Origin of the sequence: Lysinibacillus mangiferihumi (assembly GCF_003049665.1) — a bacterium.
In the GTDB taxonomy this organism is placed as follows: Bacteria; Bacillota; Bacilli; order Bacillales_A; family Planococcaceae; genus Lysinibacillus; species Lysinibacillus mangiferihumi.
Map to the genome: position 1 here is coordinate 1 of NZ_PYWM01000008.1, position 57,671 is coordinate 57,671.

Annotated in this window: 55 protein-coding genes, 3 pseudogenes and 1 riboswitch (1 of these 59 running past the window's edge); of the genes and pseudogenes, 49 read left to right on the top strand and 9 right to left on the bottom strand. The window is 35.9% G+C overall.

Features of this window, described 5'->3' with window-relative positions; translation table 11 throughout:
* Nucleotides 1–653: 653 nt before the first annotated feature.
* The 13 genes and pseudogenes from C9J37_RS09435 (at nucleotide 654) to C9J37_RS09510 (ending at nucleotide 12,263) form a co-directional block, all read left to right on the top strand.
* The gene (locus C9J37_RS09435; RefSeq protein WP_167397283.1) at nucleotides 654–995 is read left to right on the top strand and encodes a hypothetical protein; all 342 of its coding nucleotides are present in this window, start codon (nucleotides 654–656) and stop codon (nucleotides 993–995) included.
* Nucleotides 996–1,105: 110 nt separating this feature from the next.
* Nucleotides 1,106–1,617 (top strand): annotated as a pseudogene (locus tag C9J37_RS09440) (AHH domain-containing protein).
* Nucleotides 1,614–2,108 (top strand): cytoplasmic protein, encoded by a 495-nt coding sequence (locus C9J37_RS09445; protein ID WP_070128247.1) that lies wholly within the window; start codon nucleotides 1,614–1,616, stop codon nucleotides 2,106–2,108. Before C9J37_RS09440 ends, C9J37_RS09445 begins: the two are co-directional and overlap by 4 nt.
* A gap of 584 nt (nucleotides 2,109–2,692) precedes the next feature.
* The gene (locus C9J37_RS09460; protein WP_107895127.1) at nucleotides 2,693–3,478 is read left to right on the top strand and encodes a recombinase family protein; all 786 of its coding nucleotides are present in this window, start codon (nucleotides 2,693–2,695) and stop codon (nucleotides 3,476–3,478) included.
* Nucleotides 3,479–3,632: 154 nt separating this feature from the next.
* Nucleotides 3,633–4,868, top strand: a pseudogene (locus tag C9J37_RS09465) (IS110 family RNA-guided transposase).
* 123 nt (nucleotides 4,869–4,991) lie between these two features.
* Nucleotides 4,992–5,252 carry a hypothetical protein gene (locus tag C9J37_RS09470; RefSeq protein ID WP_107895128.1) on the top strand — a complete coding sequence of 87 codons (261 nt, stop codon included), beginning with the start codon at nucleotides 4,992–4,994 and terminating at the stop codon, nucleotides 5,250–5,252.
* Nucleotides 5,253–5,256: 4 nt separating this feature from the next.
* Entirely contained in the window at nucleotides 5,257–5,745 is a 489-nt protein-coding gene (locus C9J37_RS09475) for a hypothetical protein (protein ID WP_107895129.1), read from the top strand.
* Between the two features lie 447 nt (nucleotides 5,746–6,192).
* Entirely contained in the window at nucleotides 6,193–6,762 is a 570-nt protein-coding gene (locus C9J37_RS09480) for a suppressor of fused domain protein (RefSeq protein WP_107895130.1), read from the top strand.
* 1,250 nt (nucleotides 6,763–8,012) lie between these two features.
* Nucleotides 8,013–8,441, top strand: a complete 429-nt coding sequence (locus C9J37_RS09490) for an SMI1/KNR4 family protein (protein WP_107895132.1) — start codon at nucleotides 8,013–8,015, stop codon at nucleotides 8,439–8,441.
* A 148-nt stretch (nucleotides 8,442–8,589) separates the two neighbouring features.
* On the top strand, nucleotides 8,590–8,982 hold the full coding sequence (locus C9J37_RS09495; RefSeq protein WP_107895133.1) for an immunity 50 family protein: 393 nt from the start codon (nucleotides 8,590–8,592) through the stop codon (nucleotides 8,980–8,982).
* A gap of 591 nt (nucleotides 8,983–9,573) precedes the next feature.
* The gene (locus C9J37_RS09500; RefSeq protein WP_235617072.1) at nucleotides 9,574–10,263 is read left to right on the top strand and encodes an HNH endonuclease signature motif containing protein; all 690 of its coding nucleotides are present in this window, start codon (nucleotides 9,574–9,576) and stop codon (nucleotides 10,261–10,263) included.
* A gap of 14 nt (nucleotides 10,264–10,277) precedes the next feature.
* On the top strand, nucleotides 10,278–10,715 hold the full coding sequence (locus C9J37_RS09505; protein ID WP_107895134.1) for an SMI1/KNR4 family protein: 438 nt from the start codon (nucleotides 10,278–10,280) through the stop codon (nucleotides 10,713–10,715).
* A gap of 1,209 nt (nucleotides 10,716–11,924) precedes the next feature.
* Nucleotides 11,925–12,263 carry a hypothetical protein gene (locus C9J37_RS09510; protein WP_107895135.1) on the top strand — a complete coding sequence of 113 codons (339 nt, stop codon included), beginning with the start codon at nucleotides 11,925–11,927 and terminating at the stop codon, nucleotides 12,261–12,263.
* A 609-nt stretch (nucleotides 12,264–12,872) separates the two neighbouring features.
* Here the strand turns inward: C9J37_RS09510 and C9J37_RS09515 are convergent.
* The gene (locus C9J37_RS09515) at nucleotides 12,873–13,847 is read right to left on the bottom strand and encodes an alpha/beta hydrolase (RefSeq protein ID WP_024361514.1); all 975 of its coding nucleotides are present in this window, start codon (nucleotides 13,845–13,847) and stop codon (nucleotides 12,873–12,875) included.
* A 257-nt stretch (nucleotides 13,848–14,104) separates the two neighbouring features.
* Here C9J37_RS09515 and C9J37_RS09520 point away from each other — a divergent pair, with 257 nt between their 5' ends.
* Nucleotides 14,105–15,289, top strand: a complete 1,185-nt coding sequence (locus tag C9J37_RS09520; protein ID WP_107895136.1) for an acetyl-CoA C-acetyltransferase — start codon at nucleotides 14,105–14,107, stop codon at nucleotides 15,287–15,289.
* 21 nt (nucleotides 15,290–15,310) lie between these two features.
* Nucleotides 15,311–15,577: a YqkE family protein gene (locus C9J37_RS09525; protein ID WP_107895137.1), complete on the top strand. Its 267-nt coding sequence runs from the start codon at nucleotides 15,311–15,313 to the stop codon at nucleotides 15,575–15,577.
* A 196-nt stretch (nucleotides 15,578–15,773) separates the two neighbouring features.
* Here C9J37_RS09525 and C9J37_RS09530 read toward each other — a convergent pair whose 3' ends face one another.
* The 3 genes and pseudogenes from C9J37_RS09530 to C9J37_RS09540 form a co-directional block, all read right to left on the bottom strand.
* On the bottom strand, nucleotides 15,774–16,238 hold the full coding sequence (locus C9J37_RS09530; RefSeq protein ID WP_107895138.1) for a VanZ family protein: 465 nt from the start codon (nucleotides 16,236–16,238) through the stop codon (nucleotides 15,774–15,776).
* Complete coding sequence (locus C9J37_RS09535; RefSeq protein ID WP_107895265.1) at nucleotides 16,235–17,134, bottom strand: aldo/keto reductase; 900 nt, start codon at nucleotides 17,132–17,134, stop codon at nucleotides 16,235–16,237. Before C9J37_RS09535 ends, C9J37_RS09530 begins: the two co-directional genes overlap by 4 nt.
* A gap of 162 nt (nucleotides 17,135–17,296) precedes the next feature.
* Nucleotides 17,297–18,372: pseudogene (locus C9J37_RS09540) on the bottom strand (RNA-guided endonuclease InsQ/TnpB family protein).
* A gap of 216 nt (nucleotides 18,373–18,588) precedes the next feature.
* On the opposite strand from C9J37_RS09540, the gene C9J37_RS09545 reads away from it, so the two are divergent.
* From C9J37_RS09545 to C9J37_RS09600, 12 genes are all read left to right on the top strand, one after another.
* Entirely contained in the window at nucleotides 18,589–19,134 is a 546-nt protein-coding gene (locus C9J37_RS09545) for an NUDIX domain-containing protein (protein WP_107895139.1), read from the top strand.
* A 65-nt stretch (nucleotides 19,135–19,199) separates the two neighbouring features.
* A complete protein-coding gene (locus C9J37_RS09550; protein WP_024361508.1) occupies nucleotides 19,200–19,712 on the top strand; it encodes a hypothetical protein in 513 nt (170 codons plus the stop codon).
* Between the two features lie 124 nt (nucleotides 19,713–19,836).
* Entirely contained in the window at nucleotides 19,837–20,301 is a 465-nt protein-coding gene (fur, locus tag C9J37_RS09555) for a ferric iron uptake transcriptional regulator (RefSeq protein ID WP_069510924.1), read from the top strand.
* Nucleotides 20,302–20,504: 203 nt separating this feature from the next.
* Nucleotides 20,505–21,407, top strand: coding sequence for a site-specific tyrosine recombinase XerD (xerD, locus tag C9J37_RS09560; protein ID WP_107895140.1), 903 nt, complete (start codon nucleotides 20,505–20,507; stop codon nucleotides 21,405–21,407).
* Nucleotides 21,408–21,544: 137 nt separating this feature from the next.
* A complete protein-coding gene (deoB, locus tag C9J37_RS09565) occupies nucleotides 21,545–22,726 on the top strand; it encodes a phosphopentomutase (RefSeq protein ID WP_107895141.1) in 1,182 nt (393 codons plus the stop codon).
* Nucleotides 22,727–22,739: 13 nt separating this feature from the next.
* A complete protein-coding gene (locus C9J37_RS09570; RefSeq protein ID WP_107895142.1) occupies nucleotides 22,740–23,990 on the top strand; it encodes a thymidine phosphorylase in 1,251 nt (416 codons plus the stop codon).
* Between the two features lie 411 nt (nucleotides 23,991–24,401).
* Nucleotides 24,402–24,755, top strand: coding sequence for an anti-sigma F factor antagonist (gene spoIIAA / locus C9J37_RS09575; RefSeq protein WP_107895143.1), 354 nt, complete (start codon nucleotides 24,402–24,404; stop codon nucleotides 24,753–24,755).
* Nucleotides 24,748–25,188, top strand: a complete 441-nt coding sequence (gene spoIIAB, locus C9J37_RS09580; protein WP_107895144.1) for an anti-sigma F factor — start codon at nucleotides 24,748–24,750, stop codon at nucleotides 25,186–25,188. Before spoIIAA ends, spoIIAB begins: the two co-directional genes overlap by 8 nt.
* Before the next feature lie 10 nt (nucleotides 25,189–25,198).
* Nucleotides 25,199–25,987, top strand: coding sequence for an RNA polymerase sporulation sigma factor SigF (gene sigF / locus C9J37_RS09585; protein ID WP_107895145.1), 789 nt, complete (start codon nucleotides 25,199–25,201; stop codon nucleotides 25,985–25,987).
* 15 nt (nucleotides 25,988–26,002) lie between these two features.
* Nucleotides 26,003–27,445: a spore germination protein gene (locus tag C9J37_RS09590; protein WP_107895146.1), complete on the top strand. Its 1,443-nt coding sequence runs from the start codon at nucleotides 26,003–26,005 to the stop codon at nucleotides 27,443–27,445.
* 225 nt (nucleotides 27,446–27,670) lie between these two features.
* Entirely contained in the window at nucleotides 27,671–28,990 is a 1,320-nt protein-coding gene (gene lysA, locus C9J37_RS09595; RefSeq protein ID WP_107895147.1) for a diaminopimelate decarboxylase, read from the top strand.
* Between the two features lie 200 nt (nucleotides 28,991–29,190).
* Nucleotides 29,191–29,562 carry a GNAT family N-acetyltransferase gene (locus tag C9J37_RS09600; protein ID WP_107895148.1) on the top strand — a complete coding sequence of 124 codons (372 nt, stop codon included), beginning with the start codon at nucleotides 29,191–29,193 and terminating at the stop codon, nucleotides 29,560–29,562.
* On the opposite strand, the gene C9J37_RS09605 is transcribed toward C9J37_RS09600, so the two are convergent.
* Nucleotides 29,559–30,062 carry a DUF309 domain-containing protein gene (locus C9J37_RS09605; protein WP_107895149.1) on the bottom strand — a complete coding sequence of 168 codons (504 nt, stop codon included), beginning with the start codon at nucleotides 30,060–30,062 and terminating at the stop codon, nucleotides 29,559–29,561. The genes C9J37_RS09600 and C9J37_RS09605 overlap by 4 nt on opposite strands.
* Before the next feature lie 55 nt (nucleotides 30,063–30,117).
* On the opposite strand from C9J37_RS09605, the gene C9J37_RS09610 reads away from it, so the two are divergent.
* From C9J37_RS09610 to C9J37_RS09675, 14 genes are all read left to right on the top strand, one after another.
* The gene (locus C9J37_RS09610; protein WP_024361496.1) at nucleotides 30,118–30,897 is read left to right on the top strand and encodes a segregation/condensation protein A; all 780 of its coding nucleotides are present in this window, start codon (nucleotides 30,118–30,120) and stop codon (nucleotides 30,895–30,897) included.
* Nucleotides 30,869–31,462, top strand: a complete 594-nt coding sequence (scpB, locus tag C9J37_RS09615; RefSeq protein ID WP_107895150.1) for an SMC-Scp complex subunit ScpB — start codon at nucleotides 30,869–30,871, stop codon at nucleotides 31,460–31,462. Before C9J37_RS09610 ends, scpB begins: the two co-directional genes overlap by 29 nt.
* A gap of 80 nt (nucleotides 31,463–31,542) precedes the next feature.
* On the top strand, nucleotides 31,543–32,613 hold the full coding sequence (locus C9J37_RS09620; RefSeq protein WP_024361494.1) for a D-alanyl-D-alanine carboxypeptidase family protein: 1,071 nt from the start codon (nucleotides 31,543–31,545) through the stop codon (nucleotides 32,611–32,613).
* 128 nt (nucleotides 32,614–32,741) lie between these two features.
* A complete protein-coding gene (locus C9J37_RS09625; RefSeq protein ID WP_107895151.1) occupies nucleotides 32,742–33,323 on the top strand; it encodes a hypothetical protein in 582 nt (193 codons plus the stop codon).
* Nucleotides 33,324–33,652: 329 nt separating this feature from the next.
* Nucleotides 33,653–34,384 carry a pseudouridine synthase gene (locus tag C9J37_RS09630; protein WP_069510902.1) on the top strand — a complete coding sequence of 244 codons (732 nt, stop codon included), beginning with the start codon at nucleotides 33,653–33,655 and terminating at the stop codon, nucleotides 34,382–34,384.
* Between the two features lie 275 nt (nucleotides 34,385–34,659).
* Nucleotides 34,660–35,193, top strand: a complete 534-nt coding sequence (gene resA, locus C9J37_RS09635; protein ID WP_107895152.1) for a thiol-disulfide oxidoreductase ResA — start codon at nucleotides 34,660–34,662, stop codon at nucleotides 35,191–35,193.
* Nucleotides 35,194–35,206: 13 nt separating this feature from the next.
* A complete protein-coding gene (gene resB / locus C9J37_RS09640) occupies nucleotides 35,207–36,880 on the top strand; it encodes a cytochrome c biogenesis protein ResB (protein WP_107895153.1) in 1,674 nt (557 codons plus the stop codon).
* A complete protein-coding gene (gene ccsB, locus C9J37_RS09645) occupies nucleotides 36,877–38,058 on the top strand; it encodes a c-type cytochrome biogenesis protein CcsB (RefSeq protein WP_107895154.1) in 1,182 nt (393 codons plus the stop codon). Before resB ends, ccsB begins: the two co-directional genes overlap by 4 nt.
* A 115-nt stretch (nucleotides 38,059–38,173) precedes the next feature.
* Nucleotides 38,174–38,890, top strand: coding sequence for a response regulator transcription factor (locus C9J37_RS09650; RefSeq protein WP_024361488.1), 717 nt, complete (start codon nucleotides 38,174–38,176; stop codon nucleotides 38,888–38,890).
* Nucleotides 38,883–40,658: an ATP-binding protein gene (locus C9J37_RS09655; protein ID WP_107895155.1), complete on the top strand. Its 1,776-nt coding sequence runs from the start codon at nucleotides 38,883–38,885 to the stop codon at nucleotides 40,656–40,658. The genes C9J37_RS09650 and C9J37_RS09655 overlap by 8 nt, the downstream gene beginning before the upstream one ends.
* A 240-nt stretch (nucleotides 40,659–40,898) precedes the next feature.
* The gene (gene sigX / locus C9J37_RS09660) at nucleotides 40,899–41,432 is read left to right on the top strand and encodes an RNA polymerase sigma factor SigX (protein ID WP_107895156.1); all 534 of its coding nucleotides are present in this window, start codon (nucleotides 40,899–40,901) and stop codon (nucleotides 41,430–41,432) included.
* Nucleotides 41,429–42,715, top strand: coding sequence for an RNA polymerase subunit sigma (locus tag C9J37_RS09665; protein ID WP_107895157.1), 1,287 nt, complete (start codon nucleotides 41,429–41,431; stop codon nucleotides 42,713–42,715). The genes sigX and C9J37_RS09665 overlap by 4 nt, the downstream gene beginning before the upstream one ends.
* 250 nt (nucleotides 42,716–42,965) lie before the next feature.
* Nucleotides 42,966–43,162: riboswitch (FMN riboswitch) on the top strand.
* Nucleotides 43,163–43,386: 224 nt separating this feature from the next.
* Nucleotides 43,387–43,974, top strand: coding sequence for an ECF transporter S component (locus C9J37_RS09670; RefSeq protein WP_024361484.1), 588 nt, complete (start codon nucleotides 43,387–43,389; stop codon nucleotides 43,972–43,974).
* Nucleotides 43,975–44,051: 77 nt separating this feature from the next.
* A complete protein-coding gene (locus C9J37_RS09675) occupies nucleotides 44,052–44,303 on the top strand; it encodes a phage integrase N-terminal SAM-like domain-containing protein (protein WP_167397284.1) in 252 nt (83 codons plus the stop codon).
* A 792-nt stretch (nucleotides 44,304–45,095) separates the two neighbouring features.
* On the opposite strand, the gene C9J37_RS09685 is transcribed toward C9J37_RS09675, so the two are convergent.
* The gene (locus tag C9J37_RS09685) at nucleotides 45,096–45,254 is read right to left on the bottom strand and encodes a YesK family protein (protein WP_107895160.1); all 159 of its coding nucleotides are present in this window, start codon (nucleotides 45,252–45,254) and stop codon (nucleotides 45,096–45,098) included.
* Between the two features lie 688 nt (nucleotides 45,255–45,942).
* Complete coding sequence (locus tag C9J37_RS09690) at nucleotides 45,943–46,530, bottom strand: C39 family peptidase (RefSeq protein ID WP_107895161.1); 588 nt, start codon at nucleotides 46,528–46,530, stop codon at nucleotides 45,943–45,945.
* Nucleotides 46,531–47,230: 700 nt separating this feature from the next.
* Here C9J37_RS09690 and C9J37_RS09695 point away from each other — a divergent pair.
* A complete protein-coding gene (locus C9J37_RS09695; RefSeq protein WP_107895162.1) occupies nucleotides 47,231–48,151 on the top strand; it encodes a DMT family transporter in 921 nt (306 codons plus the stop codon).
* Nucleotides 48,152–48,225: 74 nt separating this feature from the next.
* Entirely contained in the window at nucleotides 48,226–50,427 is a 2,202-nt protein-coding gene (locus C9J37_RS09700; protein WP_107895163.1) for a non-ribosomal peptide synthetase, read from the top strand.
* Between the two features lie 101 nt (nucleotides 50,428–50,528).
* Here C9J37_RS09700 and C9J37_RS29640 read toward each other — a convergent pair whose 3' ends face one another.
* Nucleotides 50,529–50,720, bottom strand: coding sequence for an IS66 family transposase (locus tag C9J37_RS29640; RefSeq protein ID WP_107895164.1), 192 nt, complete (start codon nucleotides 50,718–50,720; stop codon nucleotides 50,529–50,531).
* A gap of 664 nt (nucleotides 50,721–51,384) precedes the next feature.
* On the opposite strand from C9J37_RS29640, the gene C9J37_RS09715 reads away from it, so the two are divergent.
* The 6 genes from C9J37_RS09715 to C9J37_RS09745 all read left to right on the top strand — a co-directional run bounded on the left by C9J37_RS09715 (nucleotide 51,385) and on the right by C9J37_RS09745 (nucleotide 57,242).
* Nucleotides 51,385–51,963 (top strand): accessory gene regulator ArgB-like protein, encoded by a 579-nt coding sequence (locus C9J37_RS09715; protein WP_107895166.1) that lies wholly within the window; start codon nucleotides 51,385–51,387, stop codon nucleotides 51,961–51,963.
* Nucleotides 51,953–52,093: a cyclic lactone autoinducer peptide gene (locus C9J37_RS09720; RefSeq protein ID WP_080653286.1), complete on the top strand. Its 141-nt coding sequence runs from the start codon at nucleotides 51,953–51,955 to the stop codon at nucleotides 52,091–52,093. The genes C9J37_RS09715 and C9J37_RS09720 overlap by 11 nt, the downstream gene beginning before the upstream one ends.
* 43 nt (nucleotides 52,094–52,136) lie before the next feature.
* Nucleotides 52,137–53,396, top strand: a complete 1,260-nt coding sequence (locus tag C9J37_RS09725; RefSeq protein WP_107895167.1) for a GHKL domain-containing protein — start codon at nucleotides 52,137–52,139, stop codon at nucleotides 53,394–53,396.
* Between the two features lie 4 nt (nucleotides 53,397–53,400).
* The gene (locus C9J37_RS09730) at nucleotides 53,401–54,132 is read left to right on the top strand and encodes a LytR/AlgR family response regulator transcription factor (protein WP_107895168.1); all 732 of its coding nucleotides are present in this window, start codon (nucleotides 53,401–53,403) and stop codon (nucleotides 54,130–54,132) included.
* Between the two features lie 572 nt (nucleotides 54,133–54,704).
* On the top strand, nucleotides 54,705–55,064 hold the full coding sequence (locus C9J37_RS09735) for a hypothetical protein (RefSeq protein WP_107895169.1): 360 nt from the start codon (nucleotides 54,705–54,707) through the stop codon (nucleotides 55,062–55,064).
* Nucleotides 55,065–55,895: 831 nt separating this feature from the next.
* Nucleotides 55,896–57,242: a sodium-dependent transporter gene (locus tag C9J37_RS09745; RefSeq protein WP_107895170.1), complete on the top strand. Its 1,347-nt coding sequence runs from the start codon at nucleotides 55,896–55,898 to the stop codon at nucleotides 57,240–57,242.
* 152 nt (nucleotides 57,243–57,394) lie between these two features.
* On the opposite strand, the gene C9J37_RS09750 is transcribed toward C9J37_RS09745, so the two are convergent.
* Nucleotides 57,395–57,671 carry the 3' portion of a hypothetical protein gene (locus C9J37_RS09750; RefSeq protein WP_107895171.1) on the bottom strand. The gene runs 278 nt beyond the window's last position, so only the last 277 of its 555 coding nucleotides appear in the window; its start codon lies off the right edge, out of view; the stop codon is at nucleotides 57,395–57,397.

The window sequence follows — 57,671 nt, forward strand, 5'->3', positions numbered from 1 at the left end:
CAATTGTAACTTGAATTCAGGGGTATAAGTTCGACGTTCTCTTCTCATAAGGTACACGCTCCTAAGGGTTCTAATATTTTTAGTATACCCCTTATGAAAGTTGTTTAGTTAAGTGTAGACCATCCAATGTCATACTGTCGATATAAAAATAACTTATAAAACTTTCAAATATATTAATAAACTTAGAAAATTTATAAACTTAAAGCACTTGATTGTCTATAACAGGCGACAAGTGCTTTTTCATGTTTAAATACGTAAATTGTAAAGATTGCGCTTATTTAATTAGTGTACTAAGTGTTAAATTTTTTATAAGTGGGAAGAACATAGAGGTTTCGATAGATAAATTTGTTATAGAATTTAGGGATGTACCACATTCAGCATTTTTACGTGTTTTTATGGTGGGAGTGCAGAAATATAAAGTGAAAATGAAGATTTATAGTGGAACATATAGCTATAAACTGCACATGCGGAAAAGTGACGATGTATACATTCATCTATATTTTAAAAACTTTAGGGAAACAGAATGACATTTACATACCTCTAAGGATTGAGACAAGGCCAGAGCATTAGGCAAAGTCGTAGTAAGTACTGTAACACCTAAAAATATGTTAAACACGTTCCAAGTAGGATTAGATCTCGTAAGGCTAATACCGGTGTATGGAGAAATAGCAGATGGCTTGAATGCAGTGATTTATTATGCAAGAGGAGACAAGGTAAATGCAGCCCTCTCCTTAGGAGCGATGATACCATTTGCAGGGATGGCATCCGCAGGTGCGAAATTTATAAATAAGGGTGCGAAAGCATTTAATGGTGTAGTTGATGGTATTAAAACTGTCACGAATAAAGGTCCAATAGGCCAACTAACAGAAAAAGCCACTAAACAGCTAGACACCGTAAAAGATAAGTTCCAAACCAAAGTAGCCGAAGTAAAGGACCAATTCCGTCAGTTGGGAACACCGCAGTTAGAGTTTGCAGGTGTGAACGTGGGCGAATAGAAGATACGGGAACATTTGGGAAAAACAAGCCATCGAATAGTTCCAAACCGCCAGCAAAAGATAGTAAACCTGCTGAGGGAACTAAGGGTGCGGGTGAAGCTACTAGACTTATTCCAGGTACCCCTGGAAAGGTTACAGGAGGTAGTTCTACAAAATTAGGGCAAAATTTATTGGAATCCATGGGGCTTCCACGTTCTGCATCACGGAAAGGATATCAGGCGCAACATATAATACCTAAAAACTTAAGAAATCATCCGGTATTAAAGAAAATTGGAATGGATATGGATCATGCTGATAACGGGATATTTTTACCGATACCAGCAAAAGATCCAAGTGCTTTGTCTAGGCATAGAGGATTTCATAGTGTATATAATAAGTGGTTAAAGATCAGTTAGATAAATTAAATATCAATCAAAGTATTAAGGAGTTGGAACAACAAGTATTTGAATTGCAACAAAAATTAAAAAAAGGTACAGAAAGTGGCTTGCCATTATACAAATCAAAGGTATTAGAAATTGGTATTGAGAAGTTTTACAAAACAAAATTAAATGAAGAAATAAAGATTTGGCAAAGAGGTGGCGGTGCTACTGAAGAACTTTGGGAAAGGTGGATAAATAAATGAAGTACGGAAAAAACACTCAATTAGTCGAAGAGGTTATTAATTTTATTACAAATTTACAACTTTTTCATAATGAAAACCTTCTAAATCGTGATGTTGTTATGGTTAATGAGTATGAAAGAGCACAAGAATTGGCATGGTCTCAAGATTTGGATGAGGTTGAAAACGTTTGGGAAGATATTAAATCCTCAGAAGGTGGGGAAATAATAGGACAATTATATGAGCATGATTTAAACTCTATGGAGCGTCCTATAAGGGAGATTATTCAATCATCTGAGAACTATCCAGGTGATTTTGTATTACAATATATTGATATTTTTGAAGAAATAATTGGAGATTTACATATGTGTGCACTAAATCGTTTAGTAAATGGAAAAGTTGATAATTTTTATGAAAGAATCTTTGAGGTTTATAAGCTTGGGGGATGGCCTTGTGGATGGGAAGGTGAATATCCAGAAGGGAGAATAATTGTATATTCACCAGATAAAAAATAAAGTATATTTGTAGTGGAAAGAAAAACAATAAGTGGTTTAAAAGTAGAGACCCATGATGGTTGTACCATCATGGAGTATTACGTACAATGATAGAACAGAAAACGAGGTGCGAGCTTAGGCGAGATGACATTTTACCGAAAGATGAATATAAACGCATGGAAGAGACATAAAATTAACCAACTCGTACAAGCTCGTTAGTTTTAAATTAATATTTGTCACGATATATATAAGGTGTCATACTATTATAAAACTTATAAATTAAAGCTACTTAAAAACAGATGAACTTAAAGCGCTTGATTGTCAATTATGGCAACAAGTGCTTTTTTGCATTTTAGCGTAGAAATAAGTTGGTAAACGTATAATTTTATAAATGTATTAAGTGTTAAATTTTATAAACTGTAGTGGCTTTGTACAGTGTACGACACTACTAGAGAAAAAACTATTGTAAAAATAAAGCGTTGTATTATGTTTTGAAGTCATCGTAAAGTACGTTTTAACGGATTTACGTTACGAACACGTTATCCGCAAAAAAAACGGATAAACGTTACAGGGACTCAAATCACTGTAACGGGAGGGGATTTATGATGGGAGAGAAAGTAGTTGGTTACGTACGAGTTTCAACGGAAGGACAAGTACGTGATGGGTATAGTTTAGCGTATCAAGTAGAAGAGATTGAGCGTTACTGTAACGAAAATAAGTTAGAACAACTTCGTGTGTATGAAGATAGAGGATTAAACGGAGCGACTGTTGATGAAGATGGATTAACAGTTGAACGTGATGGACTACAAGAGCTATTGTCTGATATGGCGTATAAACAAGTAAGCTATGTTGTTGTGTTGAATACATCACGATTGTGGCGCTCTGATATGGCGAAAGTATTGATACAACGAGAATTAAAGAAACATGAAGTAGATGTGAAGGCAATTGAACAATCAAGCTATAGTATTTACATACATGAGCCAAATGACTTTTGGGTGAATGGCATGTTAGAGCTATTAGACCAATACCAACGACTTGAAATTGCATTGAAGCTAAGTAGAGGTAGAAAGAAGAAGGCTGAACAAGGTGGATATGCAGGTGGTGGTGTATTGTTTGGCTACAAGGCAACAAAAGGACAAAAGGTGTTAGAAGTAGATGGTGAGAAAGCAGTAGTTGTACGTAGACTATTTGAATTACGACACTTTTTTAAACATTGGTCACTTACGCAATTGGCAGAACAATTGAATGTGGAAGGCTACTGCACAGCGAAAGGTAAACAATTTACGAAAGTACAAGTGAAACGCATGTTAGATAGAGAGAATTTTTATCGTGGCATGTATAAATACGGGAAAATACAAATAAAAGGACAACATGCAGCAATTATTTTATAAATAAACTTAAAAAATTAGCTCATTTTACTATACATACTACTAGAGTGATGAAAAATGGATAGGCTTGCGTACCTATGTGCATCGGAAGATGAACGCTCGAACTAAGGTTGCCGACATTTTTATATGACTAAATAATTGAATAGAGGGATGAGTTATGCATCATAGGCAGAACTATTTGTATGTAGGAGTAGATTTACATAAAGAGCAGCATACGGCTGTTATTATTAATTGCTGGCAAGAGAAACTAGGAGAAATACAATTTGATAATAAACCATCGGCATTTTCGAAGTTTTTATTAGAAGTAGAGACATATGTGAGTGATGGTTTATCAGTTGTGTTTGGTTTAGAAGATGTTGGTGGTTATGGAAGAGCATTAGCGAAATATTTAGTAGATCATGAACAAGTAGTGAAAGAAGTAAATCCAGCTTTTTCATTTTTAGAACGAAAAAGCCAAGTGATGATACACAAAAATGATAGTTGGGATGCGGAATGTGTAGCACGCATATTGATAAACAAATTTAATCAATTACCAGATGCAAAGCCAAACGATTTATTATGGTCAATACAACATCTGGTTTCAAGAAGGAATGCATTAGTAAAAGCACAAAGTGCATTAAAGAACCAAGTACATATTCAATTAAACCACCATTATCCAAGTTATAAAAAGTTTTTCTCAGAGTTAGATGGAAAAACAGCATTAGCATTTTGGGAGCAATATCCGTCACCCTCTTGTTTAGAGGGGGCGAATATAAAGCGATTAACAGCTTTTTTATTAGATGTTAGTAACAATACATGTTCAGTAAAGAAAGCAAGTGAAATATTAAGGCTTGTGAAAGAAGATGGGCAAACAATGAAAGAGTATCAAGAAATCCGAAACTTTTTAGTAAGAAGTATTGTACGGGAGATTGAGTTTAAAAAGAAAGAAATGAAATACATCGAAAGAGAATTAAAACAGCTAGTAAATCTACTAGATTAACAATTAGAGACCATGCCGGGAATAGAACTTGTGACGGCATCAGCATTAATTGCAGAAATTGGGGATGTAAGGCGATTTCCAAATGCCAATAAATTAGCACGATTTGCGGGGATTGCGCCTGTTTACTTTGGTTCTGGAGGGAAAGGTAAGACACATAAAAGCAAACAAGGAAACAGGGCGCTACACGCTTTATTTTATAATTTAGCTGTACAGCAAGTACAAGTAGCAAAAGGAAGTAAGATGCCACGAAATCCAGTGTTTCACGCTTATTATTAAAAGAAACTAAAAGAAGGAAAAACAAAAGGACAAGCGTTGGTATGTATTATGAGAAGGCTTGTAAATATTATATATGGGATGATGAAACATAAAACGGCATATGAATTGCCGGTAGTACAAGAGAAAGAAGTAGTTTAATAAGGTTTTACATGGTTTGTTTTTTTATTGTGAGTTTTTAAGATTACAACATAGGGTACGGGTAATACTTTCACAAGAAATTTAAATCATACTAGTGAATTAGATTCAAAATCGTTTGAGAATTTGAAGGATAATGGAGTTATAAAAGTTAATAAATCAGGTAGCGATAGACCCCTAAATAGTACACCAAATAGTGTCTATAAAACTGCTAACGGAGAACACGTTTTCGTTTATGATGGGGATGGAAAGTTAATATATGATTTAAGTAGGCAAAGAGTTAAAGCATTTAAAATTAATGTTAGCCCTGCAGGAAAAGAGTTTTTTAAGGATTATAAGTTAGATGGAGCTGTACCCGATTTTATTAAAAATGAGTTTGGATGGTGATAAAATGTTAAATTATAAATTAAATAAAAGTATTGTTGATAATCAAATATTTGAGGAATTCGAAGAGCAAAAGGGAGAAAGCCTATTTAATCATTCAGCAAATTGCTGTAGTATTGATGATTTTTTAGCAATAGCGTACACACTCTGCCCAGATATAATTGAAATAAATGGGTATATTTTTATTTCAGATTTATTTGATGCAGAAGGAGAAAATGCACTTGAGAGAATTAGAAGACTTGAAGAACAGTTTAATGGTGATAAAATTAAAATAGAGCAATGGATAAATAGTAGAAGTTTGGGTGATTTTTTTATTGGTAGTTATACTCAATCATTGGAGAATGATAAAATAATCGATGAATTTGCTAAGGCATTAGTATATTTTTGGGATAAAAGGGTAAAAGAATTGTTTCCGAATAAAAATATTATTATTGAAATAGGGGATGAAATTATGGGGGAATTAGGGCTTTCTATTACTATGTATGAGCAATTGTAATAGTATTTAGATAGATAACTCAATGGATTTATGAAATTAAACGGTAAAATATTTAACGTAACTATTTTAAGAAATTATAAATGATGAATTTGGAGAAGTGTTTGTAGGTGTAAAAGAGTTTGTACACAGTCCCCTAGTTTCTAGTATATGGAAATCTATAATAATGGGACAATGGAAGGAATACCTTTGAAACCTTGACTGGCTATATGCCTTCAAGTTTTTTTTATTATAAACGGATGGGATGTATTTTTAGTTTGAATTGATAATTAATGATGATCAGCTATGACACATGAAAATGCATACTGTTAGAAAAGATACTAAGATGATATTTAAGAGAGTAAAAGATAGGATGAATATAATAAACGATTAAGGGGTTCAATGTCATCCATCGTAATATTAGCCATGCATATGAAGGAGTAGAAGGAACTTATAAAGGAGTAAAAAAAGATGATTAACTATGGAGAACTTTACTATGACCATTACAATAGGTTTTTAGGGGAACCAGTTGACCAAGAAGTGTTTAAAAATAATGAAGAAATGCCAAGTATACAAATTTTAAAGTATGAAAATGTATTTGAAGAATGTTTAGTTTATAATACACTTGGATTTAGTAAGTATGAGGAAATAGTAGGTGATAATGTTGAGGTTTCGATGGTAGTTGATGGAGCATTTAATAGTACAGGAAAAATTCTTGCAAATGCGTTATTTTATTGTATCGGTAACCAAATGGAAATAGGAAGAGGAATAGCGATATGTGGTATTGAAAGTATTGATAAGACATTTGTTCAAAATTACGATAAAAGTGCAATTTACTTTACAGAACCATTCGCTTTCCCAGAGAAATATAGCAAGGTTCGTACTGAGACTAAAGAGAAAGATGGAAGAATATTATTAGCGTTTTTTATTTCACAGTCGGAGTACGAATATTTTGTGAAAAATGGAACGGAGAAGTTTGAAGACTTATTAGAAGAAAAGAACGTAGATCCCTTTATGGTTAGCAGATTATCTGCTGTTTGAGTGCAGTACCAAATATAACTCTTTACCTTACAATGGATAATGGACCTATCGCTAATATATTATAGATTTTATTGACTATATAGAAGGACTTTCAAGTGAAAACTGGGAAAAAGGACAAAATATTTTTACGGATATAAGCTTTACTATAACATATGAAAAATAAAGTATATGTGAAGTGAATAGGAAAATGATAGTGTGATTGAAAATACGTACTTCACGATGATTGTATCATCCCGGGCAATAATAGACTTGAAAAAGAAGTAAGGGCTTAGGCGGGATGACATTTTATATGGCGGCGGGACTTATGACAGGGCATTGACAGTAAAGTAACGAGATTGTACCAGCTCGTGGCGATAAACATATGGTTATGATATGAAACCTATGATTAACTTTTATACAGAAAAGGATATCCTTAAATTTGAATTAAAAACTCATGAAGGTTATACCATCAAGGAGTATTAGCATTTTTTAATATTACGGCAATTAGAGCGAGAATAGGCGAGATGACAATTTATTTACAAGGACCACTTTTATGGATGGCATAAGCAACAAACACACGAGATTAAACAAGCTAAAGGGTTTAAACGTTACACTTGCCATGTGGTAAAAAAGATGTCATACTGTCAATACTAAAATAACTTATAAAACTAACAAACATTAACAAACCTAGAAAATATATTAACTTAAAGCACTTGATTGTCTATAACAGGCGACAAGTGCTTTTTGCATGTTTATATACATAAATTGAAAAGATAACGATTATTTAATTAGTGTACTAAATGAGTTAATTACATAATTCTAATCCCTTTAGTATCAAAGGTTCTAAACAATAAAAAACGGGCACCTCCCCAAATTCGGTATAATGGTAGCGACGAATGAGGTGAATGCCCTTTAACTATTGTAAAACAAATGATTCTATTTGACATCCAAGAATTATTGGAAATGGAGAGTTCCCGTCGTTTTGATGCGATTTTTGCCGCTTTCGACGTACAACTTATTTTTCAGTTGTTTTTGAATAGGACATTGCGTGGTGCCCCAGGTGAATGTCAGAAGGCTTTTAAAATAAAATGTGACACGGGTCTACGAAAATTCACCTATCCAGCACGTGGCTCTTGCGCCATTACATCCGTATAAAAGGAAATCAAACCCATTTTATCCTATGGATGAACCAACAAGAAAAGCATTTCAAAAAGTAGATTCTATAAATTATTGGAAAACTAGAGGGAATGAAGCTTTAGGAGGGAATTGAAATGAATGTTTTACCTGATAATTTAGAACAAATTCTTGAAGAAGACATTTATAAACGTGAGGATAAAAATGAAGTGAAAGAGACATTGATTAACTTAGGTGTTGAAGTATCTGATACATTCAGAGAATTTTATTATCTATATGTTGGGCCATTTTGGGAAGAACACGTTCCTTATGAGTTGCTAGACGTTGTAGATGAAGAAAATAATATTGAATCATATACGATTATTGCTCGAAATGAGCATGGGTTTCCTAAAAAGTATTTAGTTTTAAGTGAAATGTCAGCAAATGCTATACTAGTACTTGATAGTGTAACTGATAAAGTTTATTCGGTAAATTTTGAAGGTGGAGATGAGCTGCTTTTAAGAGGAGAGTTAGAGGAAACTTGGCCAACATTTTATGAGTTTTTAAAAGAATATTTTAACTGTTAGATAGAGACTAAATTAATGTTAGGTAAAATGACTCATGATGCTAAGTAAACACCAAGGGTTATAGTAACTTTATAAGCTTTTATATTTTTGTGTAAATATGTATTGTGTGTAGGAGATAACGTATTAATAGAAATAGAGGAGTGTATACATGATTAACTCAAGTAGGATAATGAATCCTCAAGCAATTACAGGCATTTTTGGAAGTATGCCAATGTTTAACGATTCTGAATTATTGAATGTTCAAATAAAAAGAGATGGTCCAACATTATTTATTCAATTATCTACTAAAGAGATTGTCAAAAATAAGCCTAAACGATGGAGTGAATGGGACATAGTATATGTTGAAATGTCATTTTTGGGTGTGAGAGAATTAGAAATCAATTCATTTGGAACTATAAATGAGATTGAGCAATTCGAAATTGAAGATATTGGGGAAGAGGGATCTATAAAAATTCAGTGTAGTAATAGTATGTCTATTAATTGTTTATTTGATTGGGCAAGATTTGAGCAAATAAATCCTAGTTTAATAGGTACACAATAAGAATTTATTAAAAAAGGCACAAGTATAAGAACGAAAAACTCTTGTATTTGCATTCAAAGCTCATGATAGTAAGTAGACATACGAGATTGGTTGTAATGAACGGTATAGAAGACGACTATATTAATTTACTCGATTTATATTTACACACGAGAATGACAAAGCTTGTGGCGATAAACAAGCATATAGTATGAAACACTTATTTTTAACTTGTTTAAAAATATGGCGAGATGACATTTTTCTAGACAGGACAGGACCATTCATAAGTATCGTAAGTAAAAGATTAACGAGATTAAATAAGCTCGCGAGTTTAAACGTGACACTTGTCAAGAGATAAAGATATGTCATCAATATAAAAATATGAAACTTATGAAAACTTAGGGATATTATTAAACTTAGAATATGTATAAACTTAAAGCACTTGATTGTCTATATATGAACTGAACCCCGAATAGTGGACACTTTAAAAAAGTGGACCTATTCGGGGTTTTTCTATTTTCAACGTTTGAAACCCCCGTTATACTAACCATACCATTTATGAACGGGAGCACATCATGAGTAAAATAATTTTTAACGAGCACCAACGCAGACAAATTGAAGCGAATCCAAATATCGCCTCAAGATAAGTTCCAAACCAAAGTAGCCGAAGTAAAGGACCAATTGCGTCAGTTGGGAACACCGCAGTTAGAGTTTGCAGGTGTGAATATGGGCCGAATAACGGATACGGGAACAGTCGGGAAAAATAAGCCAACGCCGAATCCAAAACCATCGAATAGTTCCAAACCACCAGCAAAAGATAGTAAACCTGTTGAGGGAACTAAGGGTGCGGGTAAGAGTGGAAGATTAGAAGTAGAGGACTTTACTAAAGAAATACTAAAGACTAAACCAATGAACTCACGAGTACCTGAAAAGTGGTATAAAAAGGGCGGGTATATTTCAATTGATGATATTGGTACTTGGACTTATACTAACAAGTCTGGAATATCAGTAAGTTCCCTAATGGTTATCCTGACTTTAGTCCATACATGCATCCAAAGGTTGAACCAGTTACAATTGAAGTGCATTCACCTAAGAATAATCCAAAAGATTTTGAAAGGGCAAATAAAGAAGCTGGGCTTACTAAAGACTGATTCACCGATTTTTGATAACAGACCATCTTTAGGATATACATGGCATCATCACCAGGACGGTAAAACAATGGTTCTCGTCCAAAAAGATATTCATGATGAATTTAAGCATATAGGTGGGCAATCGAAGGTTAACGGTAAAAAAAATAAAGAATGAAAGGATAGAGTATAATGAACATTGAGATGATTCATAAAAAGTTAAGTATGGAAGATTTAGAGGCATTTGAACAAAGTCATCATATTGTTTTTCCTGAAAAATACAGAAGTTTTTTATTGAAATACAACGGTGGTTATCCAAATCCAAGTATCTATAAAATATCTGATGATGTAGGAGAAAGTGTATTAAATATTTTTTATGGGATTGGCGGCATGTATGACAATTTGGAGAAAAAGTTTGATATTTTTGATGAGATTTTAGATGTAGGCTTTATACCGATTGCAGATGACCCAAGTGGGAACCAGATATGTTTAGGAGTAAGTGAAGAGTATCATGGGCAAATTTTTCACTGGTCTCATGATGAAGAGAATGATGATTTAGAAAATATGTATTTTTTAGCAAATGATATTGATGAATTTTTGAATAATTTATATGAAGATAGTGAAGAGTAAAGCTATATTCATAGATTGATTTAATATAATGATAGGTATTGATGAGTGGATTTTATCTTAACGTGAGAGCAGCAAAAGTTATAGCAATTAACTTAAAACATGTACAGATACCTGAAAAGGAAAGCATATGTGAAGTGTAGAAAAAAGAAGAAGGTCATTTTGAAAAATTAACCATCATGAGCTACTGTTTGTACACCCTCTCGATACGATAAACTAAGACACACGAGCTTAGGCGGGATGACATTTTAATGTATGTCGGGTAAAAGACATGGAATGTATAGTAAACTAACGAATGCATACAAGCTCGTACGTTTCAAAGGTATTATTTGGTTACGAGACACAAAAGGCGTCATACAGTTTTAACGACGTAATAAAATACACTAATTTAGAACCAACCATTAAAACATAGAAAATAGATAAACGTAACGCACTTGATTGTCGTTTAGGGCAACGAGTGCTTTTTTGCGTTTTAGCGTAGAAGTAAGTTGGTATGCGTATACTTTTATAAGAAATTGGCTTTGTACAGTTTATGACATTACTAGAGAAAAAACGATATAAAAAGTAAGGGGTGTAATATTTATAAATGTCCGCATCGAGATGTACATTTTTGCACACCTAAGCATTTACATTCCTGCTCAAAATGCTTTCCTCTATTCATATGAGTGAATAATTACAACTTAAAACGGAGACCTCTACTCGCATGATTCGGCAGCCAAAACCCAGCTATAATAAGAGCTGGCTGACCAAACAAGGCTACCACGCTCGCTCCCCCAAGTAAAGTTGTAATATACATTGGGAATTAAAAATGTACATGTTTAAACGAGCGTTTTTGTACGTACATAAAAGCGTATTTGCAGGTGATATTTAATGTGTTTTTTAGGAATAAAAGGATTACTATTGGAACGATTCCAAAAGTAGGCTCCTTAGGTGGCAAGAAAAAAGGAAAGAGCGGAGGGTCGAAGAAGGGTAAGAACTCTAAAAAAATCCTCCAACAAGGAAGAGTCCTCAAAGAAGAACCAACCGAAAAAAGAGATTGAATCAAATTCAGATGCGGTCTAAGGTTATTCTCCTAAAAAGGATTGGGCCTACACCAGAACAACTTTTTGAAAAGTATGGTTCGTAGGAAGAAGTTATTTATGGTAGCGTCAGAACAAGTCCAGCAATGGATGTGCTTACAGGTTTATACAAAGAATAGGAGGATACGAATTAATGTTTGAAGAGAAGCAACAACAACATACTAAGTGGTTCTTAGATGGAGATTTAAAATTACGACAACAAGATCTTGGAGATGGAAGAATAGGTATTTGGGTTTCGGTTCATAAATTTAACGTTTGTTTTACAATGATCATGCATGATTTTATTGAATGGTGTCGGGAGTTGGATATAAATTTAGAGGTTGATATGAGTTGGAATAACCATAGGGGCTTTGTGATTGAGAGTAAGGATTTGGTGTTGTTGAGGTCAGAAATAAAAAGATTCATAGACATATACAATATAAAGCCTGGTGAAGATGACGAGAAATTTTCCGACGATGAGTGGTATTCATAATATAGTGTGAACATTTTTAATAGATGATCCATTATTCTATCCATGTTAAACTTGTTTACTAAAGAGTTGGTAGATAGTTAAAAATACCTTTGTATTTGAATTAATAACTCATAAAGGAAAGCCATCAAGAAATGCTTTTTAATACTAATGTAATAAGAGCGAGAATAGGCGAGATGACATTTTACTTACAAGGACCACTATATGGGTGGCATAAGCAACAAACACACGAGATTAAACAAGCTAAAGGTTTAAACGTTACACTTGCCATGTAGTAAAAAAGAAGTCATACTGTCAATACTAAAATAACTTATAAAACTTGCAAATATTATTAAGCACTTGATTGTCTATAACTGGTGTCAAGTGCTTTTTCGTGTTTTCACATTCATAGATTGATAAGGTCAAATAGTTGCAATTTCATTTGATATGGCGAGTTCCCAAAGATTTAGCTATATCATAAGAACTTCCATTTCCGCTTAAGTAGCGCTCAACTGCTTGTCATTTATCTTCTACAGTATATTTGGTCATAGAAAAACTGTACCTCCAATTGTTAGATGGTGTCTAACAATTGGGTCGCAGTTCGAGTTGTCAAAGCTTGCAAGGTGTTTTCACTTATCGAAAGTGAAAAGGAATCACATTGGATGATGAAGCATCATGATTGATTTTTTCATAAATAAAACTTTCTAAAAAGTCATGTATGAGATCTTCGTATTCAGCCATATTTTCATTAAAGGATTGAGCATGCGCACCTTTTTCAAAAAGCTTCAATTTCTTAGGTCCATTTTTTTTATTGTATAAATCGAGTGACATCGAAGCAGGTATAAATGTATCAGGAATACTGTGAATAAAGAGAATCGGTTTTTCAATATGGGTCACAGCTTCTGAGGGCGTTACACTTTTAAATGAATAGCCATCGCGTAACCGGATAAAGAAATCTGCGAAACGAATCGGAATAATGGAGCCATATTTAAATTCGGTCTTGGCGATTTGCTTAAGCAGCATTGAGAAATCCGAAAAGGCACAATCTGCAATATAAAAATCAGCGCCATCTTCAACCGTTCCTGCGTACAACAGCATGGTTGCAGCACCCATTGACTCCCCATGGATGCCGAGCAAGGCATTTTCACCAATCATCGCTTTCACTGTTTTTACAACAGCATCTAAATCATTTTTTTCATAATAGCCATAGCTAGTCGTTTTGCCACCGGAATCGCCATGTCTTCGATGGTCAAAAATAACAGAATTGTATCCTAACCGTTCAAAAAGACGAGCATATTTGACCGAGTTAATTTTATTTTCTGTAACACCGTGACAAATAATCATTGTATTGTTTGTTTGTAATGGTTGAAACATAATGCCGTGAATGGAATAACCATTGGGAGAGTCAATATTTAATTCACATTTAAAATTTTTATTGTACCAAGCTTCGTCAAAGCGTTTGGCAGTTGTCTCACGTTCACGAATAAATTCGGGATCTTTTTTTTGAATGTACATTAATTTATTGGAAAGCGCAAAGCCAAACAGCCCCGTTGCTGCTGCAGCAAGCGTCGTTGTAATACCTGAAAATAAAAGCACTTTCTTTTTCATCTTCTACACCTCCACGCCCTATTTCTTTTGATGTCTAGGCATTGTACTTAACTGATCGTAAGCCAATGCACATTTCTTATTTGTAATGTTCCCAACTACGTTTGTTTAAAACACGACAACATTTTACAACAACTTTTGAAAAACTGCGATTATTTCTGTTATCGAAAATCGTCTAAACATTTGTTAAAATATACATATCTGCTAGTAGCATATGCATGCAGTGTTGATTTTTGAACGGGGAAAAGGGGAGAATGGTTATGACAAACGAGGTAGTGATTGTTAGTGCCGTGCGTACGGCAATCGGTTCATTCCAAGGAACATTAAAAGATGTACCAGCAACAACTCTTGGAAGTATCGTTATTAAAGAAGCATTAGCACGTGCTGGTGTAGCAGGTGAGCAAGTAGATGAAGTCATTATGGGGAATGTTTTATCGGCAGGTCTTGGACAAAATCCTGCTCGACAAGCATCGATTGCTGCGGGACTTCCAAACACAGTGCCAGCTTTAACAATTAATAAAGTATGTGGCTCAGGTTTAAAAGCAGTGCATTTAGCAACACAAGCAATTATTGCTGGCGATGCAGATATCATCGTGGCAGGCGGTTTCGAAAATATGAGCCAAGCGCCGTATGTATTAAAAAATGCACGTGAAGGCTTCCGCATGGGCGATCAAAAAGTTGTGGATACGATGATTCATGATGGCTTATGGTGTGCATTTAATGACTATCATATGGGGATTACTGCCGAAAATTTATGTGATGCGTATGAAATTTCTCGTGAGGAGCAAGATACTTTTGCTGCGCGTTCACAGCAACGTGCAGAAGCGGCGATTGCAGCGGGGAAATTTAATAGTGAAATTGTAGCTGTGGAAATACCACAACGTAAAGGCGAGTCGATTATTTTTGACCAAGATGAATTTCCACGTGCAGGGGTTACGGCGGAATCATTAGCAAAGCTGCGTCCAGCATTTAAAAAAGACGGCTCTGTGACTGCAGCGAACGCTTCAGGCATTAACGATGGTGCAGCAGCGGTTGTCGTAATGTCAAAAGCGAAGGCTGTCGAGTTAGGTATTAAGCCAATGGCGCTTATTTCAGCTAATGCGAGCGCAGGTGTAGATCCATCGATTATGGGAACTGGGCCGGTCACAGCGGTGAAGAAAGCATTAGCGAAGGCGGATGTTTCGCTAGTAGATATAGATTTAATTGAAGCAAATGAAGCATTTGCAGCACAATCGATTGCTGTCGATCGCGAACTAGGCTTTAATCATGATAAACTAAATGTAAATGGGGGAGCAATTGCCCTTGGTCATCCAATTGGGGCAAGTGGGGCACGAATTTTAGTGACACTGTTACATGAGATGGAAAAACGTGACGCAAAAACAGGCCTTGCTACATTATGCATCGGTGGGGGACAAGGCGTAGCAACAGTTGTTCAACGCCCTTAAAGTTAGTAAGAAGGTGAAAGTATGGGAAAAAAACGAAAACAACAGCAACGTGTTGACGATGGTATTACTGCTAGTTTACCAAAGCAAGAGGCTGTTACATTAGCAGATCAGCTTGCTGGCGATGTGTTAGCGAAGTTAAAAGCAGCGAAACAAGATTTGTCAGCGAAAGAGCAAGCGGCAGAGGAAGAGCGTCAAGCACAGTTAGCTTTTGAGCGTAAGCAACGTGAGAAAAACAAAACGTTCGAAGAATTATTGAACGAATACGGTGACAATGGCTCGAAGTTTTAATGTAAGTTTGATAGAAACAGTGAATCTCTTGGAATGAGATTCACTGTTTTTTCGTTGATTTTGATTTGGAATGCTTTGAATCGCCACAAACCTCGAGAGAATCGCCACAAAAATGCTTTGAATCGCCACAAACCTCGGGAGAATCGCCACAAAAATACGCTAAATCGCCACAAACCCTTAGGAAATCGTCAAAATTTTATTTTCTAAGCGACCGTAGTTTCTTTACGACTACGGCAATGCTAATAAATACAATAGCGCCTGCTGTATCTACTAGGACATCTTGCCCGCTCATGGTACGTCCAGGTGTAAAGCTTTGACGAAATTCATCTAGCATGGCAATGACAGCCGTAATGGCAATGGCTACACGCGCAGCGAATCGTCGTTTACTCAACGCAAAATAAATCCCCAGTGCAATGCAACCAAATCCTACAAAATGTGTGAATTTTCGAATTAGAAATTCTACAAATTTAAAGTAGCCTCGCTCTTCTATAGATACGACTGTATCCCAATAGGGAATTTTTAAGACGGACAGTTGTTTTTCAAAAGGCTTGTGCGCTAATAGTTCCTCTAGTTCAGGAATAATAGATTGTTGTTCATAAGTCATGCTAGAGGAAATTGCGAGAATGATTAAAAATAAAAGTAAAACGAACCATTTTTTCATCGGTGGTCAACGTATTGGTCTGCTTTAGTCAGAGCGTTCGCTTTATCAAAATTAGTGATTGCATTTATTTTTTCATAGGCAGTTAGTGTTTGGGCGAGTTGCTCCTGCGAACTAGCACCAATCACCGTTGAAGCTATAGTGGGTTCCTTCAAATTAAAGGCTAGCCCTAATGCATGTAAATCTTCATAGTGTTTGGCTAAGCCTGTTAATGTTGTTGTTAATTCATCTACAGTGTAAGTTTGATAGCCATTGACCCGTTGTAAACGTTCTTTCCAATTATTTGTTAATAATCCTTTTGCGATGGTGCCGCGTGTTACGACCGAAGCCCCCTCACTAGCTATAAAATCTAGCCATTCTTCTGGGCGACGATCTAACGCACTATATTGCATCATGACACTTTTTGCCGAGCTAGCAGGTAAAAAACGTTTCAGTACATTTGGTCGAATTGAGGATATACCGTATTCTCGAATGACACCGTCTTTTTTTAAGTTGTCAAACGTGTCGATAATACCGTCCCAGTCATCCTCTATTGTGCCACCATGTAGTTGATAGACATCAATGTAATCTGTACCGAGTCTTTTTAGGCTTTTATGAACAGCCTCTTTAATATATGTAGGGGAGGCATCCCACTGCCAGCCGTCCACCCCTTCTGTCCAACGATTCCCTACTTTCGTTGCGATAATCAGGTCTTGTCGACGTTTACCCAAAACTGTCCCGATAATTTCTTCATTGGCACCTAAATCATATAAATCAGCCGTATCAATGTAGTTAATGCCCGCATCTAGCGCCATATCGATAATGGACGCTGCAGTATGTTTATCTGTCGAAAGAGACATACCTCCTAAACTAATCTCTGAGATAAATAAATTACTTGAGCCAAGTTGTCTTTTTTTCATACGAATGCCCGTTGCCAAAAATTTATAAAAATCTATAAATCTTGTTTTATTCTTGCTTCTACGTGTCCGATTTTGCAAAAAGCTACTTTCGTTTGATGTAACACTCCACAAGCGTTAATTCGGATGCAACGATTCCTACATATTAGCCATAACGTTTACGTGTTATTTTGCTAATTGAAAATGTGCTAGATTGATAGCTGCGTTTAAATCCCTATCCATTTTATGACCGCATACACATTCGTATGTTCGGTCAGACAACTTCAGGTCCTTTTTTATGTTTCCACAACTTGAACACATTTTTGAAGATGGATACCATTTATCAGCTTGCTTTTGAACTCATACAAACATTGCTTCGCCATAGCTTTCGATAAATGTCTGTTCTTCATCATCCCTTTGATGTTCAACGTCTCCATTACAATTCGATATGGCTTGGTTTTCACCATATCATTTGTACTTTGATGAAGATGGTTCTTTCTGATATTTGATAATCTTCTATGCAGGAGTTGTATCCTCTTTTCGATTTTTATAACGTTGCTTGTTTTGACAAAACGGTTTCCCTCCTTATTCATTTCATATTTACGAGAAACTTGTCGTTGCAACCTACGAAGGCATTTCTCAGTCTTTTTAACGACATTAGTTTTATTGATATTTTTATATACTGCACCATTTGAACAGACCGCTAATGCTTTTATACCAATATCTATCCCTAAAGAAACATCTGTTAATTCTTCTTGACTGGTTTCTTGTTCGATTCCTATTGATAGATACCAATACTTATTGTCATAACTGACTCTTGGATTATTGTATTTAACACCAATAGGTAATGGCTCATTTGTTTTTATCCAACCAACTTTTTCAATAAGCACCATCTTTCCATCTTTGACTTTTAACTTTACATTGTCGTTGTAGAATGACTTCTTGCTTTTTCTTTTGCTTTTGAATGTTGGTTTGTTGGCTAGGCCTTTGAAAAATCTCCTGTACGCATTACAGTCATCTTTTACTGCCTGCTTTGCTACATTGTTAGATACTTCTTTTAACCAAGACAATTCTTTTTTCTTTAATTGAGTTAATTCTTTTCTAAGAACACCATCAGATATAAACTGCCCACCATTTTTATAATTTTCTTCTTGTTTTGCAAGTGTCCAATTGTAAACAAATCTTGCTGTTCCTACTGATTGCCATAATTTTTGTTCTTGTGATTTGCTTGGGTATAATCTAACTTTCTTTGCTAGTATCATCCTCAAGTAACTCCCTTTTGAACTGTTTTGCCGAATTTTTTTGCAAATTTCCCTATTGCGTCATACTTCAAAAGTTATCTCTTATAATCCCTATAAAAAATAACTATATTTTTATACATTTGTATAGATTTATTTCAACAGCATCATACCTCCTTCGATTTCTCTACTTGTAATGGTACAATGAACATATCTGAAGAACAAGCGAGGTTATGGGCAATGAAAAAGTTTGAAGAAATAACGACACAGACGACACCTATCTATAAGGGCAAAATCGTGAACTTACAGGTTGATGATGTCACATTACCAAACGGGAAGTCTGCTAAGCGTGAAATTATTAAACACCCTGGAGCGGTAGCAATCATTGCCATTACCAACGAAGGCAAGCTCGTAATGGTGGAGCAATATCGTAAAGCGCTCGAACGATCTCTTGTAGAAATTCCTGCAGGTAAACTTGAAATCGGTGAGGAGCCGATTCATACTGCACGTCGTGAATTGGAAGAAGAGACAGGCTATGGTGCACATCAATTCAAGTATTTACAAGCCTTTGCCACTTCACCAGGTTTTGCGGATGAAATCATTCATCTATTTGTGGCGACAGATTTGTATCACATTGAACATAGTGCAGAACTAGACGAAGATGAATTTGTCGAATTACTAGAAGTTTCGTTGGAAGAGGCACAAGCAATGGTTGCTGATGGGCGTATCTATGATGCGAAAACAGCGTTTGCTGTGCTGTGGTTGGCATTGCAACAAGAAAAATAAAGTTTAGCATAATAGAAGCGGACGAGCATAAGCTGTACAAACCTTGATAGAAAAGGAGCATGCTTATGTCTCGTACGGTTTCTATATTTTATCACGCATCAATTGTTGCAGTGAGCTTCGTTTGTGGCGTCATCTGCTTTCATATTATTGGAGGGGCGAATGCAGAGCCTTTTATTTTGTTTATAGAACCTCGTTTAGCAGATGTGGACAGGCAATCTATTGTTCGTTTAGTGTTACCTGTAGCCGCTTCAATCGGTATTGTACTGTTACTTGCAACACATAGTGTCTTAAAAGTGTTAGTACGTGTTACAGTAGCAATACGCGCAACGTTTTTTGGCTTTAGCTCTGTATTTTTACTACAAAAACTTGAAGCATTTTGGCTATATACGATTTGGTGGTTTCCATTTCAGCTTATCTATTGTATATTGTTGCTAGTCCTATGTAATTTACTAGTACCTGCTTGGTCGAAGCGAAAAATCGGGAAAAAGACGAATGGACGGACAATTTTGTTGAATTTTATCGCTTTTTTCATCATAATAGTTGCTGAGTTTATCGTTATAACGTATGTACTCAAATGATGCATAAAATACGTTCATATGAAGCAACAGCTAAAAACATTAAAAGCTTATTTGAAATCTATTCACTATCTTGTAATAGGATTTACTCCTTTGGTATAATGAAATAAGTTTAGGGGGGCGTCACATGGAAAGCCGAATTGATCGTATAAAAAAACAGTTGCATAGTGCTAGTTATAAGCTGACGCCGCAGCGAGAAGCAACAGTTGCTGTTTTGCTAGAGCATGAAGAGGACCACTTAAGTGCGGAGGATGTCTATCTTTTAGTAAAAGATAAGGCACCAGAAATAGGTCTGGCTACTGTTTATAGAACGTTAGAATTACTAACAGAGCTTAAAATCGTCGACAAAATCAACTTTGGTGATGGCGTATCACGCTACGATTTACGCCAAGAGGGAGCTGCGCATTTCCATCATCATCTCGTTTGTATCGAGTGCGGTGCTGTAGATGAAATTCAAGAAGACTTACTTGAAGATGTGGAAGCCGTTGTTGAGAAACGTTGGAACTTTATTATAAAAGATCACCGACTAACTTTCCACGGTATTTGCTGGCGTTGTCATGATAAAAACGACGAAACGAATGAAGAACAATAACGAGAAACTGTCTGATGAAATCTTACGTATAGATTGCATCAGGCAGTTTTTTGTTTTTTTATGCATAATGTGATGCTCTATTATTCTAGTAAAGGAATGATAAGCCTCTAAGCAAATTACGTTTAAGCTATAGTGTAGGCTTTTCGCACTTTTTTTATAGGCGTGCTAAAATAGAGAATAATTGACAGTGAGGGGGCGTTGTGATGAATGAATTTCAATATGCAATAGAGGATTATATCCATTTTATCCAGGTAGAGCGGCAATTATCCGTTAATACATTAGCATCCTATCGCCGAGACTTAGAAAACTATGTCCATTTTTTGCAAGAAGCTGAGGGAATGGCTGATTTTCGCACTATTGAACGCACAACAATTTTGCGCCATTTAGAGCAACTGCGCATGCAAGGAAAGACGAGCCGTACTGTTGCACGCCATATCTCATCCATTCGTAGCTTCCACCAATTTTTACTTCGAGAAAAGCGCACAGAAACAGATCCTACGGTGCATTTAGAAATGCCAACGATTGAACAAAAACTTCCAAATATTCTATCGATTGAAGAAATCGAAGCATTGCTGGCAGTACCGAATCGCAGCAAACCACAAGGTGTTCGAGATGTAGCAATGCTTGAGCTTTTATATGGTTCTGGCATGCGTATAAGTGAGCTGATTGCACTCGATTTGGCTGATATCCATCTAACGATGGGCTTTGTACGTGTATTTGGAAAAGGAGGCAAGGAGCGCATTATTCCGCTTGGTAAAAGTGCTCTTTCTGCATTGGGTGTTTATTTAGATGGTGCACGAGGTACATTACAGGGGAAATACCCAAAAACAGATGCCTTTTTTATTAATCAACGAGGGAAACGTTTAACAAGGCAAGGTTGTTGGAAATTAATGAAGGAGCACGCATTAAAGGCGGGCATCCAACATGAGCTTACACCACATACGTTACGTCATTCCTTCGCTACCCATTTAGTGGAAAATGGAGCTGACTTACGTGCAGTGCAGGAGATGCTAGGGCATGCAGATATTTCCACGACTCAAATTTATACGCATATTAGTAAAACGAGACTTTCAGAAGTCTACAAGCAGTACCATCCGCGTGCCTAACGTGCCTAATAAAAAATAAGTGACAGATAGAGCTTTTTTCTTGTTTAAGGAAAATATATTACTTAGTCGGATGTCTGACCTTTATCCTTTCGCTTGTTTTTGGTAAAATGGAATCGTGAGATTAGGAGGCAATAATTATGAATAAAGCATTTAAAAAAATCCATGTCGTTGTCATGGATTCAGTTGGGATTGGTGAAGCACCAGACGCAGCTAAATTCGGCGATGCAGGCGCACATACTTTAGGTCACATCGCTGAAAAAATGAATGGGCTTACAATGCCCGTGATGGAGTCGTTTGGCTTAGCGAATATCGAACCACTGCAAGGACTGCAAGCAACAAATACACCGCAAGCATACTACGGTAAGATGCAAGAGGCATCTGTTGGGAAAGACACAATGACAGGACATTGGGAAATAATGGGTCTTAATATTGATAAACCATTTAAAGTGTATCCTGAAGGTTTCCCTGCCGAACTGATTGCCGAGCTTGAACAACGTACAGGACGCAAAGTACTGTGTAATAAGCCTGCAAGTGGTACACAGGTGATTGAAGACTTTGGACAGGAACATATGGAGACAGGGGCTATTATTGTCTATACATCGGCTGACCCTGTGTTACAAATTGCTGCGCATGAAGAAATCATTCCACTGGACGAACTTTATAAAATTTGTGAGATTGCACGTGAATTGACATTACAGCCCGAATATTTAGTAGGACGCGTGATTGCACGTCCATTTATCGGTACGCCAGGTAACTTTACACGTACGCCAAATCGTCATGACTATGCGTTAAAGCCTTTTGGACGTACAACGATGAATGCTTTGAAAGATGCTGGTCTCGATGTAATTGCTATTGGTAAGATTTCTGATATTTTCAATGGTGAAGGGGTTACTGAAGCAGTTCGTACAAAAAATAATATGGACGGTATGGATCAATTCGCTAACGTCGCAAGACAAAATTTCCACGGTATTAGCTTCTTAAATTTAGTAGATTTTGATGCCAATTTTGGGCATCGTCGTGATCCGCTTGGCTACGGTAACGCATTACAAGAGTTTGATGCGCGTCTTCCTGAAATTTTACAGGCAATGACAGAGGATGATTTACTTATGATTACGGCTGACCACGGTAATGATCCGACATTCCCTGGTACAGACCATACACGTGAATACGTACCACTAATTGTCTATTCACCACGTTTTAAAGGTGGAAGCGAGCTTGCTCTTCGCGAGACTTTTGCAGATATTGCAGCAACTGTCGCTGAAAACTTCAAAGTAGAAGCACCACCATTCGGTAAGAGTTTCTTAAATGATTTAAAATAAGGAGGAATTGTCTATGAATATGGTGCAGCTTTTTGAAAAGAAAAAACAAGGCAAAGAACTGACACAAGCTGAAATCCAATACTTTGTTGAAGGCTATACAACAGGTGCTATTCCGGATTATCAGGCGAGCTCATTGCTAATGGCTATTCGCTTACTTGGTATGACTGATGAAGAAACGTTTTATTTAACGAAGGCAATGATTGAATCAGGTGATGTAATTGACTTAACTTCAATCGAAGGTTTTAAAATTGATAAACATTCTACAGGTGGTGTCGGTGATAAAGTCACGTTAATCGTCACACCAATTATTGCTTCTCTAGGAATTCCAGTGGCGAAGTTTAGTGGTAAAGGCTTAGGTATTACAGGTGGCACAATCGATAAATTAGAATCAATCCGTGGCTTTAAAACAGAATTATCGTCACAAGAATTCATTGATAATGTCAATAAACATAAAATTGCGGTTGCTGGTCAGACAGGCAATCTTGTACCTGCCGACAAAAAACTATATGCATTGCGAGATGTGACAGGTACTGTCGACTCTATTCCGTTAATTGCTGCGTCGATTATGAGTAAAAAAATCGCAAGTGGTGCAGATGGCATTGTGCTAGATGTCAAATGTGGCTCTGGTGCCTTTATGAAAACGGAAGAAGAAGCGAAGAAATTAGCTGAAGCGATGACAGCAATTGGTGAAAAATTAGGCCGTAAAGTTGTCGCTCATATTAGCGATATGGATAATCCTTTAGGAAAAATGATCGGTAATAAACTTGAGGTAGTAGAGGCGTATGCCTTGCTAAAAGGTCGCTTAGAAGAAACGCACGCAGACTTATTAGAAGAGTGCATTATTATTTCTTCTCTAATGTATCAGATTGCGGCTGGAGTAGATAAAACAACAGCGGTAGCAGCTGTCAAAAAAGTGTTGGAAGATGGCTTAGCAGCTGCGAAGTTTGAGGAATTTATCGTAGCACAGGGCGGCGATTTAGCGGATATTGTGCAAAATGACACAGCACATAAGGTGGCTGTAAAAGCAGCGTCAGAGGGTGTTGTAGCGTCGATTAATGCATTGATGATTGGTGAAGCAAGTGTTAGTCTTGGCGCTGGTCGTTTAACGAAGGAATCTTCGCTTGATTATGATGCAGGCATCCAGCTAGTCGCGAAAAAAGGTGACCGTGTCAGTGCGGATGAAACAATTGCCTATCTTTATTCAAACAGTGAAATTAACGACGAAACAATCACTAAAGTACAGCAAGCCTATTCAATGGCATAAGTATAAATAGCAGAAAACGCTAGTTTATGGTAGCAAAGGCGGTGATTCTGCTCAGAACGCACAAAATGTAAGACGCGACAGAGACGGTTGCGGCTTACTGTGCTGAGCGGAAAGCACCGCCGAAGCGGACAACAACGGCGCAGCAAAAAAGTGTTAGATTGATGGCAGTCAATCTAACACTTTTTTTCGTTCTACTCGTATTGAATACCTATAAATTAGCTTTCTACAATGACACACTGACAAAAAATGTAGACGACGTTTAAAACCTTTTGATTTATCCCATACTGCACTTAACCTAAAAGCAATAAGAATGTCGATTTGACACTATTTCAAGAGACTTTGCACTAGTTCTGTCAACAGCAAGGATTTGTTATATGGAATGTGGAATTGCACGAGGAGGAGGCGATGTTCATGCATTTTCAATTAGAAATGGTAACAAGAGAGACAGTCGTTATACGTTTATTTGGGGAGCTCGATCATCATGCAGTAGAGCAAATTCGGGCTAAAATTTCTACAGCAATTTTTCAGGGGGCTGTAACGACCATCATTTGGAATTTTGAGCGACTATCGTTTATGGATAGTTCAGGTGTAGGCCTAGTGCTTGGTCGAATGCGTGAGTTAGAAGCAGTTGCTGGACGAACGATTTTATTAAATCCATCGCCGACAATGCGAAAAGTATTTCAATTTTCAGGCTTAGCTCCGTGGGTGATGGATGCAACAGAGGAAGAAGCGATTGATCGAGTTAGGGGGATTGTAAATGGATAACGAAATGACATTAACTTTTTTAGCAATTAGCGAAAACGAAGCCTTAGCACGTGTGGCGATCACAGGCTTTATCGCACAATTAGATCCAACAATTGATGAGCTATCAGAATTTAAAACAATTGTCTCAGAGGCTGTTTCCAATGCCATTATTCACGGTTATGAAGAAGATGGCAAAGGGGTCGTTACAGTTCATGCAAAGCGTGAGGATGATATTGTAACGGTGTCTGTGATGGATAAAGGTGTAGGCATCGCGGATGTAAGTCAAGCAATGGAGCCTTTGTTTACGACGAAAAGTGCAATGGAACGTTCTGGTATGGGCTTTACCATTATGGACAGCTTTTCAGATCAGTTGACCGTCATGTCCAAGTGGCAGGAAGGTACAACTGTAACGTTTACGAAAAAATTTTATTCGGTTCGCACGGCGGTAATGTGAGGTTGCTATCGTGAAGCCGATAGAACAGTCGTCCGATAAGCTTTTGTCACAGGAGGAAATGCGTGATTTAATTGCGCGTTCACAACAGGGCGATCATGAAGCTCGTAAACGAATGATTGAGGGGAATACGAGGCTTGTGTGGTCTATCGTCCAACGCTTTACAACAAGGGGCGTGGAGCTCGAAGATTTATTTCAAATAGGCTGCATTGGCCTTATGAAATCGGTAGATAAGTTTGATTTAGCGTACGATGTGAAATTTTCCACATATGCTGTCCCGATGATTATCGGTGAAATCCAGCGCTTTTTAAGGGATGACGGCATGGTAAAGGTGAGTCGTTCAATTCGCGAGCTCAACTTTAAAATCCGCCATGCGACGGATGAATTTATTAAAAATAACGAGCATCCCCCGACCATTCAAGAATTAGCGCAGGTTCTTGGCGTCACGACTGAGGAAATTGTGACAGCGTCGGATGCTTTAAGGGATCCAGCTTCCTTGCATGAGCAATTGTATGAAAGTGAAGGGGATTCCATTACATTAATGGACCAAATGAAGGATGAAAAATCAGAGCAACCGTTTGACTATATTCCGTTAAAAGAAGTGCTGACAAGACTTGATCCTAGGGAACAATCCATTATTTATTTACGCTATTTTTCAGATTGTACACAAACTGAAATCGCAACTCGTCTTGGCATTTCGCAAGTACAAGTATCTCGTTTAGAGAAAAAGATTTTAGCGCAGTTGAAAAGTTGGATGGCGACGAGTGCCACGGTAGAACACGGAGTAGAAAAAGACATCTAAGAAAATGGTGACAGCATGACAAATAAACTATTTAACAGCTTAGAAGAAGCCGAAGATTTTCTTAAAGAGCAATTTGGAGACGGCGAATCATTTGACGTAGGTATTAAGCATTTATTTGTCAAAGATTTGCCGGTTCTTTGTGCATATATTAGCGGACTAGTAGATGGGGAAGCCCTGACGCAATTACTATCCAATATGTTACCTGAAGAAGACATTGATATTGATGATGAGCGAGAATATTTTGAAGCACATTTCAACTTTCATGGTCGTTCTGAAGAAACTGAACGTAAAGCCTATTTGCTCGCTATTTTAAGTGGGCAAGTAACATTTATTACGAAAAGTGGTTACTGTTATATTGCGGAGCTTCGAAATTATCCAGGGCGCTCACCAGAAGAGCCAGATAATGAAAAAGTAATTCGCGGTTCTAGGGATGGCTTTACAGAGGGGATTTCACAAAATACAGCTTTAGTTCGTCGACGCATTCGCAACAGTAATTTACGCTTCGAGCTACATAAAATATCCAAGATCGGCCAAACCGATGTCGCAATTGCGTTTATGAAGGATATTGCAAATGAGGAAATGCTCGATAAATTGCGACAGCGTCTTGGTCAAATTAATCATGATGGTTTAACAATGGCCGATAAATCGCTAGAGGAATGGCTGTTTAAGCAAAAGTTTCACCCAGTTCCATTTGTACGCTATACAGAACGTCCTGATATTGTCGCTGCTCATTTATTAGAGGGGCATGTAGCTATTATGGTGGATACTTCACCTTCTGTTATTTTAGTACCAGTTACGATGTTCCATTTATTGCAGCATGCTGAAGAATACAGACAAGCGCCTACTGTCGGGACCTTTGTGCGGTTTATGCGCTATATTGGAACAGTTATGGGTTTACTTTTATTGCCCTTATGGTATTTATTTGTAACGAATGAATCATTATTACCTGATTCGCTATCTTTTTTAGGTAGTCAGGATAAATCACATATTCCGATATTACTGCAAATTCTAATCGCCGATATTGGGATTGAATTTCTAAGGATGGCCGCCATCCATACCCCGACACCATTGTCTACTGCGATGGGTTTAGTAGCCGGGGTAATCATTGGGCAGATTGCCATTGATGTTGGTGTGTTCTCATCCGAAGTTGTGTTGTATACAGCAGTAGGAGCAATCTTTACGTTCATTATTCCATCTTACGAGCTAGGTATTTCGATTAAGCTCTTCCGATTTGTTTTGCTCATTATGACAGGTATTTGGGGAGAAGACGGATTATTTATTGGATTGTTTTTATTATTTACCTATTTATGTTCATTACGTCCATTACAAGCACCCTATTTATGGCCGCTCGTTCCATTTTTCCCAACTGCGATGCTTCGCGTCATTATCCGCTTCCCTATGACGTCGGATGCACTAAGACCATATGTAGTCGCTTCCAAACAGAGAAAAAGATCATAGGAGCCGTTGCACTCACTTTTTTCATGTGATAAAGTTCACATATAGTATTTTGTGATTTTTGCAAAAATTATCTTTGCTAGTGAATGGTTATGTGTTTTTATCTTGTGACATGCCAATACCTGCTAAGATTAGACAATGTCTCGATGGGAATGTTTGAGTGAGGACTGACATACCACGAGGTTCGCAAATGTCACAAAATGGAGACGTGAAAAGGGAGAGATGCAAATGCATTTATATGGAACACAAGCGATTTCTGAAGACGGACATTTAACAATAGGACAAGTAGATACATTAGAGCTTGCAAAAGAATATGGTACGCCATTATTTGTGTACGATACAGCGCTTATTCGTAAGCGAGCACGCGGCTTTATCGATACATTTAAAAAGCTAGGGGTAAAGGCTGAAGTAGCGTATGCTTCCAAAGCATTTGCATGTGTAGCGGTGTATCAATTAGCAGCAGAAGAAAACCTATCCTTGGATGTTGTCTCTGGAGGGGAGCTATTTACAGCATTAAAAGCGGGATTCCCAGCAGAGCGTATTCACTTCCATGGTAATAATAAAAGCATTGCAGAATTGGAGCTAGCCTTTGACTCAAAAATTGGCTGTATTGTTGTAGATAACTTCTATGAAATTCAGCTTTTAAAAGAAATTGCTGAGCGCCGTCAACAAAAAATGCGTATTTTATTACGTGTCACACCAGGTGTTGAGGCACATACGCATGATTTTATTACGACAGGGCAAGCGGATTCTAAGTTTGGCTTTGACTTAAACAACGGTCAAGCCGATCAAGCATTTGAGCAAACTTTTAAACACGAATACTTACAGCTTTTAGGCTTACATTGCCATATTGGCTCTCAAATTTTTGATACAGCTGGCTTTGGCTTAGCAGGTGAAAAACTAATCGACAAGATTTCTGATTGGAACAAGACTCACGCTTTTACGTGTACTGTGTTAAACTTAGGTGGGGGCTTCGGTATTCGCTATACAGAAGAAGATGCACCGCTTGAGCCACAAGTGTATGTAGAGGACATGATTACTGTTGTGAAAAATAAAGCAACTGTACTTGGACTAACAATGCCAGAAATTTGGATTGAACCAGGCCGTTCACTTGTCGGTGATGCAGGAACATCACTTTATACTATCGGTTCTCAAAAAACAGTACCAGATGTACGTAACTACATTGCAGTTGATGGCGGAATGAGTGATAATATTCGTCCTGCATTATATGATGCAAAATACGAGGCAGTCATCGCTAATAAAGCCAATGCACCGAAAGAAGCAACGTACACTGTAGCTGGAAAACTTTGTGAATCGGGCGATAAATTGATTATCGATGCAAAATTACAAGAGGCAGCTTCTGGTGATGTACTAGCAATCTTCTGTACAGGGGCATATGGCTACTCGATGGCAAGCAACTACAACCGTGTACCACGTCCGGCAGTGGTATTTGTAGAAAATGGACAGCATCAATTAGCTATTAAACGTGAAAGTTACGAAGATATTGTACAAAATGATCTCCCGCTAACGTTAAAAAAGGGTGAATAAATTTGAGAAAAAACAAATGGGTATTATTGGCATCTATGACGACATTTATTTTGTTGTGGGGCGTTGTCTATTGGGTGTTAGCGTCGCAAGGTATTCTCGGCCCTGGTTCGTAAGACAGAAAATTGGCTTGCGGTAATAGTACAAATCGTGTAGGATAGTCAAAGATTATGTACAGCTAGAAAAAGAGGGAATAGACAAATATGTTAATTCGATATAAAAAAGCTTTCGAGAAAATAGCAATGGGGCTACTCTCGTTTATGCCTAACGAAAAAGACATAAAAAAGCTCACAGAGACAATCCAATCCTATGAAAATGATGATAATTGGGTATTATACTTATGGAAAAAGAACGATGAATACGTTGGTATCGTCGGGCTTGTAACAGACAATCACACAGCAACAATTCAGCACGTTTCTGTAGTTCCTTCTTACAGAGGAGAAGGCGTAGCAAAGGAAATGCTACAAGAAGTGGCAGAACTTGACCAATACGAACAATTGCGTGCAACGGATGAAACGCGTGAATTTGTTCGCAAATGTATACAATGTAATGAAGAAAAAGCAGACGAAAGTTAACGTCTGCTTTTTCTTTGTTTGCTTTCTTGTCGTTCAGCAAGAATATGTGAGCGATCACGTAGCATATGTTTATGAAGAAGATAGTTAGGGTTGCTTTCCGGTAAAAGCTGTATGCGAGCTGTTACTAAATTTTGTAAAGTAGGTGTCAGCGGTAATTGAAAAGCTTGAAAGGACTTGCCCATTTGAATATGGCTAAGTGTTTCGGTTAATTGTAATAGAAGTTTTGTGTAGTCGATTTCGTTAAAAAACACATTGCCTTTATTGACTTGAAAATTAGTGAGTGCTTTATGTAAGATTTTGAAAGCACCCGTTGCGTTGCCACGACGCCAATGATATAATCCTGTCGCTAGTTGAACATAGCCAACAAGAGGATGCTTTTTATTGCCAGGCGCAATGTCTTTCCAATATTCCTCAAGCACTTCATGGCATTCAAAAAAATCCCCATTGCCGTTGAAATAGGCACAGTAATCAATAAATAAAGTATGGTGCTGTGGATGCATTTTGAACTCCTTTCCACTATACTAAAAGAACATTGAATATCAGGGTGGTAAAATAATGTCTTATGAAGTAAAGTTAGAAGCCTTTTCAGGTCCTCTGGATCTATTATTGCATTTAATTCACAGATTGGAAATTGATATCTATGATATTCCAATGGCTGAAATTACGCAACAATATATTGATCATATCCATGCGATGCAGGTGCTTGAATTAAATGAGGCGAGTGAGTATTTAGTGATGGCGGCAACACTTTTGGCTATTAAGAGCCGAATGCTATTACCGATACATGAAGGAGAGCTAGAAGATGCGGAAATCGAAATCGATGGCCCTGACCCTCGTGAAGAACTGGTACAACGTTTAATAGAGTATAAAAAATATAAAGAAGCGGCAAGTAATCTACAAGAGCTTGAAACAGATAGAGCACAGGTATTTACAAGACCACCTTCAGATTTATCGGAATTAGCACCTGATGAACAGATGGCGTTATTCGATATGAACGTCAATATTTATGATATGCTTGGCGCCTTCCAGAAGCTGATGCGCCGAAAAAAATTAAAGAAGCCATTGAAAACAACTGTCACGAGGCAGGAGCGCTCAGTAAAGGAGCAAATGCGTTCTGTTGTGAATTCTTTACGTTTAACAGGTGGACGTGCATCATTTTTCGAGCTTTTTCCTTATGAAGATAAACCAACACTTATTTTAACGTTTCTGTCACTGCTTGAACTGATGAAACGTCAAATTGTCATTGTAGAGCAAGATGGTAATTTTGAAGAACTAACGGTCACATTACAGAAGGAGGAATGGGATGATGACGAAGACAATAATCCTACAGAGTAGAATTGAAGCTTTATTATTTGTTGTAGGAGATGATGGCTTAACAATTAAGCAATTAGCACAGCTACTTGGTGAAGCAGAAGAAGTAGTTGCGCCCGCTATGGAGGCACTGCGTGTAGCATTTGACGAAGATGATACTAGAGGAATTACAATAAAGGAAATCGCAGGTGTTTACCAGTTAATTACAAAACCGCAATTAGCAGATACGATTCAAAAATTAGTAGAAAATCCAACAGCGCAATCCTTGTCTCAGGCTTCTTTAGAAGTGTTGGCCATTGTGGCGTATAAACAGCCCATTACACGGGTAGCCATCGAAGATTTACGTGGTGTCAAATGTGAACGACCACTGCAAACGCTCGCTTCAAGAGGGCTAGTGAAAGAAGTAGGACGTTCTGAGGGGACAGGTCGTGCGATTTTATATGGCACAACGAAGGAGTTCTTAAACTACTTCGGATTAAATAGTATTGAAGAAATGCCTCCATTACCTGAGGAGGACAATGGTGAAGTAGAACAAGAAACAGATTTATTTATGACTAAATTCCAAGAAACGTTTAGTGGCGTTAAGTAATCAAAAGAAAAGTGCTAATACGCTTTCCTTTTAATTTTCATAGTTCTACTTATCTATCACTTAAAATAAGGAGTGGCTTGTTGCTACGGTTACGACGATTAATGGTATTCATGATAGCTGTGGGAATCTTAACTATCCCACAAAATGGTTTAGCAAGAGGCGGAAGTGGGTATGTCGTGCTTGACGGTGAGACAGGTCGAGTATTATCAGGTTCTAATAGCGATGCGAGGCTCCCCATTGCGAGCTTAACAAAAATTTGGACAGCTCTCGTCGCGATTGAAAATAGTGATCTTCAAGATGAAGTCATTATTTCTCCTAAAGCTGCAATGGCTGAAGGCTCCTCCATTTATTTGCAAGCGGGCGAGACGGTGACGGTTGAAACGTTATTATATGGTTTAATGTTACGGTCAGGTAATGATGCTGCGACAGCATTAGCAGAGCATGCAGGCGGTTCGGTAGAAGGCTTTGTCAAATTAATGAATGAAAGAGCAGTGATTGCGGGACTTACCAATACCGTTTTTATGAACCCTTCAGGTTTGCATCACGACGAGCATTTGTCTTCAGCAAGAGATACAGCTGAAATGCTAAGAATCGCACTTCAAAACAAAACCTTTGAGAAAATTGCATCTACCGTTCTTTATCGTGCCAATACAGTAAACGGTATACTTTGGGAAAATAAGCATCGTCTATTGCGGGAAGGATCTGGTGTCGCAGTTGAAGTAGATGATGAGACGGAGCAACCTGTAAGCTCATTAAAATCGGCAACGGGAACAGCTTTTGCAGGAAAGACTGGTTTTACAAAGGTAGCAGGACGAACGTTGGCAACCGCTTTTCAAAAAGACGGGCAAACATGTATAGTTGTGACGTTAAATGAATCGGATGATTGGAATGTTCACAGAGGCTTAGCGAATGAAGTATGGCAAAACTATAATATGGAGACGGTTGTGAAAAAGGGAAAATATAATGTCAATGATAAATTGGCTATCCGATTAGAGCAACCAATTCAATTGCAATTAAATAAAGAAGAAAAAAAGATTGCAAGGCAAGTACTGCAAATTTCTAGAAAAAGAAAGGAAGCAGTATTGTCGATTTTTCTAGGGGAAGAGCGAATTTATGCTATACCCGTTAAAGTAGAATCAGCGGATCGTTAAAAGCGATGCGCTGATTTTTATTTATGCTATATATTCTATATATATAAAAGAATTTTATATTTATCGTAATTAGTGTAAAATTATGTTAGTTAAATTGTAAAAGCATGGTGGCAAGGAGGGGGACAATTATGGCTACTACTAAAGTGAATCGAAAGCACAATCAAATAGCAGTCATTATTGTTTTATTTTTATCAAGTTTTATCGCTCCGTTTATTTTGCTATTCCCTATTCAAGAGCTGCTTTATCGACCGAATGACTATTACCTTTTTGAGACTACTTTTAAAGCGTATATTATATTAATGATTGCTTTAATTGGCATGGCGATCGTTCTTTTGGTAAATATAATCATTGTCCCAAAAACAAAAAAGGGTAGAAATATACAACGGGCGATTGTCGGTACATCTTGGTTGCTCGTCCTGTTATTTTTATTTTTATGTATTAATCATTATCAAATAATGGATGAAAAAGGGCTCCATACGAATGCATTTTTTAGTTTGCAAGAAGATTTGACAAGCTGGGAAGAAATCATTAAAGCAGAACAAACAAACGTGCAAAAAGATGGTGTGACGAAACCAGATAAGTTGATTTTTACGTTGCATGACGGCTCGACAATTGAACAATCTTTAACAGCTAAGTTAGCAAAGGCAAAACCATTTATCAATCTTGAATTAAGTAAAAATGGCGTTACCATAGAAAATGTATATCAATAAAAAAAGCTACCTAAAAGGGTAGCTTTTTTTAGGGTGCCAGACACCGAAACAAATATGAATATTCAGAATATTTTGGGTGTCAGGCACCTTTTTTTAAAATTTTGTGGTTTGGTCTATATTAGAAATAAATCGAATAATAGCTAGGTTATTTTATGTAGTGCTAAGACAATTAAATGAGAAACTAGCAAATAATACACTATTTAGAATAATCGTATTACTAGTGCGGAATGAGTTTCTCTTTTATATTGCACAAAAGTATGACATAATTTTCACAGATTGACGGGAAAAATAACCTTCAAAAGGTTACATTTTTAACTAGAGGTGAAACAATGGAAAGATTACAAAAAGTGATTGCATATGCAGGTGTCGCTTCAAGGCGTAAAGCTGAGCAATTGATTGTAGAAGGTAAAGTAAAGGTAAACGGCGTTGTTGTACGTGAACTTGGAACGAAGGTATCCAACTCGGATACAATTGAAGTAGAAGGTGTAAAACTTGAGAAAGAAGATAAAGTTTACTACTTACTATATAAACCACGTGGAACAATTTCGGCAGTAACGGATGATAAAGGACGCAAAACTGTCACAGATTTATTTAAACATATTCCGCAACGTATTTTCCCTGTTGGTCGTCTAGATTATGATACATCTGGATTATTATTACTGACAAATGATGGAGAGTTTTCCTATATGTTAACGCATCCAAAATTTAAAATTGACAAAACATACATTGCACGTGTTAAAGGTGTACCAACAATTGAGGGCTTAAAAAAGCTACAACGTGGTATTCAATTAGAAGATGGCAAAACAGCACCAGCAAAAGTAAGTATGACTTCCTTTGATGAGCAAGCGGGCAAGGCGATTTGTGAAATTACAATTCACGAAGGGCGAAATCGTCAAGTGCGTCGTATGTTTGAGGCAATCGGTACACCGGTTGTCAAACTAAAGCGTGAACGTTTTGCATTTTTAGATTTATATGGTCTAACACCAGGAGAATATCGTGAATTGTCGAAACATGAAGTCAAGCAACTGCGTGTGTTAGCTGAAACTGGACAAATCGGCTAAACGAATAACAAAATGGAAAATGTATATACCGCTATACGTATGGTGGGTTTTTCACTTTCCTCGTGTGAAAACGTTCATAAATCATTCATAATTAATAACTAAGCGAATTTGTATCATTTTGCTATAATAGGTGAGAATAGTACACCTGTTTTAATTTTATCCAGCAAGCGCGTAAACAAAGTAAGTCTCGGGGGAGATAGAACAGATATTTCTTAAGTGGAAGTGAAATATCGACAAATACCCTCGAGGCGTATTTGAGTAGGGGGTTTATTAACTTGGAGAAAAAGAAAAAACGTCTCGTAACCCGCACTATTATTTTAGCCATCTTAGCGATCGCGATTGGGTATACCGTATACGGGACAGCGACAAAGGAAAAGGTAGAGTTAGTAGCTGTTGGCTCTGAAGCACCGAACTTCACGTTAGTAGATTTAAATGGCGAGAAACACAAACTGTCTGATTATAGAGGACAGGGGGTATTTTTGAATTTCTGGGGAACTTGGTGTAAACCATGTGAGAAGGAAATGCCAGCAATGAATAGCCAATACCAAGTTTTTAAGGATCTGGGTGTACAGACATTGGCTGTCAACATTGCACAAACTGATTTAGAAGTACAAAATTTTGTTGATAAGTACGACCTTACATTTCCTGTTGTAATTGACAAAACAAAAAGTGTTATGACTGCTTACAATGTTGACAATTTACCTGCAACAGTTTTAATTGATCCGGACGGTAAGGTAGTGAAGATTACTACTGGAGAAATGACAGAGGCGACAATCGCTTCTTACATGGAATTAATAAAGCCAAAATGAGGGGTAATAGACGATGGAGAATATTATTTGTGCTTGTGGACATAGTAATCCGTTTGGCACGAAGCTCTGTGAGAAATGCGGTCGTCCTTTAACCGAAGAAGAAAAGCAAAATAAAGTTGTCGACATGCGGTATGATGGTACGGCTATTCGCTCAAAAACGTACAACAAATCAATTGTCGACAAAATTTGGAATTTTTTCTCAAGTGTTAAAGTAGGGATAGCATTAATTATTATTACATTAATAGCAGCTTCAATCGGAACGTTACTACCGCAAGAGTTTTACGTAAAAGCTTCTGACATGGAAAAGGGAGCCTATTACGAGGATGTTTATGGTTTTGTGGGGAAAATCTATTATACATTAGGGCTGTCTGATTTATATAGCTCTTGGTGGTTCCAAATTTTAGTTGGAATGCTTGCGGTATCCATTATTGTTGCCAGTCTTGACCGTGGTATACCACTTTATAAATCATTGAAAAATCAACGTGTTAAGCGCCATGAAAGTTTTTTAAAGCGCCAACGTATTGTGGCAGAAGGACAAATAACAGCAAGTCCTGAAGAGACGCTTAGTAAAGTTGAAAAGAAAATGACTGAGATGAAATACATTGTTCGTCGAGACGGCAGTGCTTTGTTAGCAGAAAAAGGCCGCTTCTCTCGTTACGGTCCGTACATAAATCATGTAGGCCTCATTATCTTTTTAACTGGGGTAATGTTGCGTTTAGTTCCTGGTTTCTATGTCGATGAATCGATATGGGTACGTGAAGGTGAAACACGTGCAATTACTGGCATGGACGGTTATTTTATTGAAAATCGAGACTTTATTTTAGAAACACATGATAATGCACCACAAGGTGAACAGCTAAAGCAAGGTGTTAACGTCGTTGCGAAAAACTTCCAAACGGATATTACGTTATATAAGCAACCTAAAGACGCTATTGCTGGTGATACGGAAAATCTAGAAAAGGTGAGAGATTATTCAATTCGAGTGAATCATCCTTTAAAAGAAGAAGGCTATGCACTATATCAAATGGATTATCGCTTAAATGAATTGAAGCAAATGAATTTCCAACTAGTAAATAAATCAACGGAGCAATCACTTGGTAAAGTAGGAATTGATTTAACAAACCCTAAAAAAGAATACGATTTAGGAAATGGTGTATCTGTTAAATTACTTGTTTACACACCAGACTTCTCTGGGTTTGAAAATGGTGTACCGCAAACAGCGACGTCAGTTCCTAATAATCCAGCATTTCTATTTAAAATGACGACACCAGAAACACCAAAGGGTGAAACTAGCTTCGTTGCGATTAAACAAACATTAGAACCACTAGGTGAAAACCAATACAAAATGAAGTTTGAAAGCGTGGAAACACGCGATATGTCTGGTTTTACAATACGTAAAGACCGCACAATCCCAATTTTATTTGTTGGTGGTATTATTTTCATGATCGGCGTTGCAATCGGTTCATATTGGAACCACCGTCGACTTTGGTTACAAGTAGAGCCTGATGGCCATGTGCTGATGGCTGCTCATGTCAATAAAAATATGTTCAGCATGAAAAAAGATTTAGATGCCGTGACTGCATTTGCTGGCCTACCGCAATATAAGGATCAGTTAGAGCCGTCTGAAGAAGGCGAAGAGTCCACAAATCGTGGCAATACTAAAAAGGAAGGTGACAACACCTTATGAGTTTGATTGACTTAAGTGGAAATCTATTATTTGTTGCATTCTTAGCCTATCTAGTAGCTACTTTACTATTTGGCGGCGCCATTAAACAATCCAATGCTTCTGGCAAAAACACAGACAAATGGGGTAAACTGGCAATTGTCGTAACAATTATAGGTTTCCTTTCACAAATTGGTTATTTTATTACACGTTGGGTTTACACAGGTCACGCACCTGTTAGTAATATGTTTGAATTTACGACTGCTTTCGGGATGTTTATTGTTGGCGCATTTATTTTAATTTACTTTATTTATCGCCTAACAGCGCTTGGTTTAGTGGCGTTACCTGTAGCGTTATTAATCATTGCCTATGCATCGATGTTCCCGACAGAAGTAAGTCCATTAGTACCGTCACTGCAAAGTCATTGGTTAACAATTCACGTTATTACGGCTGCAATGGGGCAATCGATTTTAGCGATTAGTGCAGTTGCAGGTTTAATTTATTTATTAAAAGTTGTAGATTTAAACAAACCTTCAAAGCAACGTTTCTGGCTTGAAGCAGTTATGTACTGCTTAGTTGTTGTGCTTGGCTTTGTTATTGTGTCATCTACATTTAGTGCGATGGATTATGAATCGAAATATACGTATATCGATAAAGAAGGTATGTCTCGCCAAATTACTTATAATTTGCCACCGATTTTTGGGATGAATGAGTATGAGGTAGTAGAGGAACATGGCATGTCTCCATTAGTAGAAATGCCTGCACTGATTAATGCTAAAAAATTAACAACGGTCGTTTGGTCATTATTAATAGGCTCATTACTATACTTATTCATTCGCCTTATTGCACGTCGTCGCATAAGCGCGATATTCCAACCGCTTGTTAAACGTGTAAATCTACAATTACTGGATGAAGTCGGTTATCGTTCTGTTATTATTGGTTTCCCAGTATTTACATTAGGTGCACTCATTTTTGCGATGATTTGGGCACAACTTGCGTGGAGTCGTTTCTGGGGTTGGGACCCGAAAGAAGTATGGGCCCTTATTACATGGTTATTCTATGCAGCATTCCTACATCTACGTTTATCTAAGGGCTGGGAAGGTGAAAAATCTGCTTGGTTAGCATTAATTGGCTTTGGTATTATATTATTTAACCTTATTGCCGTTAACTTAATTCTTGCAGGTTTACACTCCTACGCGTAACAGGGGAACAAAAAGCCTTTTCGCTGCTGCGAAAGGGCTTTCTTTTCTTTTCAAGTCGTAACGTACCATGTACAATAGAAGGGTAGAGAAAGATCGGAAGAGAGGGATCGTGAAAGTGTCAGAAAATATTTCAGTATTAGTAGTAGACGACGAGGATCGTATTCGACGCTTATTAAAAATGTATTTGGAGCGCGAAGGGTATCAAGTTGACGAAGCAGAGAATGGTGAAGAAGCGATCGAAAAATCTTTAGAAAAAGAGTACCACTGTATTTTACTAGATATTATGATGCCTGAAAAAGATGGGCTTGAGGTATGTGCAGAAATTCGCGAAAGAGCTGCAACGCCAATTATTTTATTAACTGCAAAAGGCGAGGAAGCAAACCGTGTACAAGGCTTCGAGCTTGGAGCAGATGATTATATTGTAAAGCCATTTAGTCCTCGTGAGGTGGTTCTACGCGTAAAAGCGATTTTACGTCGTTCACAAGCATTTTCACCTACGACAAATGCATCGTCATCAAAAGATTTAGTTGTATTCCAACATTTGATGATTGACCATGATGCGCACCGTGTAACAGCGGAAGGTATCGAAGTAAATTTAACACCAAAAGAGTATGAATTATTGTACTTCCTTGCAAAATCTCCAGACAAAGTATTTGACCGTGAACAATTACTAAAAGAGGTTTGGCATTATGATTTCTTTGGAGACCTACGAACAGTCGATACCCATGTGAAGCGTCTACGTGAGAAGCTGAATCGTGTATCAGAGAACGCAGCGAAAATGATTGTCACTGTTTGGGGCGTTGGCTACAAATTTGAGGTTGTCAATGAATAGAATATGGAACAGTGTTGTCGGGAAGCTATGGGTAACCATATTGCTTCTCGTTTCATTTGTATTATTTGTTTTCACGGTTTTAATGCTCGAATTTCTTCAAAACTATCATATGCAGCAAGCAGAGATTTCGCTGCGTCAAACGGCTGCAACAATAGCGAGTATAGTGGATGACAATGAGACGGCAGAATCGACTTCGCAACTCCTGACAGATATTTTACCTGAGGGTACAAATGCACTTATCGCCATAAATCATTTGGAAGTCTCATTTGCGCTGCAAGAAGGCGTCAACAAGAAAGAAATTCAAGATGAAATATTAGCGAATAAATCCTTCCATGAAATTTTCCAATCAGATGAACCAATTATAAAGGAAATGATGATGCCATCTTCAACTGATAAAGGAAAAATGGAATCCTATGTCGTGCTAGGGTTTCCACTAAATGTGGAAAATGAAGTGCATGGCGCTGTATTTATTTATCAAAGTCCAGATGCGTTACATAAAACATCGAAAGAGACGACCAAAATTGTCTTTTTAGCGGCATTTATTGCGTTTGTGTTAACGACATTTTTTGCATTTTTCTTATCATCCCGTATTACATCACCATTACGTAAAATGCGTGAGCTAGCTTTTGAAATTGCAAAAGGGAATTTCGAGGCAAAAATGCCGACAACGCAAAATGATGAAATCGGCCAGCTAGCTGTTGCGTTCAATCAAATGGGGCGTCAGCTAAAGCATAACTTAGAAGTAATCAATCAAGAAAATGAGCAATTGTCCAATATTTTAACATCCATGACAGATGCCGTTATAACGTTTAACCGTGATCGAACAATTTTACTGAGCAACCCGCCAGCGGAACGTTTAATGCAAAAATGGTTTGTTAATAAAGGCTCGCAAAGCGCAAAGCCTATTCCACCTGAACTCTATCATATGCTCGATCATGTACTAATGTTTGAAGATAAGTTAGAAGAAGAAATAGAAATGGATGGAAATTATTATACATTTACGATTAGCCCGCTCTATAGTGGGGAATTAATTCGTGGAGCAGTTGCTGTAATCCGTGATATGACAGAGCAGCATCGTTTAGAAAAGCTACGTTCTGATTTTATTGCCAATGTATCACATGAACTACGTACACCGATTTCCATGCTGCAAGGCTATTCAGAGGCATTAATGGATGATGATTTTATTCAAGATCAAGAAGAACGTAATGAAATCACGAAAATTATTTATGATGAATCGAAGCGTATGGGACGTTTAGTAACCGATTTATTGGATTTAGCGCGAATGGAATCAGGACATATGACACTGTACAAAGATGAAGTACCGATTAATTCGACATTTGAACGTATTACGCAAAAATTCGCTCAAGTGGCAAAAGAAAAACACGTGCAGCTTTTATTTAATAGTGAGTTTGATAATGATGCCCGCATCAGTATGGATGAGGATCGTATCGAACAAGTGTTAACAAATTTAGTGGATAATGCACTGCGTCATACAGACGAAGGTTCTGTCATTGTCAAGATAGAGCAAGAGCCAACCTTTGCCAAAATATCTGTTCAGGATACAGGACATGGGATTCCACAGGAAGATTTACCATATGTCTTTGAGCGTTTTTATAAAGCGGATAAAGCACGGACACGTTCTAAAGGCGGAACGGGTTTAGGGCTTGCAATTGCTCGGAATATTGTCAAGGCCCACTCTGGCAATATTATGGTCGATAGTGTGTTAAAAGAGGGCACAACCTTTACTTTCTATTTACCATTCGAATAAATTCATGAAGAAGTCCTTGTAGCTGATGCCATCTGACAATGCTCTTTCATGCTTACACGGGTCATTGGTATAGTTAGAACTAGCTGAACTAGTTGGCAACAATACCAATACCTGTTAGGGGCTATACGTCGGCTTGTGCTCGGGTTTAGACACATAGCAAAATTAAGACCAAAATATTATTTAAATGTAACTTGTGCGAGTGTTAGACGACAAATACTATGAGAACGGGGGTGGAGTGCTTTGAATGACTCCGTGTTCCATCGACTATACGATGCATACCATCAAGACGTGTTCCAGTTTCTTATTTATCTAGTAAAAAATCGCACACTTGCTGAGGACCTTGCACATGAGGTTTATGTCCGTGTGCTGCGATCTTATGAACAATTTGCAGGGAATAGCAGTGAAAAAACTTGGCTTTTTGCTATTGCTAAAAATGTCGCAATTGATCATTTTCGAAAGCAGGCTGTGCGCCAAAAACATTCACTCGATTTTTTTGACTGGGAAACGGAACAATTACATTCAACCACACCATCACCGGAAGATGTGCTACAGGCCAGTGATGAATTAAAGCAGATAGAGTCTGCACTTGAAAATTGTACAGGGGATCAAAAAATGGTTATTATTATGCGCTATTTCCAAGATTTATCGATTACTGAAACTGCGCAAATACTTGATTGGACAGAGGCAAAGGTTAAAACGACGCAACATCGAGCCATTAAGTTTTTAAGGCAACATCTACAACAGGTTAGGGAACAGGAGGCGAAAAGGCAATGACACATAAACAATTTGACGATGAACAACTTGAACAAATGTTGAACAATGCCCCGAAGCTTACTGACCACCGCTCGAAAGACGAAGTGTTAAAAAGATTGCTTGCTGATGCACGTTTACAAGACAATATACATCTTCAAGAGGCTATACAACCAGTAGATGAGGCAAAAGAACAACAAGCGCAATCATTGCCTGCTCAAGAAAATACTGAACCTATAAAACGACGCAAGAGTAGGTGGCCTATTTTAAGTAGTGTTGCTGCAATTTTTGTACTATCAATAGCAGGGTACATCTATGTATCGAACAATTCTTCCGTGAAGGATGAAGCAAACGCCCCAATCGAAAATTATTCTTCTGTGCAGGAGGATCGGTCGGTCACAGAAAGTGAAAATGCAGATGCAGATAGTGTAATGAAAGCGAATATTGGTGCTGAGCATGCTCGTATCCTATCGTTGCGGACATCTGTTTACGAAGATGATTTAGTCGATGCAGTCGTTTTCAGAATTGGATTACCTGGTGGTAAGGCTGATAGCATACCAATGACCTATATTATTCCGAACAAAAAAATAACTGCTGATTTTGGGAAGAAGAAGCCAACAACTTTACAAATGTATGAAAAATACGCACCTCAAATTGATGAAGAAGCAATGGGTTTAACAGACTATCATCCGTACAAAGGTGAGTTAAAAGAAGAAGGTAAAACGCTTGTGCACGTATTACCAGAAGAAAATGATTATGATGTAGCTTCGGCATCCGTCACGAAATATTTAAACTCGTTAAAAGATACTTTTTCTGAGTCCGAATATAAAGCCATTGCCATTAAACAGGCAGATGGTTCTGATTACGAGTTTTCGCAAGCAGAAGAGCCGAGTGAGCCTATAGCGCTAACAAAAGATAATCATTACAATTATTATTTATATACAGAGGGAAACGGGACTGAATATTTATCGCCTGATCTCCATCAAACGTATCCTACTGTGACAGAGGCTCTACTGGCGATGCGAGACAAAAAGGATGATGTTTATGTGCCAGTTGTTCCGGAAAATGTCACATACACTGTAAAAGAAGAAGAAGATGGGGTTGTGGTCACATTTGACGCACCACTTGATTTAACGACAATGGATGCCGTACGGGCAACACAATTGATAGAGGCGATGATGTTGACTGCGTCAAGCTTTGATAAAAAGATACGTTTAGATAACATTGTACAGGAAAGTTGGGAAGGCTTTGATTTAACAAATTTTTTACCCATGCCTGTAGGTGCCAATAAACAAATGATGCCATAATATAGAAAACAGCTATCAGATAGTAGATAGCTGTTTTTTATAATGGAAATACCGCGGGTAAAGCACCTTGATTCGCGGGTAAATGATAAAATACCGCGGGTAAGTGACTTTGTTCCGCGGGTAAGCTACTCCATTATTTCTCGCAAAGTGCTTGATTTATTAAAACATACAAATTTAATCGGATTATTTTAAGCAGAAGTATTTACTTTTATGTGATAAAACATTATAGTTAGTTTATAAAATAATATTGATTCATCTTCGGGGCAGGGTGAAAATCCCGACCGGCGGTAATAGAGTTGTAAATCGCTAGTGTAGTAGTAAGCTACAGTAGCTCGCATGATTTACTAGATGGCTCTTCAGCCCGCGACCTGTGCAAAGATTTTTTTGCATGGCTGACTTGGTGTAATTCCAAGGCCGACAGTATAGTCTGGATGGGAGAAGATGAAGGTACGATCGTCATTCGTTGTTACGAATTAAGCTATGTGCGAACGTTTTTTTAGTGTGTCTTTAAATGCACGCTATGCACAAAAAATAGCTAGTAATGGCGTTATTTACTCATGCCTTTTCTCCCTTATGCTGATTTGCATAAGGGTTTTTTCGTGAAAAACAATCGATTACGTCGTAACCTTTCTTCTTGCAAGATTGAATCAGCAAAGAGGAGAGAGTTTTCAATGAAGAAAAATGTCAAACTGCAATCGTTTATTACGATTGGTATGCTGAGTAGTATTTCGTTTTTATTAATGTTATTTAATTTCCCGATTCCACCGTTCCCAGCCTTTTTGGAAGTGGATTTCAGTGATATGCCTGCCTTACTTGCAGCCATCACGATGGGCCCAGTAGCAGGTATTTTAGTAGAGCTATTTAAAAATGTTTTAGATTGGATTTTCTCTGGTACACCAACAGGAGTGCCAGTTGGTCATATTGCAAACTTTGTAACAGGCATATTATTTATTTTACCAGTATCATTTATTTTTAACCGTTTTAAAACGATTGGAGGTCTTGTTGGAGGATTAGCAACAGGAACGATTGTGATGGCGGTTGGAATGAGCTTGTTAAATATCGCAGTATTTTTACCGATGTACACTTACTTCTTAGGTATGGAGCCAGTCGTTGGCGATTCATTATACACAATGATTGTTGCAGGCATTTTACCATTTAATATCGTGAAAGGTGTGTTATTAACGGCGATTATGGCATTGTTATTCACGACGATGCGCAAATGGATCAACCAACAACGCACAATGTATTTATCGAAATAAGCGTAAAAAAGTATGATTTAGGATAGTGTTCAAGTAATGACACCTTATTAGACTGTTATGTCTAGGAGGTGTTTTTTTTGTTGCTTAAATATGCAATTTCAGATTTTCTTTCCGAAAAAGAACTACAAAATTTAAGTGGAAATACATTAAAAGGTTATGCAAAATTTTTTCGAGAGTTTAAAAGATGGACTATGGAACAGGAATTAACAGATGCTTCTGAAGTTACACAGGCACATATTAAAAGCTACTTATTGCATTGCAAGAATGAACGAGGAAATAACCCAACTACAATTAATGTTAAGCTAAAAAAATCTCAATACCTTTTTTAATCAGTTACTTGATAACGAGTATATTAAATCTAATCCATGCAAAAAGGTAAAACGTCAAGAAACTGACCATCGTATAGAAGTATTTACAGATTCGCATATTCGGCAGATGATTTCCTATTACAGAAGCTATTGGGGGCAGAAGTAGATTAGTAGTGCAACGTGAGTAATCTCACTTTAACAAGGGCAAACATATACGGATACCTCAAATGACGGATTCATGTTGCAATGGCTGACTATGTTATACATTCTATTAAGTTAGTTTCTGAAATGTAGGCAGTCATATTTGCACCAAGCCGTTGATTACTAGAAAATAAACATAAGGCAATAATCTTTATTCAAAGTGATAAAAAGGCATATCAAGTGTGTAAGAAATATGCGCAGCACTCTACGTTTGTTTGTTGAAAACACAGTGATTATCTAAAATTTGTAAATGAGGTAAATGTTAATTCCATTATAGATGAGGAAAGATCTGATTCGCTTTTCTTAATTGCTACTTCTGCATTGGATGTTGGAGTGAACATTAAGGATTCAGATGTTTCAACATATAACTATTGATATGCTCGATACATATACTTTTATCAAATGCCTTGAAAGAAAAAGACTAATTGATGATATGGAAGAAAAAGTGAATGTCTTGTTTAGAAGCTACACCAATCAACAGGTAGGTGGCTTTATTTCAAAAGAAGCTTCTAAGGTGTGTGAGAGCATAACAAAAGGACTTGCATATATGAAAATCAATCATAAACACAAGTCCTGTTCTTAATGAAGTGAAGCATCTGATTATGGTATAAATTACGCAATTACTTTTTTACTAGAAATGCCAATTATAGTACCTATCCATGTTCCTAATAGAACGCTAATTGCAACGAATCCTAGTCCCATACCGTCCCAACCACCAACTACTAATATGCCGTATACATATTGCCTACCTCTAATCAACGGATGATACATCTAATCGCCCCTTAATTTGCAAAATACATTTTCCACTTCACTATCATTATTGCATTCATTGTAAACTAACCATCTAAGTTCAAATGGTACTTGCTTTAATAAAACACTATTCTTAATTTTTTTTCTGTCAGAAATACTTTTATTGATGTCTGAGTGACCAATTATTTTCGGGAAATTGTAGTAGGTTGGTTATTTTTATTTATGGATGTGTTGTAACTAAACTCTAATATATATTAGATCTTTGAATAAGCTCAAATGATTTACTAATAGTCATTCGGGCTTTTTGTATATCTAAAAATATTTCAAGGAGGAGACTCACATGGAAGAATATCGAAAGAAAGTACCAGCAAACCATATTGACTTTTTACAGGTGAATTTAGTATGAGGGAAGTAAAAGTTATTATCCGAGGTCATTAGGTTAAAATAACAAAAAATTACGAGGGGAATGAAAAAAATGTATGATATTTACCATTGGTTTAGGTATTGAAGCTGTTATTGGAATAATTGTCAACGCAATAACTTGAAGCGAATTGCTACTTTAATTAGTCAAGTTTAGATAATAAATTTGCTCAATCTCCCGCAAATTTCGACAATACCTTTGATTTTTGTGGGAGATTTTCTTTTAAATAAGAATACTACTTTATTCGATTACAGGCGTACAGTTCTAATAAAAATATCATATCTTCTATTAATCCAAAGAAAAAACAATTGCTCTACCACTAAAACTGCTAAAGAACCTGTCTTCAAATACTATACTATTTGTTTCTCCCCAAAGAGATGGATCTCTAAAACAAATTAGTCTTCCTTTAGAGGTATGAATTCGACCACATACTACTACCAAATGTCCCCCTTTGCTTCCGTTTTTAGGGAACTTTGGAGCTATAGAACATATTACTGGTCCCTTTGTTACAAGCAAGTTTTCAAGTTGTTTACCGCTTTTAATAACTATAGGGTTACCCTTCACCCCATACATTTCTCCTAAATCGGCTAAACCTTGGTGTAACCATCCCTTCGAAATATAATACTTTCTTTTTAAACCTTCTTTAAGTAATTCTAATTGGGTTGGTATAGGTATTTTATAATGAGATATAACCATTCGTAAACACGCCAACCCACAACATCTATCGCTCCAATAGTCATGACTTCTTTCTTCAATAAGTAATCCCTTTGGCCAGTCATTCATACAAAACTTTTGACTATAACGTGGTATATAAAGAGAATAATTCATTAAATTATTTTCACAATCGTTATTATGTGATTGAATGTTTAGTTCCATATTTTATTCACGTCCAATAATTTTCTTGTTATATCTCAAATAAATTAAAAGATATTACTAGCGTTACATTAAATTAACTATACTTTAAAGAAAAAAAATATTCAATCATTTTATTATGTATAAAAAAAGTCCTTTATAATGGATAAAATCAGGTGGTAACCCGTCCAAATCCACTAATAAAGGACCGAAATTATGGTTAAGTTTATACGAAAAACTCCATCTGGACAATAGTTTTCAAGGGTAAATCTTCATTTAAGAATAAAACAAAAAAACACTCCTAGAAATCTGTTAATGAGCGTATGAAGGTGTGATGCCATAAGATTCTAGACATCATAGTAAATCAACACTTGTGTATGAAGTTAATGTCATAACTTTGTGTTACATTTCTTCTGTTTAATTTTAATGTTCGCTTAAATTCGACGCTAAAGACTAAAACGTTATATGTTAGGAAATGTATCTACTTAAATTTACTTTTATACTATAATCTTTTTATCAGTACTGATATTTCATACAAATTTTTACATTTTTGAATAGAATAATTAAGATGCGATTTTTGTTACGAAATTTAAAGAACTCGTTTTCAAAATTTAGATATAATAAATTCTAAATGAATTGAGGTAGTAATTGTTTTAAAATGGAATAACTATATAGTAAAAATGTCATTAAATTTTATTGTAAGTGAAGTGAAAGGAGGAGATTTATGAATAATTTTATCAAGGGAGCTATTTATGCAGTTTTTTCGAGCATAGGATATGGGATTATGCCAATTTTTACAGTTAAAGCCTATGAATATGGTGTGACAGTGTATACTTTACTTTTTTTAAGATTCGGATTAAGTTCTATCATCTTTTTCCTTTTCTTCCTTGTGAAAGGTACAAATATAAGAATCGGTAAACATGAGGTGAAAAATCTTTTTATACTAGGTGGTATACTATTCACACTTTTATCTATTTTCCATTTTGAATCATTAAAATATATATCATCATCTATGGCAGTCTTGCTCTTATATTGTTTTCCTTTACTAGTTTGTATCATCTCTTATTTTTTATATAAAGAAAAATTAAGTATAGGATCAATACTAGCTTTAGTAGCAACTTTCATTAGCATGATTTATTTACTTGGAGTTTCATTAGATAAAATGAATGTCTATGGAATAGTCTTATCCCTTCTTGCAGCTTTGATCTTTGCCATATATATGATTGTGGGGAAAAGAGTAACTATTAATAATTCACCAGTAATAATAAGTGCCTATACAGCACTATTTGCAACTTTTGGCGTTTTCATAATTGGTGTAGTGAAGCAAGATATCTCTTTAAATTTTAATAACCAAGCATGGATACACATTATTAGTATTGTGATTTTTTCAACTATTTTTGCTGAAATTACATTTTTTAAGTCGCTGGAATTGTTGAGTTCTTCTAACGTTTCGATGATTAGCATGGTAGAACCTGTATTTACTACTTTATTTGCTCTTGTTTTTTTAAATGAACGATTACAATTTTCACAACTTACTGGAGGAATGTTCGTTTTAATTAGTTTAGTCGTTTTAGTTTATTCTCAAAATAAGAGCATAAAAAAACCAGCAATAAATCGGACCCTAATTCAAAACGAACATATATAAATCAAAAGCGACTGCAACTCCATCATCTTTTAGTGATGATGATACAAAACCCATGATTAAAAGGAGAGATATAAATGAACACATTAGAGTTAGATACAAAGGAAAGTTATTGGAGTGCTGCTTTAAAAGAATTTGAACTTAAATCAAAAGTAACTTTAGGTACTTTTAAAAATAATGGATTTAAATTGGTCAACGATACATTTTTTTTAGATAAAAAAATTATGCAATCACTTTCACAATTTGCTGATACTTATAATGTCAATGTAAATTCTATTTTATATTCAGCCTGGGGATTATTACTTCACAACTATAATGATACAGATTATGTTGTATTTGGTACAAGTACAACAGAAGGTAAAGTTCTACCGTTTTGTGTTAAAACTGATTTTGATATTACATCTATAAAATATATTAGACAAATTGAGAATGAATTAGAATTGATAAAATTATACAAAAATGTAACAGAAGAAGAAATTTTTTCTTATAATCAACTGGGTTTAAAAAGTGGTTTATTTGGTTCAATATTTTCGAGTGGTGAATCAAAAGCAGTTTTGTCAGAATATTTAGAAGAAAATGAGATTGAGATGTGTTTTGAAATAGATTTTTCGTTAAAATGTAGTATTTCCTACAACGATAATTTATTTGATAATTACGCAATATCGAAATTGAAAGAACATTTTTTTAATTTAGTATCTGAACTTACCTTAAATTCACATACTAAATTAGAGGATATTGCTATTCTTTCAAAAAAAGAAAAAAATCAAGTATTGTATGAATTTAATAATAAATCGATTAATTATGATATTACTAAAACTGTCGATGACTTTTTTGAAATGCAGGTTAAAAAAAATCCCAATAAAGTAGCTTTAATTTGTAAGGATAAAAGTTTTACATACGATGAACTTAATAAGAAATCCAATCAATTAGCTTTTTTACTACGTCAAAAAGGCGTTAAACCAGAAAAATTAGTAGGATTAGTAGTAGATCGATCCGAAGATTTAATTATTGGTATATTGGCGATTCTTAAAGCTGGCGGAGCTTATCTTCCTGTCGATCCAGCTTACCCATTACAACGTATTAATTATATGTATGAACAAGCGGAAATTGATTTACTATTAACACATAGTCATTTAAATATAGATTTGTCATTTCCTTGTGAAAAAATATATCTAGATAATTATCCTTTAAATCAATATCCAACTGACAATTTAGATAGATTACATAATGCAGAAAATCTAATCTATACGTTATATACTTCTTGTTCAACAGGGCAACCAAAAGGAGTTACTGTTGAGCATAGAAATGTTGTAGGATACTATCATAGTTTTATAGATGAATTTAAATTAACTGAAAATGATATTATGTTGCAGCAATCAACAGTATCATTTGATATTTCTGTAGAAGAAATTTTTCCTATTTTACTAACTGGCGGAACTTTGGTTATAGCATGTAAAGATGAAGTAGCCTCTATAGAAAAGCTTTTAATCGTAATGAGAAATAATAAAGTTACCATGATTAGCGGATTCCCTTTATTATTGAATGAATTAAACAAATATCCTCCTGTAGAATCGGTTCACACAATGATTAGTGGTGGAGACGTACTAAGAAAAGAATATATAAACAATTTAATTGATAAAGTTAAGATATATAATACTTATGGTCCGTCAGAGACAACTGTTTGTATCTCGTATTATGAAGTAACAAGTGAGAGAATACAAAGTGGCATTCCAACCGGTAAACCTATCGCTAACTATAAAGTATATATTTTAGATAAAAATCGAAAACCAGTTCCTATTGGAGTTCCAGGAGAAGTGTGTATTTCAGGTGTTGGTGTTTCCCGTGGATATTTGAATCGCCCTGATTTAACAAGTGAGCGCTTTGTAAAAAATCCATTCATACCGAATGAGAAAATGTATATTTCTGGAGATTTAGCAAGGTGGTCACCAGATGGGAATATTGAGTTTTTAGGTAGGATTGATAATCAAATAAAAATTTGTGGACGAAGAACTGAACCAGGTGAAGTGGAAGAAAAACTTCTAGAGCATCCAAATGTTACAGAAGCGTGTGTTATAGCTAGAGAAAACAAAGATAAAAATAAATATTTAACTGCTTATATAGTAATAAATGAAACTATTTCTGCTACAGATTTGAAAGAATATTTATATAAATTTTTACCAGACTTTATGGTACCATCCTATTATGTTGTATTAGATAAATTACCAATAAATATAAATGGAAAAATTGATAAAAATAATTTAGCTATTATTCTAAATTAAATTTACTTATTTATCTAGAGTAAGCCAGAAATATAAAATAGCGCACCTTTACGGCAAGCACAACGAATGGCCAGCTATCCGAAATTTTTTCGGCTAGCTGGCTATTTTGTGCATGTGTCTGGGATGTTTTTTGACAAAGACGAGTTGATGCCATTTGCTTTGACCGTCTCTGGTAAGCTTAAACAGATTGCATTGGCTTTCGCACCAACTTCACTTACAGAGAAAGCCAATTTTCTTCGACCGATTACGATTGGGCGAATTGCATTTTCGGCTGGACGATTATCGATTTCAATCTGATCGTCAAATAGAAAAGCCCTTTAACCCTTGTACACGATTTAATTTGTATCTGCTGCTTTTGCGAGCACGTTTTTCCAAAAAAAGATAAGTCCTTTACCCATTTCAAGAATTTCTCCACAATGGGCTTCGAATATTTTTGACGAACTTTTCAACGTTTTGCTGGTGAAAGATCTAAATTGACGTTCTAAGCGATTCAATTGATCACAATAATCGAAGTCCATATTCCCTCTTTCCTATCGAATTTCAGGCAATCATGTCACAAATCTGTTTAACAGTTAGCGAATGTGACATTTTAGGAAGTCACCTTAGGTAGAATAACCTTCACAAATTTCGGGTATACACCTAAGTGTAAAAACGAATAACCACTTATATGACTGGAAATTTAGATACTCAAATATATTTACGAATAATTACATATGTTATTTTCACCTTTAATATCTGATGAATGGAGTGATTCTATAGCTAATCTATTAAGAAAATTTAAGAATTAATATAGGGTAAGTGGGATAATTTAACAATATTAATTTTTTTATATACAAAAAAGAAAAATTACAGCGATTAATACCCAATTTAATACATTTAAGAAGCTTTTTGTAACACTTAAGATTTACAATACTAAATTATTAGATAATTTAGTATTATAAAAAGAGGGGGGAGTATATGGAGGCTTTATTAAAGCTTGAAAATATCATTACGAAGGCTCTGATTCAGGAAAACCACAATGAGATAGAAAAGGAAAAAATTAGATTCGGTATACAACTAATTGTAAATGATATTTGGAAAATACTGTTTATTTATATAGTGGCATTCATTTTGAATTGCTTTATGGCCACACTAATAACACATATTACATTTATTGTATTACGACAAGTATCTTTTGGTTTTCATTTTCAAAGTAGCATTATTTGCTTAGTTGCAAGTATAGTTTCTTTGCCAATCGGTTTATACATAATCAATAGCAACCATATAAATGCTGACCATTTTATATTTTTATTTGGTATATTATCGACTCTTTTTTTACTATTAATAGCTCCTGTTGGAACTATAAAAAGACCCGTTTTTAATCAAAATCACCGAAACTATCTAAGAAAACAATTGTTCATTAGATTATCCATTTTATGGACTATTATTTTCGTTTTAAAAGGCGATTATCGATTATTTATTTTGTATGCAATAAATTTATTAGCAATATCAGTATTAATTCAAAAAATATTTGGAGGAAGTAATTATGAAAATTAGAAAACAATTATTAAATAAGGTATCTAACTTGGTTATTTTATTCGCAACTTCTGCGACTACATATGCATGTAACTTAGTTTTTCACGAAGTAAAAATACCAGAAAGTTTAAAAAAAGAAAGTAAATTTTAATTAAGTGTTGGAGGATACTCAAATAGAAAGTAATTTCTTAATATTGGTAATTATTGAATTTTTTATTATAACGGGTTCTATATATTACTTACAGAATTTAAAATTTAATTTGGTCACTATAAGTTCAACTGTACTAATTTGGATATTAGCAGCAACAGCATTTTTATACGTTGAGTCTTGGATAGTGATCTCTTTTCTTTTTATAACTATATTTATTTTTTTAAGCTTTAAATCCAATTTTTTAAAAATATGTATCGATTTAACTACTATCATTTTTATTGGAATTCTGTCTGAGTCATTATCACAAATTATGTTAGGATCTAGTAAATCGACTAATTCTCAGCTCATTTTATTTAGTTTAATTTATGTATCTTTGTTCAGCCTATTAAATCTCATTATACACAAATTGAAGAAAGATATTAGCATCATTGATTTTCCTTTAATAACCAAAATAATCTTTGTATTGCTTTTCAGTGTAACTGTCATTGTACTATACTTAAATATTTTTATTCCTTCAACATATGAAGAAATGCAGCTGACTAAAATTAATTTAACCATACAGCTTGTATATTTAGTTCTAATCTCTACATTAATTATGTTTCTAATAAAAATTATAAAAAAAGAGAATGCTCTTAAATATAAGCAACTGCAACAGTCTCAATACAATCAATATTTAATTTCTTTAGAAGCTGTTAATCAAGATATACAAAAATTCCAGCATGATTATATGAATATTTTATTCACTATGGATGGATATATTTCACAAGGGGATATAGAAGGTTTGAAATCCTACTTTAACAAAAAAATACTAAAAGTAGAGAGCGATACTTTATTAAAAAATCAATTTATGAAGAATATTAGTAACTTAGCTATTATTGAATTAAAGGGTCTTCTTTTAACAAAATTATTATTAATACTAGAAAAAAATATAAAATTTCATATTGAACTCCCGCAAAAAATCAGTAGTATTCCTATCGATATAATTGATTTTTCGAGAATTTTAGGGATATTAATCGATAACGCAATTGAAGCAAATGAAGAATCTGAGAACGGTGTAATAAATCTTGCTATATTAAAAACAGCGAATGGATCAATACTCTTTGTAATCGAAAACTCATTTCAAGATACTCTAGACATTAATCAAATTTTCAATAAAAACTATTCAACGAAAAAAGGAAATAATCGTGGAAATGGTCTTGCAAATGTTACTGAAATTATTAAAAAATATCCAAATGTTCTATTAAATACTCGAATTGAGAATCAAATATTTATTCAAGAATTAGAATTAAACTATAGGAAGTGATATTTTGAGAGTTATTATATGTGAAGACGACATTTCACAACGGCAATTTATTTTAAATGAGATTGTTCAATATGCTAACTTTCATTTACCCGGCACTGAGGTTGTTTTATGTGCTTCAAGTGGTGCCGAAGTATTAAGTTATATAAATCAATATCCAGCCGATTGTTACTTTTTAGATATTGATTTAGAAGGCATTATGTGTGGATTAGAATTGGCAAGCTTAATTAGAGAAAAGGATTCATTAGCAAATATTATTTTTGTTACAACGTTTGCTGATAAGCTAAGGTTAACTTTTAAATATAAAATTGCTGCGATGGATTATATTGTAAAAGATCCTGATAAAGAAATTTTTCAAGAAAACCTAACACTTGCTTTAAATACTGCATACCAACGATATGTTTCTATTGGTCAACAAAGTGATAGAGTTAATATGTTACAGATAAAGGTTGGAGAAAACATTAAAAATATTAAATACGCAAATATTTATTACTTAGAAACAGCAACAGTGGCTCATAAGCTGAGATTACATACCAAAGATGGAACATACGAATTTTATGGGAAACTCAAAGACTATGAAAAATTAGATAGCAGATTCCGACGTTGTCATAATAGTTATTTAATAAATATAGATTACATGATAGAGTTTTCTCCTAAAGAAAGAATGCTTACCATGAGTAATGGACATAAATGTTTGGTTTCATTTCGTTACACTAAAAATATCACACGTGTTAATTAAATAAATTCATCCTGTTTTTATTCAGTATAATTTACAGGAAATGCCGGTGCATCTTTAAGCCCTATCTGCCACTCGATTGACGAGGTAGCACAGACCAGATAATTACAGCCCAAAAAAGTTGGCTAAACAGAGGCTGCCCCTCCTGGGGACGTCTAAAAAAACAGTAGCAAACCATTGATACAATTGGATTTGTGAGAAACTAGGGCTTCGGTCGGGGCTTCGGTCACTGATTCAGAATCCCTTTTTTATTACCTTGAAAATTACGTAAATATTGTACCGAAATTATCTTCCAATTCAATTGTATGGAGGATTTTTTTATGACCAATAAGACAGGATTATTTGATGTAGACTTTTCACTGTCAACCAAAGAGCTTACTACTCAAGGGGGATATGCTATGTTAAGAAACTTGTCTGCTTTTGATAAAATGTGATTCCTCACCTTTAATAAACCATTATATTTTTAATTTATGGAAAGTACAGTTGTCCTGAAAATACTTGAAAGATAGTAAAGATAACAAGAACCATTTATGATATAATCCCTATGATTTACAAAATTGGAGGATTGGTGAATTTTGAAAAGAAAAAGGTTGGTACTCTTATTTTTCATGCTTGCATTACTAGTTTTATCGGCTTGCAGTGATTCAAGCGATGTTGATTCAAGTGATATTGATTCAAGTGATATTGATTCATATGAAGATACAAATGACACAGGTAACACGAGTTCACCTTATACGGAAGATGAACTAATAAATGACCCTTTAGCTCCGTCTACGAATCCGAATGATTACAATTCAAACGGTGAATATGTCCCTGAAAATGGTCCTAGCGACAATCCTGCTGATTATAATGTAGATGGAGAATACAAGCCAATAGAAGATATGACGGAGGAAGAAAAGAGAGCAGAACTTGAAAGATTCTTTAATGGCGAATAGGACTAGTTATTAGGAAATTTTCTTCTACAAAACAGAGTGTTCAAAATGGGCATGTCTCAAGGGTATTTCAAGGTTAATGAATGGCTTGATAGCGTTCCTATGAAGCCAAATGAAGCAAAGAAGCGAGATAATTAAGTGTTTATCTCGTTTTTTAATTTGAGATTATTCTCGGCATAAGATTTATAACAGTATTAAATTGTATCATGTAAAGTAAAAAGTTATCTATGGAGTTGTAAGAACGTCTGTGAACCTCCTGTGAGTGTGAAAGTTGATTCATTCTTTGATGGTATCTGTGGATGCTTCCTAAGCAGGTTGAGTGCAAAGTGTAGCAATAGGGTTTCAAGTTCCTAACTTTCACTCCTAACTTTTTGGTAGTGAGATTATCTTGCAGTTAAGAACATACTTGTAATGCAGTAATAACTCCATTACAATCGATATTATCATTGAATATATCAGTGTTCATTACTTATAAACTATTGATACTTATACATTTCACGCTAATTCCCTCATATAGCTTATTTCTTAGGTATGGAGCCAGTCGTTGGCGATTCATTATACACAATGATTGTTGCATTTTACCATTTAATATCGTGAAAGGTGTGTTATTAACGGCGATTATGGCATTGTTATTCACAACGATGCGCAAATGGATCAACCAACAACGCACAATGTATTTATCGAAATAAACCATTTCACCTCGAACATATTTATGTTCGAGGTTTTTTATATAGAGCCAATAGCATACTGGGAAATTTAGGAACTGTCTAGTCTAATTTACTATTTTAATGTACAATTAATAAGAGATTAGTTAGTTTTGAGGAGATTGAAGAGATGAGTGAGAATAAAGGACAATGGTCTAGTAAATTAGGATTTATTTTAGCATCAGCGGGTGCGGCAATTGGGTTAGGGGCTATTTGGAAGTTACCCTATGTCACAGGGCAAAGTGGTGGAGGCGCATTTTTCCTAATTTTTGTGCTTTTTACATTATTAATCGGCCTACCGATGTTATTATCCGAGTATATTTTAGGGCGGGGTACGCAATCTGAAGCTGTCACTGCCTATAAAAAAATTGTGCCAACGAAATCAGCTTGGGCTTGGGTTGGACGTATGGGTGTACTGGGGTGTTTTCTGTTATTAACCTTTTACAGTGTTGTAGGAGGATGGATTTTTATTTATAGCGGCCTTGGTGTATCAGGTGCAGTTATTGATTCTTCCGTTAATCCAGGCGATTTATTTGGAAAGATTATTAGCACACCGTGGATTACATTACTAGGTTTAGCGTTATTTACACTAACCAATGTACTTGTTATTTCGCTAGGTGTACAGAATGGTATTGAAAAAGCAAATAAGTGGATGATGCCATTGTTATTTGTGATGTTTATCATTCTTGTTGTTCGTGCATTAACTTTAGATGGGGCAATGGAAGGTGTGAAATTCTTCTTATGGCCTGATTTTTCTAATATAACAGGTAAAGCGTTACTAGAGGCGCTAGGGCAGTCATTCTTTGGTTTGGCAGTAGGGTTCTCTTGTTTGGTTACATATAGTTCGTATTTGAAAAAAGATGTTAGTTTACCAAACTCAGCAGGTTCCGTTGTTATCTTGACGGTACTTGTGTCGTTTTTAGCAGGACTAGCTATTTTCCCAGTTGTATTTGCTTTTGATTTGGAGCCACAAGCTGGGCCTGGCTTATTATTTATGGTGCTGCCGACAGCATTTAGTCAAATGCCTTTTGGGGAAGTGTTTTTAGCCCTGTTTTTATTACTATTTTTATTTGCGACATTAACTTCGTCGTTTAGTTTATATGAAATCATCGTGGCAGCATTTATTGAAAAATGGCATATGTCGCGTTCAGTTTTAACGTTATTACTTGGAGTCATTGTTTTTGTTGCAGCAATTCCATCGGCATTATCGTCAAGTTTATTAGCGGATGTTTCAATATTTGGCAAGTCAATCTTTGATGCTACTGATTATTTAGTGTCTAATTTAATGCTACCATTGGGCAATTTATTAATCGCCATTTTTATTGCCTATATAGTAGATAAAGATTTTGTGAAAAAAGAATTGCTTATGGGAAGTCAAGTGGGGCAAGGGTTTTATAACACGTATCGGCTACTTATGTTAGTGGTCGTCCCAATTGTAATTATCGTTGTTTTATTAAATATGCTTCTACAAAAATAATTGTATAGCAGCTTAGAGATGGTTCTTGTATTGTGCAGGAACCATCTTTTTTTCGATTAAGCACCAAGTGGTAGTGAAAAAAATACCTGCCATTAAAGCACTCTTTGCAAGTGTTTTAACTACAGGTACTATGTTTTTGGCACTTCAAGACATTAAGATGAGCTAACTTTTATCAAATTTATTGAAGCGGCGAGTACAATTCCGCCATCGCAAGTACGGAAGTCTGGACCGATATTTCTTAATTGAACTGTTCCATTATCTGGGATAAATACTATTGTTCCTCCAGTAATTGGTACGCATTCATATCTATCGACTTCTGTATTTAATGCTCCGTATCTCGTTTGAATTGGATTCACTTCGGCATTATTAACAAAAAGAGCTGTAACGATTGTAACGTTACCTGTCCCGAATGGGGAGAAGTTTCCATTC

Excerpts from the sequence above, each read along its gene's own strand:
- C9J37_RS09700 (WP_107895163.1), top strand. The coding sequence starts at position 48,226 with ATGAACACATTAGAGTTAGATACAAAGGAAAGTTATTGGAGTGCTGCT.
- C9J37_RS09505 (WP_107895134.1), top strand. The coding sequence starts at position 10,278 with ATGAACATTGAGATGATTCATAAAAAGTTAAGTATGGAAGATTTAGAG.
- C9J37_RS09475 (WP_107895129.1), top strand. The coding sequence starts at position 5,257 with ATGTTAAATTATAAATTAAATAAAAGTATTGTTGATAATCAAATATTT.
- fur (WP_069510924.1), top strand. The coding sequence starts at position 19,837 with ATGGAAAGCCGAATTGATCGTATAAAAAAACAGTTGCATAGTGCTAGT.
- C9J37_RS09610 (WP_024361496.1), top strand. The coding sequence starts at position 30,118 with ATGTCTTATGAAGTAAAGTTAGAAGCCTTTTCAGGTCCTCTGGATCTA.
- deoB (WP_107895141.1), top strand. The coding sequence starts at position 21,545 with ATGAATAAAGCATTTAAAAAAATCCATGTCGTTGTCATGGATTCAGTT.
- C9J37_RS09525 (WP_107895137.1), top strand. The coding sequence starts at position 15,311 with ATGGGAAAAAAACGAAAACAACAGCAACGTGTTGACGATGGTATTACT.
- C9J37_RS09685 (WP_107895160.1), bottom strand. The coding sequence starts at position 45,254 with ATGTATCATCCGTTGATTAGAGGTAGGCAATATGTATACGGCATATTA.
- C9J37_RS09600 (WP_107895148.1), top strand. The coding sequence starts at position 29,191 with ATGTTAATTCGATATAAAAAAGCTTTCGAGAAAATAGCAATGGGGCTA.
- C9J37_RS09605 (WP_107895149.1), bottom strand. The coding sequence starts at position 30,062 with ATGCATCCACAGCACCATACTTTATTTATTGATTACTGTGCCTATTTC.
- C9J37_RS09550 (WP_024361508.1), top strand. The coding sequence starts at position 19,200 with ATGTCTCGTACGGTTTCTATATTTTATCACGCATCAATTGTTGCAGTG.
- C9J37_RS09495 (WP_107895133.1), top strand. The coding sequence starts at position 8,590 with ATGATTAACTCAAGTAGGATAATGAATCCTCAAGCAATTACAGGCATT.
- C9J37_RS09665 (WP_107895157.1), top strand. The coding sequence starts at position 41,429 with ATGACACATAAACAATTTGACGATGAACAACTTGAACAAATGTTGAAC.
- C9J37_RS09570 (WP_107895142.1), top strand. The coding sequence starts at position 22,740 with ATGAATATGGTGCAGCTTTTTGAAAAGAAAAAACAAGGCAAAGAACTG.
- C9J37_RS09720 (WP_080653286.1), top strand. The coding sequence starts at position 51,953 with ATGAAAATTAGAAAACAATTATTAAATAAGGTATCTAACTTGGTTATT.
- resB (WP_107895153.1), top strand. The coding sequence starts at position 35,207 with ATGGAGAATATTATTTGTGCTTGTGGACATAGTAATCCGTTTGGCACG.
- C9J37_RS09460 (WP_107895127.1), top strand. The coding sequence starts at position 2,693 with ATGGGAGAGAAAGTAGTTGGTTACGTACGAGTTTCAACGGAAGGACAA.
- C9J37_RS09445 (WP_070128247.1), top strand. The coding sequence starts at position 1,614 with ATGAAGTACGGAAAAAACACTCAATTAGTCGAAGAGGTTATTAATTTT.
- C9J37_RS09655 (WP_107895155.1), top strand. The coding sequence starts at position 38,883 with ATGAATAGAATATGGAACAGTGTTGTCGGGAAGCTATGGGTAACCATA.
- spoIIAB (WP_107895144.1), top strand. The coding sequence starts at position 24,748 with ATGGATAACGAAATGACATTAACTTTTTTAGCAATTAGCGAAAACGAA.
- scpB (WP_107895150.1), top strand. The coding sequence starts at position 30,869 with ATGACGAAGACAATAATCCTACAGAGTAGAATTGAAGCTTTATTATTT.
- C9J37_RS09590 (WP_107895146.1), top strand. The coding sequence starts at position 26,003 with ATGACAAATAAACTATTTAACAGCTTAGAAGAAGCCGAAGATTTTCTT.
- C9J37_RS09510 (WP_107895135.1), top strand. The coding sequence starts at position 11,925 with ATGTTTGAAGAGAAGCAACAACAACATACTAAGTGGTTCTTAGATGGA.
- lysA (WP_107895147.1), top strand. The coding sequence starts at position 27,671 with ATGCATTTATATGGAACACAAGCGATTTCTGAAGACGGACATTTAACA.
- C9J37_RS09715 (WP_107895166.1), top strand. The coding sequence starts at position 51,385 with ATGGAGGCTTTATTAAAGCTTGAAAATATCATTACGAAGGCTCTGATT.
- spoIIAA (WP_107895143.1), top strand. The coding sequence starts at position 24,402 with ATGCATTTTCAATTAGAAATGGTAACAAGAGAGACAGTCGTTATACGT.
- C9J37_RS09670 (WP_024361484.1), top strand. The coding sequence starts at position 43,387 with ATGAAGAAAAATGTCAAACTGCAATCGTTTATTACGATTGGTATGCTG.
- C9J37_RS09520 (WP_107895136.1), top strand. The coding sequence starts at position 14,105 with ATGACAAACGAGGTAGTGATTGTTAGTGCCGTGCGTACGGCAATCGGT.
- C9J37_RS09695 (WP_107895162.1), top strand. The coding sequence starts at position 47,231 with ATGAATAATTTTATCAAGGGAGCTATTTATGCAGTTTTTTCGAGCATA.
- xerD (WP_107895140.1), top strand. The coding sequence starts at position 20,505 with ATGAATGAATTTCAATATGCAATAGAGGATTATATCCATTTTATCCAG.
- C9J37_RS09545 (WP_107895139.1), top strand. The coding sequence starts at position 18,589 with ATGAAAAAGTTTGAAGAAATAACGACACAGACGACACCTATCTATAAG.
- C9J37_RS09625 (WP_107895151.1), top strand. The coding sequence starts at position 32,742 with ATGGCTACTACTAAAGTGAATCGAAAGCACAATCAAATAGCAGTCATT.
- ccsB (WP_107895154.1), top strand. The coding sequence starts at position 36,877 with ATGAGTTTGATTGACTTAAGTGGAAATCTATTATTTGTTGCATTCTTA.
- C9J37_RS09690 (WP_107895161.1), bottom strand. The coding sequence starts at position 46,530 with ATGGAACTAAACATTCAATCACATAATAACGATTGTGAAAATAATTTA.
- C9J37_RS09480 (WP_107895130.1), top strand. The coding sequence starts at position 6,193 with ATGATTAACTATGGAGAACTTTACTATGACCATTACAATAGGTTTTTA.
- C9J37_RS09535 (WP_107895265.1), bottom strand. The coding sequence starts at position 17,134 with ATGAAAAAAAGACAACTTGGCTCAAGTAATTTATTTATCTCAGAGATT.
- C9J37_RS09745 (WP_107895170.1), top strand. The coding sequence starts at position 55,896 with ATGAGTGAGAATAAAGGACAATGGTCTAGTAAATTAGGATTTATTTTA.
- C9J37_RS09530 (WP_107895138.1), bottom strand. The coding sequence starts at position 16,238 with ATGAAAAAATGGTTCGTTTTACTTTTATTTTTAATCATTCTCGCAATT.
- C9J37_RS09630 (WP_069510902.1), top strand. The coding sequence starts at position 33,653 with ATGGAAAGATTACAAAAAGTGATTGCATATGCAGGTGTCGCTTCAAGG.
- C9J37_RS09515 (WP_024361514.1), bottom strand. The coding sequence starts at position 13,847 with ATGAAAAAGAAAGTGCTTTTATTTTCAGGTATTACAACGACGCTTGCT.
- C9J37_RS09490 (WP_107895132.1), top strand. The coding sequence starts at position 8,013 with ATGAATGTTTTACCTGATAATTTAGAACAAATTCTTGAAGAAGACATT.